Consider the following 56,350-nt stretch of genomic DNA (forward strand, 5'->3'; position numbering starts at 1 on the left):
AGAGATGTCGCGGATATTGATGAGGATGCCGCTGACCGCGGGATCGTCGAGAAGATTGATGGCGGAGGCCTCGATCCAGCGAATTTTGCCGGTGGTCGGGTCGCGTAAGGGGAGTTCGGCGAGATCGGCGGGCGCTTCTGCGGCCACGGCCGTCTGCAGCGCTTCGTCTACCTGCGGCTTCTGGTCTTCCGGCACCTGGTCTCTCAGGTGTCGGCCCTGCATCTCCTCGGGAACGTATCCAAGTTCCCTGATGCCTTGCGAAGCGAATTTGACGATGCCGTCGCGGTCGGTGATGACGAGAGCGTCGAAGCCCTTCTCGACCAGCGACCTGAATTGCGCTTCGTCGCGATGGCTGCGTCGAAAGGCTGTTTCGGCATTCCGCCGCGCGGTTTCGGAGCGGTCGCGGGCCGCGGCGAGGTCCTCGATCAGTTTTGCATTGCTGAGGCGCAGCGACAACGTTTCGAAGTCGGATCGCCTGGTGGTGTCGGCAATATGGAGGAGGAAGCCATAGGCGGGCAGAAAGCCGAACGACACCATCATGAAGATCGGCTCTCCCGATGCTGCGCCGGCAATCAGGGCCGCCATCATGGCAGGCGCAGAGGCGCCGATCAGGGTCTTGCGCGTTGCGTTGCCGGTGAAGACGGACAGGGTCACTACGACCAGCATTGCGACCATGAGCGTCAAGCATTGAAGCGGGTCTTCAGGTACCCAGAAGAGATAGATGCCGGGAAGCCAGGTAACGTCCGTGGCCAGCAGGCACAGCAGCATGGGCTCGGACCAGTCGCGTGAATACAGACCTTGCTTGAGAATGTGGTCCGTCAGCCGCGCATAGGTGAGCGACGCTGCGGCGACACCCAGCCACCAGATCAGGAGGATGTCGAAGCTGAAGCGGCTTTCCAGAGTGAGGATAAGCCCCGCGCTGAAGGTGGGAAACAGGAAGGGGAAGTGGCGGTAGGCGTGGACCATCGACGCGATCTGCTCGCGCCGAATTGCACTCTTTTCGCCATCGTCGATATTGGTGCTTTCCGCTCTGGCGCCGGACAGCATTGTTCGGAAACGCGCTGAAGCGTTTTCCTTCTGCCTTTCTCGCGCCTTTTCCACCATCGAGACGGGGCCCTCCGATCAAAATGCCCAGCCCTCAAGTGGTAGTAACAAGACGTAAAGTTTCCCTGAACGGGCAGGGTCCCCGTGTGCTCCGGCGTTAATAAGGGTTCGGTGTCGTCCTGAGTTCGTCCAGATCCGGGCGCTGCCGCGGCCGGCTTTCGACTTGGCAGGATGTACGGATTTTCTGATCCGGCAGGCTGGTGGCCGTCCAATATTCCGGATACCAGGCATTGAGGCGGTCCAGCACGGTTTTGGCCTGCTCAGTCGTCAGTTTTCCCCGAAATTTCTCCGCGACGTCCGGGTCGGGCGTTACGCCGAGGGAGAGCAGTGCGGCGTTGCGGCTGTAAAGGCGGGCCCAAAATGCGCCTTTTACCATGGCGGAGGGTGCATCCGCGCCGTCGGTTGCGTAGTGCAGGGCAAGGTCCTTCTGCGCGTCCGCCCAGCCGGCATTGGCGGCGCGTTCGATCCACTGGATGCCGGATGCCTCGTTGCCCTTTTGGATCAGGCATTGGCCGAGCGCGGTCTGGGCGCCCTCATAGCCGTGGCCGCGATAGGCAAAGCAGGTCAGCACATCCATGGTATCCTGGCCGCAGTCGCCTCTTTCGGCTTTCTGGACCGAGCCGGCATAGAGCGTGCCCAGCGGATCCTGGCCGGCGAGTGTGGGGACGAGTTTGCCGTCCTTGGTCCGGCGCATGGAGCCGGGGGAGTCGCTGCAGGCCGTTATGCCCAGCGACGCCGCCACAAGCACGATCAAGGTCAAGGCCAGCCGATTGCCCTTATTAAGCATTCCGATTTCTCCCACCTTCCAATTTGAGCGTGACCATACAGGCTGCGGGGCGGATTTCGAAGGGTGATATGGTGACGATATTTTCAGGAATATCCTCAGGTAGAGGCGTGCTGACGTTGCGGCGCGTTGCTTTTGAGGAGGGGGTATGGGCGCGGTTTGACCGGCTGGGTCCGATTGTCGATACTCCGCGCCAAATTTAGGGATAAATCCTGCAGCTCTCGCGGCTGCGGCAGCGTTCGTACGGGACAGTGACCATGGCCGATAAAAAGACGTTGAAAGACTGGGAAGAGGCGGTTGCCAAGCAGACCAAGGGGGCGGGCTCGGACAGCCTCGTCTGGCATACGCCTGAAGGGATCGACGTCAAGGCGCTCTATACGGCCGAGGATCTGGAGAAACTTGCCGGGGAAGGCTTCGATGCCGATACGTTGCCCGGCTTTGCGCCTTATACGCGCGGCCCGCAGGCGACCATGTATGCGGGTCGGCCCTGGACCATCCGTCAGTATGCGGGCTTTTCGACGGCCGAAGAGTCCAATGCCTTCTATCGCCGCAATCTGGCAGCGGGTCAGAAGGGCCTTTCGGTCGCTTTCGATCTGGCGACCCATCGCGGTTATGACAGCGATCATCCGCGCGTGGTGGGCGATGTCGGCAAGGCGGGCGTCGCGATCGACAGCGTGGAGGACATGAAAATCCTCTTCGACGGCATTCCGCTCGACGAGATGTCGGTGTCGATGACGATGAACGGCGCAGTGATCCCCGTCATGGCGAATTACATCGTCGCGGCGGAAGAGCAGGGCGTTTCGCAGGACAAGCTGTCGGGCACCATTCAGAACGACATTCTGAAGGAGTTCATGGTCCGCAACACCTATATCTATCCGCCCGAACCCTCCATGCGGATCATTGCGGACATTATCGGCTATTGCTCGAAGAACATGCCGCGCTTCAACACCATCTCGATTTCCGGCTACCACATGCAGGAAGCCGGGGCGACGCAGGTGCAGGAGCTGGCCTTTACCATCGCCGACGGCCGCGAATATGTGCGCGCTGCGCTTTCCGCCGGGCTGGGCGTGGACGATTTTGCGCCGCGTCTTTCCTTTTTCTTCGCCATCGGCATGAATTTCTTCATGGAAGTGGCCAAGCTGCGCGCGGCGCGTCTTCTCTGGGCGCGGGTGATGTCGGAGTTCAAGCCGCAGAACCCGAAATCTTCCATGCTGCGCACGCATTGCCAGACCTCCGGTGTGTCGCTCACTGAGCAGGATCCCTACAACAATGTGATCCGCACCACGATCGAGGCGATGGCCGCCGTGCTGGGCGGCACGCAGAGCCTGCATACCAATGCGCTGGACGAAGCAATTGCCCTGCCGACGGATTTCTCGGCGCGTATCGCGCGCAACACGCAGCTCGTGATCCAGCATGAAACGGGCATAAACAACGTCATCGACCCGCTTGGCGGTTCCTACTATGTCGAGACGCTGACCCATTCGCTGGCCGAGGAAGCCTGGAAGCTCATCGAGGAAGTGGAAGAGCTGGGCGGCATGACCAAGGCCGTCGAAAGCGGCATGCCCAAGCTCAAGATCGAAGAAGCTGCCGCGCGTCGTCAGGCGCGCATCGACCGCGGCGAGGAAGTGATCGTCGGCGTGAACAAGTACCGCCCCGCCGAGCCGGATCCGATCGACATTCTCGATATCGACAACACCAAGGTGCTGAACTCTCAGGTGGCGCGTCTCAAGAAGCTGCGTGAGGAACGCGACGAAGCGAAATGCACCGCGGCGCTCGAGGCGCTGACGGCGGGTGCGAAGTCGGGCGGGAATCTGCTCGAGCTTGCCATCGAGGCGGCGCGGGCCCGCGCCACGGTCGGCGAAATCTCCGATGCGATGGAGGCCGTGTTCGGCCGTCACCGCGCGGAAATCAAATCCATCTCGGGCGTCTATGGTTCCGCCTATGAAGGAGATGATCGCTTCATGAATATTCAGAAGGATATCGAGGCCTTTGCCGAGACAGAAGGCCGCCGTCCCCGCATGCTGGTGGTGAAGATGGGGCAGGACGGTCACGACCGGGGCGCCAAGGTGATCGCGACAGCCTTCGCCGATCTTGGCTTCGACGTCGATGTGGGGCCGCTCTTCCAGACGCCGGAAGAGGCCGCCCGCGAAGCGATCGAGAACGACGTCCATGTGATCGGCATTTCGAGTCTTGCCGCCGGCCACAAGGTGCTCGTGCCGGCGCTTTCCAAGGCGCTGAGAGAACAGGGCGCGGACGATATCGTGATTATTTGCGGCGGCGTCATTCCGCAGCAGGATTACGAATTCCTGCGCAATGCCGGGGCGTCGGCCATTTTTGGTCCGGGCACGAATATCCCCGAATGCGCGGCGGAAGTTCTTTCGATCGTCCGCGAGAAACGCGCACAGGCCGCATAAGCATCCGGATCTCATCCGACAGAAGCGAAAGCCGGGGAGCATTCCCCGGCTTTTTTGTCAGGATTATCCGGTGCCGCCGGGTCGTTCAGTCTGCCTGGCTGAACTTCTTCGGCACGGGCGGCATGCTGTCCCAGCCATGCGGTTCGAGGCTCACCAGTTCCAGCACGGCGCCGCCGATGGGCGTGCGCATCTTCAGCTTGACCGGCATGTAGAGCCGCCCCTTCTCAAGCGGGGCAAGCCAGACTTCCGTCGCCCGGTCACGCCGGAGCATCTGGGTGAACTTCTTTCGCTCCGTCCCCGTCTTGGGTGTGAAGGCCGCTTTGCAGACGATGGCGTGACCCGAATAGCCATGGTCACGGGTCGTGATTTTGGTTTCGCGGTCTTTGGTCAGCTTGATGTCATAGCGACGCTTGCCGTCGAAAATCCGGATCGTACGGTCGCAGGGGTTTTTGGTCCCGGCGACAGGCACGAGAAGCGCGCTCACCGGATCCCGCGTGTTGCGCGTTTCGCCGGGCAGGACGGAGACCTTGCCCTCGGGGGGATCGTTGCGCGTCTCCGGCATGCCGGATTTGTTCCAGGACATGAGGCGGGTCTTGGTCTTGTTGTTCTCGCTGGAGACGAAGACGTAGCGCTGCGGTTTTACCTGCATGCCGTCGACCGCACCTTCCACGCCGATGTCCCAATGCCCGTCCCAGAAGGCGGCCGGCAGACCCGCCGCGCCGAGCTGTGCGCGCATCTTGTAGTTGTCGCCCCCGATCCAGGTATCGAGCGTGCCCTTGGCGACGAGGAAGCCGCCCACATAGACCGTGTATCCGGCCCGGAGCGACCGTCCGGTCTTGTCGTTCGCCTGAGCTTGCGGGCGCGAAAGGGGCGTGGCCGTCGTTTCGACCGAGGCTATTTTCGTTCCGGCCGTTTTCGGTTCGGCATGGGCAAGTCCGGCGCTTCCCAGAAGGAGCCCCGTCAGCGCCAGCGCTGATACGCAGTTTCCGGTCAAAACTCGCCACATGACGTTGCGGCCCTTTCGTGTTTTCCGGCCCGAAGGCCCGGCAATTATCCTATTTCAGCTTCCCAGAATGGCGAAATGAAGCTGAACCGCCGCTGAACACCGCCACTTTCCCCGTTTCCGGCGGCTTTCGGGGGCTGGACGGCGGCGCGGGGCACGGCTATGCAACGAGGATGACGACAGATTCCGGCGCCATGAAGGCCGACGCGCAGCCTTTCAACCGACGCAGTACCGATCCGGGCGAGATCGCCGAGGCGATCAGGGCGGGCAGCCGCTCCGCGCTGGCGCGCGGGATCACGCTGGTGGAATCGGCAAGGGCCGATCATCAGGAAAAGGCGCAGGAGCTTCTGGCCCTGCTTTTGCCGGATACGGGCAAAGCCATACGCATGGGGCTTTCAGGCGCGCCGGGCGTCGGCAAATCCACCTTCACCGAAGCCTTCGGGACCATGCTGACGGCCAGGGGGCATCGCGTGGCGGTGCTTGCCATCGATCCGTCTTCGTCGCGCACCGGCGGCTCCATCCTGGGCGACAAGACGCGGATGGAGCTTCTGGCGCGCGATCCCAATGCCTTTATCCGGCCTTCGCCCTCAGGCGGCACGCTGGGCGGGGTGGCGCGGCGGACGCGCGAGGCGATGCTCTTGGCCGAAGCGGCGGGTTTCGACGTGATCCTGATCGAAACGGTGGGCGTGGGGCAGTCGGAGACGGCGGTTTCCGACATGGTGGACATGTTCCTGCTGCTGCTTTCGCCGGGCGGCGGCGACGAGCTTCAGGGCATCAAGCGCGGCATTATGGAGCTTGCCGACCTTATCGTGGTCAACAAGGCCGATGGCGACATGCTGCCCGCAGCCAAACGCGCCAGCATGGAATACAAGACGGCGCTCCACCTGATGCGGCCCAAATACGCCGCCTGGACGCCCGAGGTGCAGCTTTGCTCAGCCCTCAAGAATGAGGGGCTGGAGAGCGTCTGGGATGCGATCGAGCGCCATCGCAAGGCGCTTCAGGAGGATGGAGAGCTGGATGCGCTGCGGGCCGCGCAGGCGCGCGCCTGGATGTGGACGGAAGTCCGTGAAGGCCTGTTTTCGGCGCTGAAGGCCCATCCGGAGGCCTCCCGGCTGGTGCCGGAGCTGGAGGCGGCCGTTTCGGAGGGGCGCGAGACGCCGACCGCTGCCGCGCGGCGGCTTTTGTCCATTGTCCTGGGCGTAGAGGTGCCGCCGGCGGACTGATCTCGCGGATTCCCGGGGGCTGGCCGGTTTTCGGCGCTTTCCGGCCTTGACGGAGCTTGAAGCGCCTTTTATACGTCCCCGCTCAAGTGGCGCGCGGCTATCCGCAGCGCCCCAACATATTTGACCGAAACCCAGTATCAACCAGGGGCGTTAAGCAGGTCGCCAGTTGCAAGGTGATCGCCGTCCCGATGTTCGAGGAATGACCCTATGTCCCGCCGCTGCGAACTGACCGGCAAAGGTGTGATGTCCGGCAATAATGTGAGCCACGCGAACAACCGTACGCGTCGCCGTTTTCTGCCGAATCTGTGTCAGGTGTCGCTGCTGAGCGATGCGCTGGGCCAGCAGGTGTCGCTGCGCATCTCCGCGCATGCGCTGCGCTCCGTGGAACATAAGGGCGGTCTGGACCTGTTCCTGCTCAACGCCTCGGACGGTCAGCTTTCGCCGCGTGCGCTGAAGGTGAAGCGCGCCATCGCCAAGAAGCAGGCGACCGCCGCTGCCTGATCAGGCGCTCAACGACATTCGGTAAAAAGGCCGCCCTTTCGGGGTGGCCTTTTTCTTTTGCGGGGATCAGTCCGGTATCTGCCCGTCCGGTGATGGAGAGGGCGCACCGGCGGATTGAGAGCTCCTGAGGGGCGTCTCCGCGGCCTCCGCCGATTTCGGTGCGCCATGGAGCCGCGTCATCGTATCCGCCGGCAGGTGGAACATGAGCAGCAGGGTGCGCTGGATCGGATTGAAGTTGTCGTCCGAGATCATATAGAGCCAGGCCCCGCCCTTGCCGTCGCTTCGCGCGGAAAGGCCTTCCATGTTGTCGATGGAATAGCTCTGGCCGACATCGATGAGGACGGGGCCGTCGACGAGGGCTCCCGGCGTGAGCGCGGCGCTTTTCAGGTAGCGTATTTCCATGCCGACACCGCCGAGGATGGAGAAGCGCCGCTCCAGCAACAGGTAATCGCCATTGGGCAGCCGGGCGAGATCGGTCGGCTTGTAGGGCGCGCGCGGCTTTACCTCGAAACGCTGGAAGTCTCGGCCCTCGGCCAGAAAGGCGCGGATATTGCCGCGCGGGTTCAGCGTATCCTCGGTGATGGCGACAAGGCCCGCATCGTCCTTTCCCGGCCGGGCGGGATGCCAGGCGAGCGCCTCGATGCCGCCGTTGAAGGCGAGGCGGCCAAGGCGGCGCTGGGTGAGCAGTTGCAGGGGCTTTGCCGCCAGCGCGTGATTGGCAATGTCGTATTTCCAGATGCGGTGCGCGCGCTCGAAGCTCACATAGGCCTGCGAGGCAAGTGGATCGTCGCCATCCACGGTGAGGCCTTCCGCGTCTCCGAGTTGTTTCGTCCTGGTGACAGGTTTGCCGTCGAGGCCCAGCATCGGCGCGATATGCGCATCGGCGACGCCGTAGATGCGGCCTCTCTCATCATAAAGAAGGCGGCCGCTCAGCCACCGGCCTTTGTCGGAAATGGCGAGAAGGCGGCTCCCGTCCGCGCTGACCGAGAGACCCGACCATCCGCCGAAATCTCCGTCGGGGGAGGTCAGCTCCACGCCGCCGGCCCATTCGAGATCGCCGGTTTTCGTTTCCTGGCGGTTGTCGGGGTTCCAGATAAGGGGATGCGCCTCCACATCGATTTCCCCGTCCGCAAATGCGGCGTTGCCGATGCCGCCTGCCACCAAAAGGGCAAGAGCGACGCCGCGAGCGACCCTCCACCAGAGTTCACGCAATTTTTCCCACCATCATGCTGAGGCCTGTCCGCTTCCGCGCAGGCAAGCGGGCAGGCAAACGGATTGTGCCGGGCATCATATCGGCGGCGCCGCGCGCCGCAATGTCCGTCACGCCGGATTTCTTGCCCAAGGCGGCAGCGTAAGGCCCAGCCCGTCGCGCCTTGCCCAGCGGAGCGTGAGCAGGGCGGAGACGATCGCAAGGCCGCTTGCAAGACCGATCCAGATACCGAAGCCGTTCATGTGGAGCGGGAAGGCGAGCAGTGCGCCGACGCCGAGCCCGCCGATCCAGTAGCCGAGCGCGGCATAAACCATCGGCACGCGCGTATCCTGCAGGCCGCGCAACATGCCTGCGCCGATCACCTGTGCGCCGTCGAAGACCTGAAACAGCGCAGCGATGAAAAGGAAGCTCACGGCGAGCGGGATCACATTCGCGTTCGCCGGATCGGCGGAATCGAGGAACACGCCGATCAGAAGATGCGGCACAGACATCATGAGGATGGCCATCATTCCCATAAAACCGACGCCCATGATGAAGGGCGTCCAGCCTGCGCGCATCATCGCGGTTTCGTCATTGGCGCCATAGGCGCGGCCCACGCGCACGGCGGCGGCCTGCGAGAAGCCGAGCGGCACCATGAAACTGACGGCGCAAAGCTGCAGTGCAATGGTGTGGGCGGCGAGCGCGGCCGTGCCGATGACCCCCATCAGAAGGGCGGCGGCATTGAAGACCGTCACTTCGAAAGTGGAGGTCAGTGCGATGGGAACGCCGATCTTCCAGATCGCGCGGAAGCGCTCCCAGTCGGCCCGCCAGAAATTGCCGAAGAGATAGTAGCGGCGGAACTGTCTGTCGGTCAGCACGACAAGGCTCAGCGCGCCGAATGTGAAGAGCGAGGTGATGAAGCTGCCGACACCCGCACCGACAAGGCCGAGATTGGGCGCGCCCAGATTGCCGAACATCAGGCACCAGTTGGCGAAGGCGTTGACCGCGACGGCGGCCGTGCCGACGGCAAGAGCCCAGCGGGGACGCTGCAAGGCGGAGAGGAAAGAGCGCAGCGTGAGATAGGCCAGCGACGGCAGGTAGGACCATTGCAGCGTGTGCATATAGGCGGCGGCATTGGCGGCGACCTTCGGGTCTTGGCCGAGGGCGCGCAGGATCGCTTCCGTTTGCCACAATGCCATCCAGACCGGCAGCGCGATGGCGATGCATATCCAGAGCATTTGCCGCACCGTGCGCCGAACTTCGCGCACGGCGTGGTTGCGTTTGCCGAGCTCCGACGCCATCAGCGGTGCGCTCGCATTGACGAGCCCGATGCCGAAAATCATGAAAGCGAAATAGAGATTGAAGGCGAGCGCGCCCGCGGCGAGTTCGCCCGGTCCCAGCCAGCCCATCATCAGCACATCCGTCGAGTTGACGAGGATCTGGGCGAGGTTCGTCAGAACCAGCGGCCAGGCGAGGATAATCGTCGCTTTCGCCTCAACGCCCCAGGGGCGGAGTGCCGGATTCGACATGATCGAGGCGAAAGACATGGGACCGTCCGTTGCGCGGAAAAAAGCCGGGCAGATTACCCGGATGAGGTCCGCTGGCAAGCCCCATGTCAGGAGGTGGAAGATTCAGCCTGTGCCGCGGTGCCGCTGCGCAGCCATGCGACGAGCGGGAACGGCAGGTAGATCAGATAGATCAGGCAAACGGCCAGCACCAGCCCATGCGGATCCCAGGCCTGCATCAGCCAGCCGGAAAAGGGCGCGCCGAAGAGAGCGCCCGTGCCCCACATGGCGGTGGTGAAGGCCGAAGCGCCGGCCAGTTCCCGGCCTGAGAAACTTTGCCCCACCACCACCATGCCGAGGGTGAAGAGGCCGTTGGCAAAGCCCACAACCACGAAGACGGCAATGGCGGAGGCGATGAAGCCCGGCAGGAAGAAGGGCAGCGCCGCATATCCTGCGATGGAGAGAACGACGAGCAGCGTCATGAAGGCATAGGCGTTCACCTTGTCCGCGATCATGCCGACCAGCGGCTGCACGAAGATGGCGCCGATGGCCGAGATGGTGAGGAGCGAGACGGCGGCATCCTCGCCCATGCCCAGCTTCATCGAATAGAGCGGGAAGAAAGTGACGAGCGCTTCTTCGGAGGCGGCGAAGAAGAAATTCACGAGGAGCGCGGCGGGGGCAATGAGAAGGAGGCGCCACATGGCGCTGCCTTTTGCCTCGCCTGCGAAGTGATTGGTCTTGCGGTCGGCGGTCGCGGTCAGCAGCGCCGCCAGCACCAGCATGGCGCTGCCGAAGAAAAGCGGCGACACGTCGGTGCCCATCACGGCAAGTGTCGCCGGCCCCAGCGCGAAGCCCGCCGCGGCGGCGGCGCCATAGATGCCGACGATGCGTCCGCGTCTTTCGTTCGGCGCCAGCGCGTTGATCCAGGCCTCGCTGGAGCCCCAGAGGATCGTGCCGCCCACGCCGAGCAGGAAGCGCAAGGGGAACCAGGCATAGAGGTTGGGGTAGAGCGCCATCAGCAGAAGAGCGAGCGCCACCGTCAGGATAGCGACGATCATCAGGTTCGCCGGGCCGAGCCGGGCAATGGCCCGTGGCACAAGGGGGGTAACGAAAAAGACGGGCAGGGCCTGGGCGGCGGTATTGAGGCCGATCATGGCCGGCGAGACGCCCTGCCGGGCAAGGATGATGGCGGTGAGCGGGAAGGTGATCCCCATGGTGAGATTGACGAAGCCCATGGAGGCGATAGCGGCGACGAGGCTCCGCAGATGGCTGGGGGGCATGGAGGAAGGCGGGTCCAGGGGAGAGGCGGTCATTGGCGGCACTCTTGAAATCGGGATTTGATAAATAAACTAATTAGTTTATAAAATAAAGCTCGTTTTCCGCCGATACCGCATTCAGGGACCGTACCGACCATGAGCCCCGCCGCCGACCGCATTCTTCACCTGCTCAAACGAGACGGGCCGCTGACCGCCGACATGCTGGGAGAGGAACTCGGCATGACGGGCATGGGCGCACGTCGCCATCTGGAAAATCTCGCGACGGACGAGCTGGTCGAAACCTTCGACCGGGTGGAAGGCGTCGGCCGGCCGAAGAAATTCTGGGCGCTGACGCAGAAGGGCCATGACCGCTTCCCCGATACGCATGACGAACTGGTGGCGCAGATGATCGGCGATGTGCGCCGCGTCTTCGGCGAGGAAGGGCTGGAGCGGCTCATCGCCGAGCGCGAGCGCCAGATGCAGAAAAGCTATGGCGATGCGACGAAGGATGCCGGCTCGCTCCGCGACAAGCTGGAGGTGCTGGCCGAGCAGCGGACGCGCGAAGGATATATGGCGCGGGTGGAAGCGCTGGATGAGCCCGGGACATATGTGCTGATCGAGGATCACTGCCCGATCTGCGCGGCGGCGCGGACCTGCCAGAATTTCTGCCGGTCGGAATTCGACATCTTCCGCGCGGTGCTGGGACCTTCGGTCGAAATCGAGCGGATGGAATATCTGTTCGAGGGCGGCAGGCGCTGCGCCTACCGGATCAGCGAACGGGTTTGAAAGCCTTGCCGCTTGCCCGTCCCCTGGCTTTTTTCGGGGACTGGCCACGCGCCTTCAACTGACCGGCGCGCAAGGTGGACTCGTCCTCGAAAAGCTCCGCGAGTTTTTCGGTGAGCGCGCCGCCAAGCTGTTCGGCATCCACGATGGTGACCGCGCGGCGATAATAGCGCGTCACGTCATGTCCGATGCCGATGGCGATGAGTTCCACCGGCGACATGGTTTCGATCTGCTCGATCACGCTGCGCAGATGCTTTTCCAGATAGTTGCCCGCATTCACCGACAGCGTGCTGTCGTCCACCGGTGCGCCGTCGGAAATCACCATCAGGATGCGGCGCTGCTCGGGGCGGCCGAGCAGGCGGTTATGCGCCCAGATCAGCGCCTCGCCGTCGATGTTTTCCTTCAGCAGGCCTTCGCGCATCATCAGGCCGAGATTGCGGCGCGCGCGGCGCCACGGGCTGTCGGCTGATTTGTAGACGATGTGGCGAATGTCGTTGAGGCGGCCGGGCTGGGCGGGCTTGCCTTCCGCAAGCCAGCGCTCACGCGACTGACCGCCCTTCCAGGCGCGGGTCGTGAAGCCGAGGATTTCCACCTTCACGCCGCAGCGTTCGAGCGTGCGCGCGAGAATATCGGCGCACATGGCCGCGACCGTGATGGGGCGGCCGCGCATGGAGCCGGAATTGTCCAGCAGCAGCGTCACCACCGTGTCGCGGAAATCGGTGTCGCGCTCGATCTTGAAGGAGAGCGGCTGCATGGGGTCGGTGACGACGCGGGTGAGGCGTGCCGTGTCCAGCATGCCTTCCTCAAGGTCGAACTCCCATGAGCGGTTCTGCTGCGCCTGAAGGCGGCGCTGCAGCTTGTTGGCCAGGCGCGAGACGACGCCCTGCATCTGCTGCAGTTGCTGGTCGAGATACTGGCGCAGCCGCGTCAGCTCTTCGATGTCGCAAAGCTCTTCGGCCTCGATCGTCTCGTCATAAGCCTGAGTGAAAATCTTGTAGGCGGCCTGGTTTTTGTCTTCGCCGAAATTATTCGGGCGCCAGGGCTGCTGCCCCTCGCTCTGGTCGTCCTCGGCTTCGCCTTCCATCGGCATGTCGTCGGCATCGACTTCGACGGTCTGCTCGTCGCCTTCCTCGCCTTCGCCTTCGGAATATTCGACCTGATCGGCGGAGGCGCCCTCGGGCTGCTCGGCTTCGCCGGACTGGCTGTCGTCGGAGCCTTCCTCGCTCTGGCCTTCCTGATCGTCGTTTTCGCCGGAATCCTCGCCGCTGTCTTCGCCGAGGTCCTCGCCCATATCGAGGTCGCGCAGAAGATCGCGCGTCGCACGGGCAAAGCCGGTCTGGTCGTCCAGCAGATCGTGGAGGTTGTCGAGAGAGCCGCCGGCCTTGTCTTCCACCAGCTCGCGCCATTGCGCCACCAGCTTTTCGGCGGCGGGCGGCGGCGCTTCGCCGGTCAGCTTTTCGCGCACGATCATGGCCAGCGCTTCGGAAAGCGGGGCTTCATCGCGCGAGGTGATCTTTTCGTAGCCGCGCTCGTGAAATTTCTGCTGAAGCGCCGCGGCGAGATTATGCGCCGTGCCTTCCATCTGCGTCGCGCCGATGGCTTCGCAGCGCGCCTGCTCGAGCGCGTCGAAAATCTGAAGCGCTTCGCCGCCCTTGGGCTGCAGCTTGATGGCCGTCTTGTCGTCGTGATGGGCAAGGCGCAGGGCGTAGGAATCCGACACGCCGCGCACGCGGGCCACTTCTTCGGGCGGAAGGTGCCGGCTCGGCATGGGCAGGCGCGCACGCAGGCCCCGCAGGCCGGGGGCCTCCGTGCCATAGGTCACGTTCAGCTCGGGCTCTTCCGACATGGTTTTCATGGCGGTAGTCAGCGCGCGCTTGAACGGTTCTGTCGGTCCTTCCTTGGCCATAGCTCGTGCGATGCCTAACGACGCAGTGTCAGTAAATGGAAGCTCAGGCGACCTTCACATTGGCCGCCGATTCCGGGAGGTCCTCACCGAAGCAGCGCTGGTAGAACTCGGCCACGGTGGCGCGTTCCAGCTCATCGCACTTGTTGAGGAAGGTCACCCGGAAGGCGAAACCGACATCGCCGCCGAAGATCTCGGCATTTTCCGCCCAGGTGAGGACGGTACGCGGGCTCATCACGGTGGAGATATCGCCATTGATGAAGGCGGAGCGGGTGAGATCGGCCACGCGCACCATGGCGGACACCGTCTTGCGGCCTTCCTCGGTGTTGTAGCTTTTCACCTTGGCCAGCACGATATCGGTCTCGGCATCATGCTCCAGATAATTGAGCGTGGTGACGATGTTCCAGCGGTCCATCTGGGCCTGGTTGATCTGCTGCGTGCCGTGATAGAGGCCCGACGTGTCGCCAAGGCCGACGGTGTTCGCCGTCGCGAAGAGACGGAAAGCCGGGTGCTGGCGGATGACGCGGTTCTGGTCGAGCAGCGTCAGCTTGCCCGCGGCCTCCAGCACGCGCTGGATCACGAACATCACGTCCGGACGGCCGGCATCATATTCGTCGAAAACGAGCGCGACGGGATGCTGGCAGGCCCAGGGCAGGATGCCTTCGCGGAATTCGGTAATCTGCTTGCCTTCCTTCAGGACGATGGCGTCCTTGCCGACAAGGTCGATACGGCTGATATGGCTGTCCAGATTGATGCGGACGCAGGGCCAGTTGAGGCGGGCGGCCACCTGTTCGACATGGGTGGACTTGCCGGTGCCGTGATAGCCCTGAACGATCACGCGGCGGTTGAAGGCAAAGCCTGCGAGGATCGCCAGCGTGGTGTCGTGATCGAACAGATAATCCGGGTCGAAATCCGGCACATATTCGTTCGGCTCGGAAAAGGCCGGAACCTGCATGTCGACATCGATCTTGAAGACTTCACGGACATCGAGCTTCTTGTCCGGCAGCATTTCAGAGATGCCATTTTCCTGTTCGACGCTCATACTAACCTGCTTCCCTGCCTCAAATTTCTCAATCGCGGCTTTTCGCCGTCTATGATCCAATCAACCCGGTTCCGGCCTCCTCGCGAAACGCCCCAGCGTTCCGGACAGGCCGCACAAATACGCCGTGGCCGGCTTTCGACCAGCCTCCGCCGCTCATTATCTGCTGCAGACTAGCAGAAACCGCTCTTTCGGAGATAGTCGTAGGCCTGAATAACGCTTCGCAAGCGTTCTTCGGCCGACCGGTCGCCGCCATTGGCGTCCGGATGATGCCTCTTCACCAGTTCCTTATACCTTGACTTGATGTCGTTCAAGGATGCGGTCTCGTCCAGGCCCAGCGTGTCCAGCGCCTTGCGCTCCAGCGTGCGCGGTTTACGCCGGGGACGGCTGTCGTCCTGCGAGGCCTGCCGGATCTTCTCCCAGGCGAACAGTTCATGCGGATCGGTATAGTTCTCCGCCTTGTAGTAGCGGGGATTGACGCGGGTGCCGAAGCCGGTGGCCGCGGCATTGACGCCCAGCCCCCAGGTCGGCCGGTGACCTGTGGCCGCATCGCGCTGGAAACGGGCGATTTCGGCGTCGTTCATGCCCTTGAAATAGTCGTAGGAGGCATTGAACTCGCGAATGTGATCCTCGCAAAACCAGGCATACTGGTCCTCCGCCGTGGCTTCCTCGCCCGGTTTCAGGTCGCGCGCGGTCAGCCGGGGAGCCCTGTGGCTGCCCGGTCGATTGCATCCGGCCCATTCGCAGCGGCGGCGCTGCTGTTGCTGCTGGCGCGCCGCCCGCGCTTTCGCGGCAGGCTGTTCCATGCCGCGCTGTTTGCGCGGTGCGATCCGAATGGAATCGAAATATTTCGAGTTCAACTTCACGTTGTATCCGTCTTGGGGAATCCGGGTTCGTCCCTTTGGGGAATTATGGGTTGGCGATCCCGCCTAAACAAGGAAGGATCGTGCGCAATGCCCTCCAATCATTGCCAAATGACGGGTATAACCGGCAGTGATAGAAGGACGAAGATTTCAAGAGGTCCTGATATGTCGGTTGCCGAAACCATTCGCCGCAAGCTTGAAGAGGGGTTGACCCCTTCGACCCTCGTGATCGAGGACCAGTCGCATCGGCATGAGGGACATGCCGGGCACCGGCCCGGCGGCGAAAGCCATTTTCATGTGACCATCGTCTCCGAGGCGTTCAATGGTGTGTCGCGCGTGCAGCGGCACCGCATGGTGACGGCGCTTCTCGCCGCCGACATGGGCAATCCCATCCATGCGCTTGCCTTGAAGACGCTGACGCCTGCGGAAGCCGAAAAGGACGACGCGCTTTAGGGCGCGCTAGACGGCAACCGGTGTTACGCGAAGCTGGGTGATCTGGTTGCGCTGGCGCCGCAGGACTTCGAAGCGGAAGCCGTAAAAGGTGAAGGCCTGACCGACCTCGGGAATGGTCTGCGCTTCGTGGATGACCAGCCCTGCGATCGTGGTGGCTTCCTCGTCCGGCAGGTGCCAGTCCAGGGCGCGGTTGATGTCGCGGATGGGGACGCTGCCCGAGGCGAGGATGGAGCCGTCGGCCTGAATGCGCAGGCCGGAGACCTCGATATCGTGCTCGTCGGAAATTTCGCCGACGATTTCCTCCAGAATGTCTTCCAGCGTGATGAGGCCCATCAGCGCGCCATATTCGTCGACCACGAGGGCGAAATGCGCCTTTCGGCGCAGGAAGGCATTGAGCTGGTCCTGTAGCGCGGTGCTGTCGGGCACGAACCAGGGTTCGGCGGCGATGTCGAGGATCTGCACCGCATCGGGGTTCCAGCCCGCGCCTGCCAGTGCGCGCAACAGATCCTTGGCATGCAGCACACCGACGATGTTTTCCGGTTCGTCGCGCCAGAGCGGAATGCGCGTATGCGGGCTCGCCAGCACATGGGAGATGATTTTGGTGTTGGGGGTCGATGCGTCGATCATGGTCATGTTCTTGCGGTGAACCATGATGTCGCTCACTTCCAGATCGCGCAGATCCAGAATGCCGCCCAGCATGTCGCGATCGCCCTTCACCACACCGCCTTCGCGGTGGTGCAGGTTGATGGCGCCGCGAATTTCCTCATGCGGCGAGAGCACGTGGTCGGTGCCGCTGACATCGACGCCCATGAGACGCAGCGTCTGGCGCACGATGAATTGCACCGCGCCGGTCACCGGCGCAAAGAGCGCGGTCACGACCCGCACGATGGGGGCCACCGCCAGGGCGAACCTGTCGGTATTGGTGATGGCGTAGGTCTTGGGCAGCACTTCGGCGAAGATCAGCACGATCGCCGTCATCACCAGCGTCGCATAGACCACGCCCGCATCGCCGAAAATTGCGAGAAAGACGCTCGTCGCCAGCGCGGAGGCGAGGATGTTCACGAGGTTGTTGCCCAGCAACAGCGCACCGAGCAGGCGTTCGCGGTCTTCCGTCAGCGACAGCACGATCTTGGCGCGTTTGACCTTTTCCTCGCCGAGATGATGCATGCGCGCGCGTGAGGCGGCGGTCAGCGCGGTTTCGGAGCCGGAAAAGAAGGCGGAGAAGACAATCAGCACGAAGATGGAGAAAATCATCATCCCCAGCCCGAAAGACAAAATCATCAGGCGGCCTCTCGCTCTCCCAGCAACGCTTTCAGGGTGCCCCGGTCTGCGTCGCGTGTGATGAAGGCTTCGCCGATGCCGCGCACGAGAATGAAGGTCAGCTTACCGTCGACGACCTTCTTGTCCTGTCCCATCAATGCGATGAGACCCTCGGCATCGGGGAGCGGGCCGGGTATGTCTGCGAGCGAACAGGGCAGGCCTGCGCGCTCGAGATGACGGTGAACCCGCACCGCGTCCTGCGAGGGGCAAAGGCCCAGCCGCGCCGAATAATCGAAGGCGAGCGCCATGCCGACGGCGACGCCTTCGCCATGAACGAGCTTGCTGGAGAACCCCGTCGCCGCTTCCAGCGCATGGCCGAATGTATGGCCCAGATTGAGCAGGGCGCGGACATTGCTCTCGCGCTCATCCGCCGCGACGATGGCGGCCTTGGCCTCGCAGCTTTTGACGATGGCATAGCTACGCGCGGCATCGTCGCCCGCCTTGATGGCGTCGAGATTGGTTTCGAGCCAGTCGAAGAAGTCGCGGTCGTCGATAAGCCCGTATTTCACGACCTCCGCATAGCCGGCGAGAAAGTCGCGCATGGGGAGCGTTTTCAGGGCGTCGGTATCGGCGAGAACCAGGCGCGGCTGATGGAAGGCGCCGGCGAGGTTCTTGCCCTGTCTGGTATTGATGCCCGTCTTGCCGCCGACGGAGCTGTCCACCTGCGACAGCAGCGTGGTCGGGATCTGGGCGAAGTCGACGCCGCGCCGAACGATGGAGGCGGCAAAGCCCGTAAGGTCGCCGATCACGCCGCCGCCCAGTGCGATCACCAGATCGCCGCGCTCGACGCCCGTTTCGAGCAGCCATTCGGTCAGCTTTTCGAGCTGGGCAAAGGATTTGGTGCTTTCGCCCGCGGGCAGCACGATTTCGTCATGCGCAATGCCGTGTTCGTCCAGCGAGGCGGTAAGGGCGGGCAGATGGTGCCTTGCCACGGTCTCGTCGGTGACGATGGCGACGCGCGCGCGGCGCAGCAGCGGTTCAAGATATTTGCCCGCCTGCGCAATGAGCCCCGGCCCGACATGAATGTCGTAGCCGCGCTCGCCGAGTTCGACCCTTACGGTTCTCATTTCTCTCACTTCGCCGGTCATGTCTTGGTCTCGCGATACTCGTCCAGCGCCGCGACGATGGCATCGACCACGACTTCGTGAGGACCTTCGCGGCTTTCCACCGTGATGTTCGCGCCCGCATAGACGGGGTAGCGCTCGCCCATCAGTTTTTCCATGGTGGCGCGCGGGTCCCCGGTCTTGAGGAGCGGGCGGTTGCCCCGTTTTGAGACTCGTTTCATCAGCACATCGATATCGGCCTTGAGCCAGACGGAAATGCCCTTTTCCATGATTTCGGCACGGGTTTCGGGATCCATGAAGGCCCCGCCGCCCGTGGCCAGCACCTGGGGGCCGTCATCCAGCAGGCGGGCGATGACGCGCCTTTCGCCTTCGCGAAAGACCTGTTCGCCCCGGAGCTTGAAAATCTCCGGAATGGATTCGCCTGCCGCCTTTTCGATTTCGGCGTCGGCATCCACGAAATCGAGCCCGAGGCGGTTGGCAAGGCGGCGGCCCACCGTGGTCTTGCCCGCGCCCATCAGGCCCACAAGGACAATGGCGCGGCGGTCAAGCGGCAGCGGGGCGTCGCCGTTTTGGGCGGCCCCGTCGCGTGATCTTACCTGACTGTCGCTCTCGGCCATTTCCCTGCCATTAACCCTGAATTGCTTTCGCGGCGCCGCCGGTCCGGCTCATTAACGTGCCGGATCTGGCCTTAACGAACCGATATTAGCCGATTGATACCATGGATGCAGGCCCGCCGAGGGTAGATAGGCATTCAAGGGTCATGCGTCACGCCTAAATTTTGCCGCAAGGGACCTCTAGGCACGTATTCTGGAGAGACCGGTCGAAAAACAAACAAGCGAAAAACCGGTGGACCGCCGCAGGCAAAAGGCGGGCAGCGCCGGACATATCAGACGAGGTTAGCAGTAATGAGCCGCACCGCCTTTCCGCTGATCGGAATCATTGTCGTGGTCGCGGCTATTGGAGCCGGGATCGTCTATCTCGGACAGGCAGTTCATCCGCAGGTCCAGACCGTGGAAAAGGTCATCCCCGATGGCAACATGCCGCGATAAGCAGCCAGAGGCGTCACGCCGATCGGAGACCTGCCGCGCCGCTGCGCTGGGAGGCGCTTTCGTGTGCCTGGCCGTTTTCGGCGCATCGCAGGCGCTGGCCGCCGCCGATGCCTATTCGGGGCCGCGCAGCATCGTGCCGCCGGGCTTCGGCGCTTCCGGCGGAACGGCGGCGCCGACAGAGGCGGACAGGACAGGACTTGGCGACGGCGGCGATGCCGGTGCGGGTGCCGATGACGGCGCGGCCCGGACGGCCCCTGCGCAGCTTTTTCCGTCCGGCAGTGCCGCGACGGACGAACCCGCGGTGCGGGTCATCCGCTCCACCCCCGGCGCCTCTGGGACGAGTATCCAGGTCGGGCGCCTGTCGCGCGTAGATGCGGCTACCGCCTCGCTGATCGGGCCGGAAAGCGGCAATCTCGGCAGCGATATGTGGGAAAACTCCCGCCGGGGCGACATCGAACAATTGCTGGCCGATTTGCCGCCGGTGCAGGGATCGCCTGTGCTGATCAATCTGCGGCAGAGGCTGCTGCTGACGGGCGCGACGCCGCCCGCGGGCATGACGGCGAGTTTGGGTGCCGGCAGCGGGGGCGGACGCGATTTTCTGACATTGAGGCTCGATGCGCTTTTGACGGCGGGCCGGGCGAATGATGCCCTTGAGCTTGCCGCCGCCGCGCCGAAAAGCCGGTCGGCTTCGATTGCCATGGCGCAGGCGCGGGCCGCGCTGGCGCTGGGCAAGGGGAATGAAGCCTGCGATGCGCTATCCGCGCTGCCGGCCAATGGCGATCCCCGGACGGAACCCCATGCTGCCTTCGCGTTGAAGCTTTCCGCCTATTGTCAGATCCTCGGTGGAAATCCCGAGTTGTCCGACATCACGGCGGATCTTGCGCGGGAGGAGGGGCTGGACGATCCGCTCTTCTACTCGCTTCAGGCCGCCGCCGCCGACGGGATCCGACTGAAGGCCCCGCAGCCGAAAACCCTCAGCGAAATCGATTTCGCCTTCTACGGCCTCGCCAAAAAGGATTTGCCGTCCGCCGCCGCTTCCATCGCAGTGCCGTCGGTTCTGCCCGCGTTGGCGCAGGACGCCAAGGCAGCGCCGGCAATACGGATCGCCGCGGCCGAGCGGGCCGCCGAGCTCGGGCTGGTCGGCGGCGATGTGCTGGGGGCAGCCTATAAGGCGGCGAATTTCACGCAGAAGGATTTCGACGGGCTGAAATCGGGCGACTATCCGGACAGTTCGACCATGCGGCGCGCGCTTCTCTTCCAGGTGATCGCGCGCGAAGTCATGCCCCGCAAGCAGTTGCAGATGATGGCGCTGGCGCTTTCGACGGCGGAACCGGCCGGGCTTGCCTATCCGACGGCGGAGGCCTTGAAGCCGTCGCTGGACCGTATCCGGATCGGTGCCGAACTTGCCGGCGTCGCGCCTATTGCGGTGCGCGCCTATATCGTGCTCGGCGATGCCGCCAAGGCGGATGCCTGGCGTAAGGCAATGACCTCCGCAGGGGGCGGGTTCGGCCGCGGCACGCGCGAACTCGATGCCATGCTGCGCCTGATGAAGGGCGACAAGATCGACTTGCCGGACGATATCGGCGCGACGCTGCTTGGCGACCTTCGCTCCGGCGTGACGTCCACGCAGCGCTTTGCCGCCGCCGAGGCGGTGATGCTCGATGCGCTGGGCGCCGACCTGCCCAAGGAAGTCTGGAATACGATCCTGGACCGTCGGGATTTGTTCACCGGCGCTGCGCCGCGTGAGGCATTGTTCGATCAGATGCAGGCGGCAAGCACGCGCGGGGCGCGCGGCGAAACCGTCTTGCTGGCGCTGACCGCGCTGGCCGATCACGGACCGTCCGGCACGCATGCCAATGCGGTGGCGGAAGCGGTGAAGAGTCTTCGGAATATCAAGCTTGAAGGCGAGGCGCGGCGCCTCGCCATAGAGGCGCTTTTGGCGCGGAGTAGCATAGGACGCGGGTAAGTAAAACATGGCTAATCAACCATCGGTGACCAAGGTAACTGAAACCGGGGAGGCCGTTGGGGGGACGATCGAAGGTCAGAGTTACATCGAGGCCTTTCTTGAGATGCTGAGTGCGGAACGGGGTGCCGCGCGCAACACGCTTGAGGCCTATCAACGCGATTTGAAGGACTTCGCCGGCTTTCTGGCGGGGCGCCGACGCGGTGTGCATGAGGCTTCCACGGAAGATATTCGTGCCTATCTGGAAGCGCTGAACAATCAGGGGCTTTCCGCCGCCACGGCGGCGCGCCGTCTGTCGGCAGTGCGGCAGTTCCACAGTTTTCTGTACGCCGATAGCGTGCGGACGGACGATCCGTGCAGCACGGTCGAAGGGCCGAGACGGGCGAGGCCTTTGCCCAAAACGCTTTCTGTGGCGGAAGTCGACGGTCTGCTTGCCGCCTCGCGGGAGACGGTGGATGGACGCAGCCATGAGGAAGAGGTGCTCGCCTACAAGCGCGCGCGACTGGTCTGCCTGATGGAGGTTCTCTACGCGACAGGGCTTCGCGTGTCGGAGCTTGTCGGCCTCCCGCTTTCGGCGGTTCGGGGCGATCAGCGTTTCCTCACCGTGACGGGCAAGGGCGGCCGGGAACGGCTGGTGCCGCTGTCCGACACGGCGCGGGCGGCGATCAATGACTATGTGCCGCTCAGGGCGCGCCGTCTGGGAGATAGGGTGTCGCCCTGGCTCTTCCCGTCACGCGGGCGGCAGGGCCATCTGACGCGGCATCGCTTTGCGCAGCTTCTGAAAGACCTCGCCGCTTCCGCCGGGGTCGATCCCAAACGCGTGTCGCCGCATACGCTGCGCCACGCCTTTGCAAGTCACCTTCTGGCCAACGGGGCCGATCTGCGCGCCGTGCAGCAGATGCTGGGGCATGCGGATATTTCGACGACGCAGATCTATACGCATGTGCTGGACGAGCGGTTGAAGGAGCTTGTGGAAACCAAGCACCCGCTCGCCAAGAAGGACAGCGCCTGAAACAGGCTCAGACCGGGAGCGGTCTGAGTTTCGTCCAGCGTAATATGTCGGCAAGCTTGTCGGGATTGCGCTGGACATAGAGGGCGGCAATACGGCCGTCCTCTATGCGCAGGCTCACGGCGGAGTGCAGCGTGTCGCCTTCGGTGAGAAGGTAGCCGGGCAAACCGTTGAGCCAGGCCGGACGGGGGGTGATCCGCCCTTCGGCTTTTCTCATGATGCCCAGCCAGAACCGCGTGATCTTGTCCGCGCCGTAAAGCGGGTTCAGCGCGGCGGCCACCTTGCCGCCGCCATCGCTGTAGAAAATCGCGTCTTCCTTCATGCAGGCAAGGATCGCTTCCGGATCTTCCTTCATAAGGGCCTGCTGGAACAATTCCGTCAGGCGGGCATGTTCGCGGGCCTCGGTGTTGAAGCGCGGGCGTTCTGCCTGGACGCGTTTGCGCGCGCGCGACAGCATCTGGCGGCAGGCGGCTTCCGATTTTCCGATCAGGTTTGCGATTTCCGCATGGCTGTAGTCGAACGCTTCGTGAAGCAGGAATGCCGCGCGTTCCTCGGGCGAGAGCCTTTCCAGCAGATGCAGCAGCGCCATGGAGATGTCGTCGGCCAGTTCCAGACGCTCTTGCGGCGTCGCGGGGCTTTCCGCGTCGCCGGTGACCATCGGCTCGGGCAGCCAGGGGCCGACATAGGTTTCGCGACGGGTGCTCGCCTTGCGGAGATGGTCGATGGCAAGCCGCGATGTTGTGGTGACGATGAAGGCTTCGGGCGAAGCGACATGCGCGCGATCCGCGCCCTGCCAGCGCAGCCAGGCCTCCTGCACGACGTCTTCCGCCTCCGCGATGCTGCCCAGCATCCGATAGGCTACCGCGAAGGCGCGGGGACGATGGGTCAGGAAGGCCGTTTCGGCGTCGGAAGCGGGAGCATGGGTCATTCGGATGTCCTTCGGCGCGCGCAGCATAGCCCATAGGGGGCCGTGCCGCCGGACCACTGTGGCGTTGCCTGTATTGGGTAAGACGCAAGGGCAGGCCGGATTGTGACAGGCCGGGCCTTAACCCTTTTAAGTCTCTGAATCGGCAGGATGTTTCGCTGAAGCCGACTTGCAGTTGACAAGGGGGCGGGGTCGGGCCAGTGTCCCGGCGCAATCTCCCGCAACGGGGCCGACAGGCTGGCGGGAATGCAGTTCAGGCGGGTGAATGGACGGGGGTTCCCGGAGCGCAATGCATACTTATCTCGATTTCGAGAAGCCGATTGCCGAACTCGAAGGCAAGGTGCAGGAGCTGAAACGTCTTGCACAGGACGACCCGTCCATGAGCATCGGGGACGAGGTTTCCAAGCTTGAGCAGAAGGCGGCGAACCTGCTGACCGAGACCTATGCCTCGCTCAACCCCTGGCAGAAGGTCCAGGTGGCGCGCCATCCGGCCCGGCCTCATTTCAAAGATTATGTGGAACGGCTCATCGAGGATTTCACGCCGATGGGCGGCGACCGCGCCTTTGGCGAGGACTCCGCCATCATGGGCGGTCTCGGACGGTTCCGCGGTCGGTCGGTGATGGTGATCGGCCATGAAAAAGGCTCCGACACGCAGAGCCGCATCAAACATAATTTCGGCATGGCGCGGCCCGAAGGATACCGCAAGGTGATCCGGCTGATGTCGCTTGCCGAACGGTTCGACATTCCCGTCATCACCATGGCCGATACGTCGGGTGCCTATCCCGGCATGGAAAGCGAAGAGCGTAGCGTCGCGGAAGCCATCGCACGCTCGACGGATCGCTGCCTGTCGCTGGGCACGCCGCTTATTTCGGTGGTGATCGGTGAAGGCATGTCGGGCGGCGCTATCGGCATCGCTTGCGGCAATCGCGTGCTGATGCTCGAACATGCCGTCTATGCCGTGATTTCGCCCGAAGGCGCTTCGTCGATCCTGTGGCGCAGCTCCGACAAGGCGAAAGAAGCGGCGACCGCGATGAAGATCACCGCGCAGGACCTGCACAAGCTCGGCGTCGTGGACCGCGTGCTGGAAGAGCCCGTTGGCGGCGCGCATCGCGAGCGCGCGCAGATGATCCGCGAGACGGGCGATGCCATCGAGGAAGAACTGGCCGGGCTCGAAAAACTCGATTCCGACACGCTGCGCCGCCTGCGCCGCGAGAAGTTCCTCGCCATGGGGCGCCAGGGGATCGCTTAAAGGGCATCGCGCAAGGCGAGCCAATGATGGCGTCATTCCGGGCTTGACCCGGAATCCATACAGAATTTCCGTTTTGCCAAGAGCCTGAATGGACCCCGGATCAAGTCCGGGGTGACGGTTTGTTTTGGGGCTATCCCAGCATCTCCGCAAACGCATCGCGTACATCGTCGGCGAAATAGTCAGGCTCTTCCATGGCGGCGAAATGGCCGCCTTTCTCCATGATCCGCCAACGAACGATATTGTAGCTGCGCTCGGCCCATGAGCGCGGCGTCACGGGCAGCACGTCGATCGGATATTCCGAATAGGCCACGGGCACGGTGACGCGCTCGCCGGGCTTCAGCTGGTGAGAGCCTTCGGCGGGGCCGGCCTTGTAGAGCGTGTTGGCGCTGTTGATCGTGCCGGTGAACCAGTAGATCGAGAGCTGGGTCAGAATGTCGTCATAGGGGAAGCGCCGTTCCATCCCGTCTATCGTATCGGTCTTGTCGGTGTCGCCGAGACGGTAATATTTATCGGCAAGCCAGCCTGCCAGTCCGGCGGGGCTGTCCATCAGGCCGAAGGCAAGCGCCATGGGCTTGGTGGACTGGATGGAGCGATAGCCTTCTTCCTGCCGCCACCAGCGCTGCATCTCCCCGATCCATTTCGACTCTTCGTCGCTGACCGGCTTCTGGCTCTCGTCCTTGAGGGCGGGCCGCAGCGGCAGCATGGTGAGATGGATGGCGCGCACCGCATCGGGGTGCTGGAGGGCGAGGCGCGACGTGACGAAGCTGCCCCAGTCGCCGGCCTGTGCTGCATATGTGTCATAGCCCAGACATTCCGTCATCAGACGATGCCAGAGATCGGCAATGGCTGCGGGGCCGATGGGCTTTCGCGGCAGCGAGGAAAAGCCGTAGCCGATAAGCGAGGGGACGATGACGTCGAAGGCGGGGCCTTTTCGTCCGAAGCGCTCGGGATGGGCGAGCGGCTCCACCACGTCGAGGAACTCGCGAAAGGTGGACGGCCAGCCATGCGTCATGACGAGCGGGATCGGGTCTGGGCCGCCATCCGTCTTCGTGCCGCGCTCATAGATGAAGTGGATGGTGTGATCCTCGCCCTCATCGTCGGTGAAGGTTGCGCGGAACTGGGGAAAGCGGTTGAGCTTTTCCTCCGCTGCGCGCCAGTCGAAATCGTCGCGCCAGTAGGACACCAGCTTTTCCATATAGGGAAGGCTGGTGCCGTATTCCCAATGGCGGTTGCCTGCCGGTTCGTTCGGGAAGCGCGTGCGCTGCAGGCGGCGGCGCAGGTCTTCTACCTCCTCCTCGGCAATGTGAACCGTAAACGGGTCGGCGGGAACGGTTCGATGCGTCATGCGTTTCAGCCTTTGATCTTTTTCACGAAGCTCATCACTTCATCGGCGAAAATGCGCCCCGTTTCCCAGGCGGCGAAGTGGCCGCCGCGCCCTGGCTCGGACCAGTGCACGATGTTGAAGCCCTTTTCCATATAGCTGCGCGGGCCGATGCAATAGGCGGTCGCTTCCTGCGGGAACTTCGCCATGCCGGTCGGGATTTCGACCTTCGTGCCCGGCGCCATGTTGACGCCGCCTTCTTCCATCATGCCGCGATAAAACCAGATGGCGCTGCCGAAACTGCGCGTCACCAGATAAAGCATGATGTCGGTCAGCATCGCATCCTTGGAGAAGGCGTTTTCCAGGTGGCCGGGTACGTCGCCATGGGTTCGATCCGACCAGGAGTGGAACTTCTCGACGATCCACGCCGCCGCGCCGACGGGGCTGTCCATCATGGCGTAGGAGAGCGTCAGCGGCTTCGTCATCTGAATCTGCATATAGGCGCCGTCCATGCCGAAGGCCGCGCCGGCGGCTTCCGCCCAAGCCTTTTCCTCGTCCGTTTCGGGGAGGGCGGGAACGCGAAGCCCGTTCATATTGATGTGGATGGCCTTGCAGCCGCCCTGCTTGTCGGTTCCGTGCTCATAGCCGATCCAGCCGGTGACGACCGAGCCCCAGTCGCCGCCTTGGGCGATGTAGCTGTCGTAACCCAGCACGTCGCGCATCAGCTTGTCCCACAGCGCGGCGGTCGCGCGCGGTCCCATGGGTTTTGCGGGCTTGCCGGAAAAGGCATAGCCGGGGAGCGAGGGGATGACGAGGTTGATGCCGTCTTCCGCATTGCCGCCGAATTTCTCCGGATGCGCGAGCGGTTCGATGACGTCATAGAATTCGAAGATGGAGCCCGGCCAGCCATGGGTGAGAAGAAGCGTCTCCGGCGAGCTGCCCGAGCCTTTCACGTGAACGAAGTGGATATCGAGGCCGTCGACATTGGCGATGAACTGGGGAAAGGCGTTCAGGCGTTTTTCCGCCGCGCGCCAGTCATAATCGTTCAGCCAATAGGTGCATAGTTCACGCATATAGGCCATGTCCGTGCCATAGGCCCAGCGATCGCCGCCTTCTTCGATGGCTGGCATCTCGTGCCACTCATAGGCGCGCACGCGCTCCATGATGGCGTCTATTCCGGCTTGCGGAATGTCGATGGTGAAGGGTTGCGGCGCGCCCATGATTTCTCCCTTATGCCTTTGTCGTTTTGCTTCTGTCGGCGCGCCGATTATGGCAGCGCTGCGGGGTGCCGCAAGCGGCGAAGCCTGCAGCAAAGATTGCCGCAGCGTTGGGGCCTCTCTAATGTGATGGTCAAGAAACAAAAATACATTTCCGGGGAGAAAATATGGCTGAGCAGTCGGTCAAGGCCGCGCCCGCAACGGCAGCGCGCGCCGGGGGGCTTTCAAAACATTACGCACTCATCATCCTGACGCTCGCCTATACGTCGAGCCATGTGGATCGCGGCATCGTCAATATCCTCATGCCTTCCATCAAGGCGGCTTTCGATGTGAGCGACACGATGCTCGGCCTGATGGGGGGGCTCGTCTTCGCGCTTTTTTACGCTACGCTCGGCGTTCCCATCGCCATGTGGGCGGATCGCGGAAACCGCCGCAACATTGTCGCGCTGGCCGTCACCATCTGGTCGGGCATGACGGCGGCCTGCGGCGTGGCGGGCAGCTTCTCCCATCTGCTGGCGGCGCGTATCGGCGTCGGCATCGGCGAGGCCGGATCGAGCCCGCCTTCCCATTCGATGATCGCCGACCTTTATCCGGAAGCGCAGCGCTCCACCGCCATGTCCTTCTATTCGGTCGGCGTTTATGCCGGGGCGATGATCGGTCTGATCCTCGGCGGTTATGTGGTGCAGCATTATGGCTGGCGTGAAACCTTTTTCGTGGTCGGTCTGCCGGGGCTCATCATTGCGGCGCTGGTGCGCTTTACCATCCAGGAGCCCGTTCGCGGCCAGGTCGACGGCCTCACGCATGTCGTGGAGGAAAGGCAGAAGGGAAGCCTGTTCGCCCAGACGAAGCGCTATGCCGGCAATCTGTGGCAGGTCTTTGTGCATCTCTGGCATACGCGGTCGGCGCGGCACATCATTATCGGCCTCACGCTCGTGTCCTTCGTCGGCTATGGCGGACTGATTTTCGGACCGTCCTTCTTCCGCCGCAGCCTTGGGCTCGGCGAGCAGCAGATCGGTCTTATCTTCGGTCTGACGGCGGGTTTAGTCGGCGGCATCGGCGCCCTGATCGGCGGTTTCCTGGCCGACCGGCTGTCGCGCAAGGATATGCGCTGGAACGCATGGGTGATCGCGGTCGCCAAGATTGTCGGCATGCCGCTCTTCATCGTGTTCTACAGCTCGTCCAATCTCGACATCATGGTGCCGGTCTATGTCGTGTCGATGCTGCTGGGTGCGTTCTATCTCGGCCCGAGCTTCGCCATGATCCAGAGCCTGACGCCGCTTCACATGCGCTCGCTGGCCTCCGCCGTGATGCTCTTCGTGCTCAACTTCATTGCGCTGGGCTTCGGTCCGCTGACGGTCGGGTTCCTCTCCGATCAGCTGGAGCCCTATTTCGGTGTGGAGAGCCTGCGCTGGTCGCTGCTGATCACGAGCTTCCTCGGCGTCTGGGCGGCGGTGCACTACTACTGGGCCGGCCTGACCTATGAGCAGGACGTGGCAAAGCTGAAAAAGGCACATGCCGCCGCCTGACAAAGGTTGCCGTTGAAAAAGAAACGCCCGCTCTCTTTCGAGGGCGGGCGTTTTTTATTCCGTCCGGGGCGTCCGTCTTAGCCGAGCGCACCGTGGCAGTGTTTGTATTTCTTGCCCGAGCCGCAGGGGCAGGGGGCGTTGCGCGAGACCTTGCCCCATGTGGTCGGGTCGTTGGGGTCCACCGCGACGCCCGGATCGTTGCGGACGGTGCGCTGAAGCGTTGCGAGATCGCCGCCTTCCATTTCGTCCTGGCCGGTGGTCAGGTCCTGATGATGCGCATGCATCTCGGGAAGCTGCTCGTCCTCGATACGCGGCGCCTGGTCCTCGGCCACGAACTGGGCCGTGCTGATCTGGCGCGTCACATCCACACGAAGATTGGTGAGGAGGTTGTCGAACAGCTCGAAGGCCTCGGCCTTGTACTCGTTCAGCGGATCGCGCTGCGCGTAGCCGCGCAGGCCGACGGCCTGACGCAGATGGTCGAGCATCAGCAGATGGTCGCGCCAGTGATGATCCAGGGTCTGGAGCACGACGGCCTTTTCGACCTGCCGCATGAGGTCGGGTCCGACCTGCGCGGCCTTGCCGGCCATGGATTCGTCGGCGGCGCGATAAAGGCGCTCGCGGATTTCCTCGTTCGCGATGCCTTCTTCCTCCGCCCATGCGTCGATGGGCAGGTCGAGGCCGAGCGTGTCCGACACTTCCTGCTTGAGCGTCGCGATATCCCATTCCTCGGCATAGGCCTTTTCCGGAATGCAGCGCGCCACCACGTCGTCGATCACCTGACGGCGCATATCGCTGACGGTTTCGTTGAGGTCCTTCTCCCGCATGAGTTCGATGCGCTGGTCGAAGATGACCTTGCGCTGATCGTTCATGACGTTGTCGAACTTCAGCAGGTTCTTACGGATGTCGAAGTTGCGGGCTTCCACCTTGGACTGGGCCTTTTCAAGCGCCTTGTTGATCCAGGGGTGGATGATCGCCTCGCCCTCTTCCAGACCCAGCTTCTGCAGCATGCCGTCCATGCGGTCGGTGCCGAAGATGCGCATCAGGTCGTCTTCGAGGGAAAGATAGAATTTCGAGCGGCCGGGGTCGCCCTGACGGCCGGAACGTCCGCGCAGCTGGTTGTCGATGCGGCGGCTTTCATGGCGCTCCGTGCCGACGACATAAAGGCCGCCCGCGGCAAGCGCCGTTTCCTTCTTCTTCGCGATGTCCGCCTTGATCTCTTCGACCTTGGCCTTGTAGGCGGCTTCGTCCTCGATGCCCACCGTCTCGTCGTCGATGCGCATGTCGAGATTGCCGCCGAGCTGGATGTCGGTGCCGCGGCCGGCCATGTTGGTGGCGATGGTGACGGCGCCGGGCACACCGGCCTGCGCGATGATATGGGCTTCCTGCTCGTGATAGCGCGCGTTCAGCACGTTGTGCTTCACCTTGCGGCGCTTCATTTCGGCGGAAAGCGTTTCCGATTTCTCGATGGAGACCGTACCGACCAGAACGGGCTGGCCCTTCTTCTGGCATTCGACGATTTCGTCGACGATGGCGTCGTATTTTTCCTTCGCCGTCCGGTAGACCTCGTCATCCTCGTCGATACGCGCGATCGGTTTGTTGGTCGGAACCTCCAGCACCTCGAGGCCGTAAATATCGAGGAATTCGTCGGCTTCCGTCAGCGCCGTGCCGGTCATGCCGCCCAGCTTCTCGTACATGCGGAAGTAATTCTGGAAGGTGATGGAGGCCAGCGTCTGGTTTTCCGGCTGGATCGGCTGGCGCTCCTTGGCTTCCAGCGCCTGATGCAGGCCGTCGGAATAGCGCCGGCCTTCCATCATGCGGCCGGTGAACTCGTCGATGATGACGACCTTGCCGCCTTTGACGATGTAGTCGCGGTCGCGCAGGAACAGCTTGTGGGCGCGCAGCGCATTGTTGACGTGATGGACGATCGAGATGTTCTCGATGTCGTAGAGCGAGCCTTCCTCGAGAATGCCGCGCTCGAGCAGAATGGCCTCGGCGTGTTCGTTGCCCTCTTCGGTGAGGGTGACGGTGCGCTGCTTCTCGTCGAGTTCGTAGTCTTCCTCGACGAGTTCGGGAATGATTTCGTCGATCTTGAGGTAGAGGTCGGACTTGTCGTCCAGCGGACCGGAGATGATGAGCGGCGTGCGCGCCTCGTCGATGAGGATGGAGTCCACTTCGTCGATGATGGCGAAGGGGTGGGCGCGCTGCACCATGGCTTCGAGCTGATACTTCATATTGTCGCGAAGATAGTCGAAGCCGAGTTCGTTATTGGTGGCGTAGGTGATGTCGGCGGCATAGGCCTCGCGGCGCTCGTCGTCATTCATGCCATGCAGGATGACGCCGGTTTCCATGCCGAGGAAACTGTAGATCTCGCCCATCCAGGCCGCGTCGCGCTTGGCCAGGTAGTCGTTCACGGTCACCACATGGACGCCCTTGCCGGGCAGCGCGTTCAGGTAGACGGCGAGTGTGGAAACCAGCGTCTTGCCTTCGCCGGTCTTCATTTCGGCGATCTTGCCGTCATGAAGCACCATGCCGCCGATGAGCTGCACATCGTAATGGCGCTGGCCGAGGACGCGCTTGGCGGCCTCGCGGACAACGGCGAATGCTTCGTCGCGAATATCGTCCGTCGTGGCACCGTCGGCGAGGCGCGCACGGAATTCCGCCGTCTTGCCCTTGAGCTCCTCGTCGCTCAGGGCCTCCATTTCCGGTTCGAGGGCGTTGATCGCCTCGACATCGGTCCGGTAACGCTTGATCTTGCGGTCGTTCTGCGAGCCGAAAAATCGCTTGGCGAAAGCGCCAAAGCTAGCCATCAGGTCAAATCCTCTTGCGCTGTGCCATCGATTGCGGCCGGGCATGCGGGATAGGCTTTCCGGCGGCCAGGCCCTCAAGGCCCTTACCTTGCCCCGGAGCCCAGATCCCCTTCCAAGGCAGAAAGCCAAGGGAGATGTAAGGGGGCCTCAATTTCTTGTCAATGTAACGGCGGGGGCTCGGCGGGAGGTGTCGGCCCCACAAACCTCCTTGTGCGCGCATGGGGTGCGGTCCATGATCGCGCCCCACGCCCGGCAGGCGGGCGAATTGTCACAATTCGGGCCCTTTTCGGCCGCAGATTCCTGTTTTTACGCGGGTCGGTCGCCATCCGGACGCAGGGCCCGCGCCGCACATCCCGAAATATGAAAGTCCTGTCATGTTTGCCTTTCGCACTATTCCCGTTGCTCTCGCCGCTTCCGCGCTGAGTGTGTCCCTCCTCCTTTCGGGCGGGCATGCCATGGCGGCCGAGCCCGCCGCGGTCCCCGCACCCGGCGCCGGGCAGGCGCCCGAACCCACCGACGTCATTGCGAAGGTGAATGGCAGCCCGATCACCTATGCCGATGTGGCGCTGGCCGACGAGGAGATGGGATCGTCGCTTCAGGGCGTTTCGGAGAAGATGCGCTTTCAGTATCTGCTCAGCGCGCTGATCGACCGCAAGGTGGTCGCCGAGACGGCCCGCAAGAAGCATGTGGCCGACGATCCGGGCGCCAAACGGCGGATCGAATATGCGAAGGAGAAGGCGCTGCGTGATTTCTACTGGTTGCAGCTGATGCAGGACCGGATCACCGAAAAGGCGATCGAGGCCTATTACCAGAAGAATATCGCCGACGCCCCCGCCCAGCAGGAAGCGCATGCGGAGCATATTCTCGTGCCCAGCAAGGAAGAGGCGCAGAAGGTTGAAGCCGAGCTGAAGAGCGGCAAGAGCTTCAAGGATGTCGCCAAGGAATTCTCCAAGGGCCCCAGCGCGGGCAATGGCGGCGATCTCGGCTGGTTCAAGAAGGGCGATGTCGTGCCCGCCTTCGGCGATGCGGTGTTCAAGATGAAGCCCGGCGAGGTTTCCGATCCGGTCAAGACCCAGTTCGGCTGGCATGTGATCAAGCTTTTGGAGATGCGCGACGTGAAGAAGCCCACGCTCAAGGAAGCCCGGCAGGACGTCATTCGCGGTCTGGCGCAGGAGGAAGGCCAGAAGCTCATGAAGGAGATGCGGGCCAAGGCCGATATCGAAATCGTCGGCGCGAATGGCGGTGAGGTCCGGGCCAATCCTTCCCAGCCGCAGATTGTTCCGGATGCGCCCTGATTGCTGTAGATAGAAACGATAGTTCGAATCGAAGCGCGCCCGGCGACGGGCGGCAGGACAGCAGCGATCCGACACGGATAGCGGCGCGACGAGGGGCAGACGGCACATGACAGTGAAGACGACCAGCCGGAGCGGCACGAAAACTTCTGTCAAACCCCGCAAGAAGGTCAGCGGCAAGGCGAAAGCCAAGCCGCGCGTGAAGGCAAAGCCTCACAGCCGGGCCAAGCAGACCCGGGCGACGCGCAAGACCGTCAAGGCGACCGCGGCCGCGCCGGTCGCAAAGAAGAAGCCCGTCAAGAAAAAGCCCGCGCCCAAGGCGAAGAGCAAGACCGCCGCCGCCAAGAAGAAGGAAGCGCCTGCCGTTTCCCCGCTTGCGCCCAAGAGCTATCCGGCGCTCCCGCCGATCGAGGGCGTGGAGCTCGGGACCGTGGCGGCGGGGATCAAATACAAGAACCGGACCGATCTTCTGGTCGTGCGCATGACGGACGGGACGCAGGCCGCGGGTGTCTTTACGACCTCCAAGACGGCGTCCGCGCCGGTGGACTGGTGCCGGGGCAATCTTGAGGATGGCGGTCTCGGGCGGATGCTTGTCGTCAATTCCGGCAATTCCAACGCCTTTACCGGCAAGGCCGGCGTCCAGACGGTGAAGGCGACGGCGGCGGCCGCCGCCAATGCGGGCAATTGCCGGCAGAGGGATGTCTTTATCGCCTCCACCGGCGTGATCGGCGTTCCGATGGACCCCGCGCCCGTGGTGGCCGGTATCGAGACCGCGCTCAACGATGCGCGCCCCGACAATTGGGATGCCGCCGCGCGCGCCATCATGACCACCGATACCTATCCGAAGCTTGCCACCCGGCGCTGCAAGGTGGGCGATGCGGAGGTGACCATCAACGGCATCGCCAAGGGCTCGGGCATGATCGCGCCGGACCTGGCGACCATGCTCGTCTTCATCTTCACCGATGCGGCGCTGTCGCGCGAAACGCTGCAGACGCTGTTGATGCTCGGAACGCGCGACAGCTTCAACGCCATTACGGTCGACAGCGACACCTCGACCAGCGACAGCGTGATGCTGTTTGCCACCGGCACCGCGATGAAGGATGCCACGCCGGTCCGTCGGGCGGGCGATCCCAAATTGCGGGAATTCCGACGGGCGCTGCACGAGCTGATGCTCGATCTCGCGCATCAGGTGGTGAGGGATGGCGAGGGCGCCACGAAATTCGTCCAGGTCACGGTGACCGGCGCGGAGAGCCATCAGGCGGCGCGGCGCATTGCCATGGCGATCGCCAATTCGCCGCTGGTGAAAACGGCGGTCGCGGGCGAGGACGCCAATTGGGGGCGCATCGTGATGGCGGTCGGCAAGTCTGGCGAGGCCGCCGACCGGGACAAGCTGGTGATCCGGATCGGCGGTGTCGACGTGGCCAAGAACGGTCAGGCCGTGCCCGATTTCGACGAGGCGCCTGTGGCCCGGCACATGAAGGGGCAGGAGATCGACATTGCCGTCGATGTTGGTATTGGCAAGGCAACGGCCACGGTGTGGACATGCGATCTGACGCATCAATATATCAGCATCAATGCGGATTATCGCAGCTAGGACCCCGCAGGTGGGGTGCGGCATGCTTAACCCGGCATTTACCCTGATCGCGGTTTTGCCGGGTTCCGGCCGGTCCGTGTGTCTGAAATTAACTCCGTTTCCCGATGATATGAGGAGCGCGTGAACGCATGAGCGAAACGAAGATTGTGCTCGTGGCCGCTTGCGCGCTGGTCGATGCCGATGGGCGGGTGCTGATGGCCAAGCGGCCGGAAGGCAAGCCCATGGCGGGCCTCTGGGAGTTCCCGGGCGGCAAGGTGGAGGCGGGTGAAACGCCCGAAGCTTCGCTGATCCGGGAATTGCAGGAGGAACTGGGTATCGATGTGACGGAGGCCTGTCTCGCGCCGCTTTCCTTTGCGAGCCATGCCTATGAGACGTTTCACCTTCTGATGCCGCTTTACGTATGCCGGCGCTGGGAGGGCAGGGTTCAGCCGCTGGAAGGGCAGGAGCTCAACTGGGTCAGGCCGAACCGGATGCGGGATTATCCAATGCCGCCGGCGGATGAACCGCTGGTGGCGGCGCTGCGCGACCTGCTCATGTGAGCTTCGCCGGCGCCTGAAGAGGTGGGGTGAGCGATGGGCAGGCTGACGAAGTTTTTTGCGCGTTTCGGGTGCGATGATGGCGGGGCGACGGCGATCGAATATGCGTTGATCGCCAGCCTGATCGCGGCGGCGATTTCATCGACGGTCTATACGCTGGGCGGTACCGTGATGGTCGATCTCTTCCAGCGTATCGCCGACGCGGTGGCCGGCTGACGCGTCACTTCTTTCCGGGCGGGTTTCCGAACGGGGCCTTCTCGCCCGCCGTCTGTTCTTTCGTACCGAGCGCCTCGGCCATGCTGTGCGTGGCGCTGCCGGGCCGGAGCGGTTGCTGCTGGTTTTCATGCGGCGCCCAGCCCGTCGCCGTCACGATTTCGAAGGTGGCGGGGATGCGCCCGTCGGGCAGGCCGAATTTCTCCGCATAGATTTCGGCGGCGCGAAACAGCGTGCGCCGCTTCATCGGCTGGCGGCGGCGCTCCGCCAGTGCATTTGTTTCGCCCATGCCGCGCAGATCGGCCATCAGCTTCAGCGCATTGTCATAGCGCACGGTCACGCGGTCGGAATCGACGACCGGCAGGGCAAAGCCCGCGCGTTGCAGCAGTCCTCCCACATCGCGCAGATCGGCGAAAGGCGAGACGCGCGGCGAGAGGCCGCCCTCGATTTCGATTTCCGCATCAGCCAGGGACTGGCGCAATTCGGTCAGCGTCTCCCCGCCGAAAAAAGCGCCGATGAACAAGCCGTCGGGTTTCAGCGCGCGGCGCAGCTGGATGAGTGCGCCGGGCAGGTCGTTCACCCAGTGCAGCGAGAGAATGCTGGTGGCGAGATCGAAGGTTTCGCCTGCAAAGGGCAGAAACTCCTCATCGGCGACGAGACGGGCGCCGGGGGCTTCCTTCACCATGGCAAGCGACAGGTCGGCGGAGACGATGCCGCCGATCTTTTCCGGCGGAAGCACTGCCCGGCCCAGCGCGCCGTCATGGCTGCCGAGATCGAGCGCTAGCGGAAAGGTCCGGTTGGTGTGGAGCAGGCGTTCGCTCACTTCCTCCATCGTCCGGGTGAGGAGAAAGTCGTAGCCGGTAAAATTTCCGGCGGCGCGGTCGCGGTGGCGTCTGAGGCCGGCGCGGTCGAAAATGCGGTGCCCGGCGCCGGTGTTCGTCACAGTATCGTTCATGGCCGGCATATTGTGTCGGGCCGGGCGTGGCTGCAAGGCATGTTCGCGCTTCGCAGGCCCCCGGGCCTCGGCTAACCTTGCCTCATGCCGATTGCCACCCCGGCCGTGACGGGGCTCTCACGTCTTGCCGATTTTCTGCTGCCGCCCGTTTGCCTTGCCTGCGGGCAGGGTGTGGCCGAGCACGGCACCTTGTGCGGCGAATGCTGGGGGGAGGCGGCGTTCATCGAGGAGCCGCGGTGCCGGGTCACGGGGCTTCCCTTCGCCTATCAGCCCGGCGGATCGCATCGGCCGGACGGGGAAATGGTAAGCGCGGTAGCGCTCGCCCATCCGCCGGCCTATCGCGCGGCGAGGGCGGTAATGCAATATAACGATCTGAGCCGGTTGCTGATTTCCCGCTTTAAATATGGCGACCGCCTGGAAGGGGCGCCCGCTTTTGCCCGATGGATGATGCGGGCGGGGGCGGAGATGCTGGACGGGGCGGACCTCATCCTGCCCGTGCCGCTCCACAGGGCGCGGCTCTTTTCGCGCCGGTTCAACCAGTCGGCGGAACTGGCGCGGTGGATCGGCCGGCTGTCCGGCGTGCCTTTCGAGGGACAAACGCTGCTGCGCATCCGGGCGACAAGGCCGCAGGTCGGGCTCTCGGGCGAGGCCAGACGGCGCAATCTCAGAGGGGCCTTCAAGGTCGCCGAGGCGCGCCGGGCGGGCCTTCAGGGGCGCTGTGTGGTAGTTGTAGACGATGTCATCACCTCCGGATCGACCGTCGAGGCCTGTGCAAAGGCGCTGACCGGGGCCGGCGCGGCGGAGGTCCGTGTGCTCGCGCTGGCGCGGGTTGTGACCGGCGAGGGCGCGATTATATGAATAAGAGTTTGTTTTGAAGGAGTTCCGCAGATGGCGGATGTGACGATCTATACGACCATGCTTTGCCCCTATTGCCACCGGGCGAAGGCGCTGCTCGGCAAAAAGGGCGTTTCCTATACCGAGATCGATGTCGGCATGGATTCCGACAAGCGCCGCGAAATGATGCAGCGGGCGAATGGCGGCCACACGGTACCGCAAATTTTCATTGGCGAACGGCATGTCGGCGGCTGCGACGATCTCTTTGCATTGGAGCAGGCAGGCAAGCTCGATCCCCTGCTGTCTGCCTGAGAAAAGATGAGCGAGACGACATTCACCGCAGGCCTGGTTCAGATGCGCAGCGGGCGCGACCCGGAAGCGAATCTGGCCGAGGCGCGCCGCCTTGTCGGCGACGCGGCGGCGGCCGGTGCGAAACTCGTCGTGACGCCAGAAATGACGTCGATGCTGGAAACGCGATCCCGCGATCTTTTTGCCAAGGCGAAGACCGAGCCCGACAATGAGTCCCTGCCCATGTTCCGCGCGCTGGCGGAGGAGCAGGGGATCTGGCTGGTTGTCGGGTCGCTGCCGATCAAGGTGAGCGACGACAAGATCGCCAACCGCTCCTATCTCATCGGGCCGGATGGAGAAGTGGCCGCGCATTACGACAAGATCCACATGTTCGATGTCGATCTCGCGGGCGGCGAAAGCTATCGCGAGAGCAAGAATTACGAGCCGGGTGAGCGGGCCGTCTGCGCCGATACGCCGCTGGGGCGGATCGGCCTTACCGTCTGCTACGATCTGCGCTTTCCGCATCTCTATCGGGCGCTTGCCAGGGCGGGGGCGGATATTCTGACCATACCCGCCGCTTTCACGCGCAAGACCGGTGCGGCGCACTGGCATGTGCTGCTGCGGGCCCGGGCGATCGAGACGGGATGTTATGTGCTCGCGCCCGCGCAGGGCGGCGTGCATGAATGCGGGCGCGAAACCTATGGCCACAGCCTGGCGGTCGCGCCCTGGGGCGAGATCGTCGCCGAGATCGACGGTGAGGAGCCGGGCGTGACGACATTCGAGATCGATCTTGCGGCCGTTCAGGCAGCGCGGCAGGCCGTGCCGAGCCTGATACATGATCGCGACTGGCATCTGTCGGAGCCGGGCGCATGATCCATTACGCACTGGTCTGCACCAAGGGGCATGAATTCGACGGCTGGTTTTCCTCGTCTGCCGGTTTCGAGGAACAGGCGGCGGCGGGCGATGTGCGTTGTCCCGTCTGCAACAGCAAGAAGGTGCGCCGCGCGCTGATGGTGCCGGCCATCGCCAAAAGCGGTGCGCCGAAGGTGACGAGCGATGCGCAGGCGGAAGCGGTGGAACGGGTCTCGCAGCTCATGACGGCGCTGCGCCGCCATGTGGAACAGAATTTCGACTATGTCGGCGACGAGTTCGCCGAAGAGGCCCGCCGCATTCACTATGGCGAAACCGGGCATCGCGACATTTACGGCGAAACGACGCTCGAAGAGGCCGAAGAGCTGATCGAGGAGGGCGTCGAACTCGCTCCCCTGCCGACCCTGCCGCGCGATAAGGCCAATTAGGCATTTACTGCCGGATTGAATTTGCGTCGTCATTGCGAGGAGCAGAGCGACGAAGCAATCCAGCTCTGAGTGCGCGGCTCTGGATTGTTTCGCTTTGCTCGCAATGACGGAGCGGCCGGACCTGAAACGGTCTAGGCGAACAGCCCCTTCAGATAATCGTTCAGAAGCCGGCCCTTGGGGTCCAGCTCGTTGCGGATGCGCTTGAAGTCTTCCCAGCGGGGATAGAGCTTTGCGAAATCCGCTCCCGTCAGCGTGTTGAGCTTGCCCCAATGCGGACGCCCGCCGGCGGCGCGATGGATCGGCTCGATCGCTGCGAAATAGGGTTTGTAGTCTTCCTTGTAGTAGCGATGCACCGCGATGGAGGCGCTTTCGCGCTCATGGAAGGGCGACAGCCAGATGTCGTCCGCGGCGACGGTGCGGAACTCGATCGGGAAGAAGACTTCCAGATTGTTGTCCTCGATCTTGCGGATGATCTTGCGAAGCGTCTCCGGTCCCTTTTCGCGGGGCAGGTGATATTCCATTTCGTTGAAGCGCACGCCGCGCTCGGTGGAGAGCGTCTTGTGGGAATAGTCCACGCGCTCTTCGGGTTCGATGTCGCCGAGGAGCTTCTGCAGGATCCAGCGCCGGGCGGACGGCGCCCAGCCCAGCCACTCTTCCAGCATTTTCAGTTCTTCAAGCGAGTCGTCGTCGGTTTGCGGCGGGACCGGCGTTTCCGGCTCGTCGGTGATGTTGTTGGAAATGCCGAGCGCCATGCCGGAGAAGGGGATGTAATAGAATTCGAAGATGTGGTTCTCGCGCCAGAGCTTCGGCGCTTCCTCCAGCATGTCGTCGATGGGCATGACCCAGGTGCGGCGCTTGAGCTTGTAGAGCGGGCGGGCCTTCAGCTTCACCTGGGTGATGACGCCAAGCGCGCCGATGGAGACGCGGGCGGCCTGAAAGAGGTCCGCATTGTTGTCGGCGTCGCAGTCGATGGTTTCGCCGTCGGCCGTCATCAGACGCAGGCCCGACACGAAGGTCGAGAGCGAGCCGATATTGGCGCCGGAGCCATGCGTGGAGGTGGAAATGGCGCCCGCGATGGTCTGCTTGTTGATGTCGGGCATGTTGTTGAGGGCAAGGCCGCGCTCGGCAAGGCTCGCGCCCAGTGCGCCGAGGCGCGTGCCGCCCATGACGGCGGCTTCGTCGGTGCTGGGATCGCTGCCGATGACGCCGCTCATCCGGTCGAGGGAGAAGATCGTGCCGGGGGTTGGAACGATGGGCGAGAAGGAATGTCCGGCGCCCACAGCCCGCAAGGGCGCGGGGCCCGTTTTCAGCAGGCTGGCCAGTTCTTCCGTACTGGCGGGCGCGGCGCGGCGTTCGGGCGTGCAGCTTTGGCCGCCCGACCAGTTGTGCCAGGGGAGTGCTTCCTGCTTCGCCTCGGCGAAGGCGCGGGTGATGGTGCCCGGCAGGGTGCCCGTCGCGGCAAGCGCGGAGACGCCCGCGGCCTGAAGCATGAAATGGCGGCGCGAGAATTTCATTGTTTCGTCTCCTCTGTGTCCTTCGGGGCGGGCGCCGCCATGAAACGCGTCAGCGCGATGAAGTCCTCGCGCGAGCATTCGATGCACTGGCCGAGCGGCGGCATGCCGTTAAAGCCGTTCAGAATGTGATCGAGCAGCGTGTCTTCGCCCTGCGCCACGCGCGGTTTCCAGGCGGCGAGGTCATGCGATTGTGGCGCGCCCGTTTCGGGCACGGTGTGGCAGGTATGGCAGGACGCCTGATAGAGAGACGCCTGCCGCTGGGTGAGGTTCACCGGTTCGGGCGTCTTGTCTTCGCCGCAGCCTGCAAGAAGCAGGAAAGCGCCCAGCAGGATCGTTGCCTGTGCACTGATCTTCATCGAAATGTCCCCTCAAATGCCGTTGGGGGGGATCATGCCGAGACGGGCGGTTGCGTCAAGAATTATAGCGAAAACTACTTTTTGGTGGCGAGAGCCATGTAATTGACGTCGGTATCCTTGCCGAGGGACCAGCGGTCGAGCAGCGGATTGTAGCTGACACCCTGCCATTCGAGGATATCGAGACCGGCTCCGGTCAGGCCCTGTTCCATCTCGGCGAGGGTGATGAACTTCTTCCAGTCATGCGTGCCGCGCGGCAGCCAGCCCAGCACATATTCGGCACCGACGATGGCCAGGGCATGGGCTTTCAACGTGCGGTTGAGTGTGGCGACAAACATCAACCCGCCCGGCTTCAGCATTTCGGCGCAATGCGCCAGAAAACGGTCGCGGTCGGCGACATGTTCGATCACTTCCATATTGAGGATGACATCGAAGCGCTCGCCCGCCGCGGCCAGCTCTTCCGCCGTGGTGCAGCGATAGTCGATGGCGAGGTCCTGTTCCATGGCATGGACCGAGGCGGTCTTGATGTTCTTTTCCGCCGCATCCGCGCCCGTGATGTCCGCGCCGAGCCGGGCCATGGGCTCGGAGAGCAGGCCGCCGCCGCAGCCAATGTCCAGAAATCGCAACCCTTTGAAAGGCTTGGGACTTTTGGCGGCGAGCCCGAAATGGGCGATGACGCGCTCCCGGATGAAGGACAGCCTTACCGGGTTGAATTTGTGGAGCGGCTTGAACTTGCCCTCCGGCGCCCACCATTCCGCGGCGATGGCGGAAAAGCGGGCGATCTCTCCCTCGTCGATGCTGGTATAGGCGTCCGAAGCCGCCGCGCCTGCCTTGTCCGTTGCTGTCATGTCCGATCCGCCTTCAGCCGTGCTGTCTGCTTTTTTCGTCTGCCGTAGCGTCTGATTGGCCTGAAACTTATGCGTGGCCGTCATTCTGCGCCGGTTGCGGGCCATTGCCCATGCGAGTATGTATGTGCCGCGTTCAGCGGGTCGAGAGCTGTCGTCCGGAAACCTGAGGAGGCCGGCCGCCAGTCTCGCCGAGAGGTCACCCACAAGCGACTGATATAGGGCGTTCCGGGCGGCGGGGTCCAGTGAAGACAGGACCGGACCCGGCGGACGCATGAGGACAAGTTTCAAACAGGGCGGCGGGCCGGGGGTCGGCCGCAATTCGGTGAGCGAATGGCCCGGCTGGTCATGAAATTCGGCGGCACATCGGTTGCCGATCTGGAGCGGATTGCCAATGTCGCCGCGCATGTGAAGCGCGAGGTGGATCATGGCCATGAGGTGGCTGTGGTCGTGTCGGCAATGGCGGGGACGACGAACCAGCTCGTCGAATGGACGCGCGAGGCCGACCGGCTTCACGATGCGCGCGAATACGACACGGTGGTTGCCACCGGCGAGCAGGTGACGGTCGGCCTTTTGTCGATCACGCTGCAGAAGATGGGCGTCCATGCCCGTTCATGGCTCGGCTGGCAGATTCCGATCCGCACCGACGGGGCGCATGGCGCCGCGCGTATCGCGGATATCGATGGCGGGCCGCTTGTCGAGCGCCTGCAACAAGGGCAGGTCGCGGTCATCGCCGGGTTCCAGGGGCTTGGGCCCGACAATCGGATCACGACGCTGGGGCGCGGCGGCTCGGATACGAGCGCGGTTGCCATCGCAGCGGCCATCAAGGCGGATCGCTGCGACATTTATACGGATGTGGACGGTGTCTATACCACCGACCCGCGGATCGTTGCGAAGGCACGGAAGCTTGATAGAATCAGCTACGAAGAGATGCTCGAGATGGCATCTTTGGGCGCCAAGGTTCTACAGACACGTTCCGTCGAGCTCGCCATGGTTCACCGGGTGCGATTGCAGGTGCGTTCGAGCTTCGACGCGCCCGATGCGCCGCAGTTCGCGGGGGAAGACTTCGTTCCCGGTACTCTAGTTTGCGACGAGGAAGAAATCGTGGAGCAGCAGGTCGTCAGCGGCATCGCCTATTCCAAGGACGAAGCCAAGATCACTCTCGTCAAGGTCGAGGACAAGCCGGGAATTGCCGCGAGCATTTTCGGGCCGCTGGCCGACGCCTCCATCAATGTCGACATGATTATCCAGAACGTGTCGGATGACGGTCGCAGCACCGACATGACCTTTACCGTGCCGCAGGCGGAACTGCCGCGCGCGGAAGAGGTCATCAATAAAGTGATTTCCGGTATCCGCTGCGAACAGGTGCGGACCGATCCCGGTGTCGTGAAAGTGTCGGTCATCGGTATCGGCATGCGAAGCCATGCGGGCGTCGCCCAGGCCATGTTCCGCACGCTTTCGGAAAAGGGGATCAACATTCAGGCGATCACCACCTCCGAGATCAAGATCAGCGTCTTGATCGATGCCGAATATACGGAGCTTGCGGTGCGGGCCCTTCACTCCGCCTACGGGCTGGATTCCGAGTAAGGGGGGCGCGCCCTTGACCATGTCTCGCAATAGCAGGAGCCCCAGCCGGCCGGGAGGCCTGAGCTGATGCCGGCCTCGGTGGGCGGGCCGCGCGTGCTCTTGCGCCGTCTGCGCGAGGTTATGGCAAAGCCCGAGACCGCCCAGAAACGCCTGGACGAGATCGTGGTGCTGATCGCCTCCAACATGGTGGCGGAGGTGTGTTCGGTCTACCTCAAGCGCAGTGCGACCGATCTGGAACTTTTTGCCACCGAAGGTCTGAAGCCGACCGCCGTGCACCATACCAGGCTGCGCGTGGGCGAAGGTCTGGTGGGCGATATCGCCGCGCATGCGCGACCGCTCAATCTGGCCGACGCTCAATCGCACCCGGCCTTTGCCTACCGACCGGAAACGGGCGAAGAAATCTACAAGTCGCTGATGGGCGTGCCGATCCTGCGCTCGGGCCGCGTGATGGGCGTTCTGGTGGTGCAGAACCGGACCAAGCGCCATTACACCGAAGAAGAAGTCGAAGCGCTGCAGACGGTCGCCATGGTGCTGGCCGAGGTCGTGGCCGCGGCGGGGCTTCTGGATGCGCCGAGCGAGCTGGAAGAAGAAGAGGCCAAGCCCTTTTACCTTCAGGGGTCGTCCTTTGCCGAAGGCATCGCGCTCGGTCATGCGGTACTGCATGAGCCGCGCGTCCATGTGACGAAGCTCATCGCCGAGGATACGGATGCGGAGCGCGAGCGGCTGGAGCGGGCCGTCTATGCGCTGCGCGGCTCCATCGACGACATGCTGCAGACCGAAGATCTCAGCCATGCGGGCGAGCACCGCGAGGTGCTGCAAACCTATCGCATGTTCGCCAATGATCGCGGTTGGCTGCAGCGGATGTCGGAGGCGGTGAATACCGGCCTGACCGCGGAAGCCGCGGTGGAGCGCGTGCAGAACGACACGCGCGCCCGGCTCCAGCGGGCCGCCGACCCCTATCTGCGCGACCGGTTGCATGATTTCGACGATCTGGCGAACCGGCTGCTACGTCAGCTGACCGGCGTCACGCTTTCCTCGGTGTCGGAGGATCTGCCGGTCGACGCCATCGTGATCGCGCGCAATATGGGCCCGGCCGAGCTTCTCGATTACGACAAGGACCGGCTGCGCGGCCTGGTGCTCGAGGAGGGTGCACCCAATGCGCATGTCTCCATCGTGGCGCGCGCGCTGGGCATTCCCACGGTGGGCCGGGCCGACGAGGCGCTGGATCATGTGGAATCCGGCGAGGCCATCATCGTCGACGGCGATACCGGCGAGATCTATATCCGGCCGACCCAGGAAGTCATTTCCTCCTACTCCGAGAAGGCGCGCTTCCGTGCCAAGCGGCAGGAGCAGTATCAGGCGATCCGGCACGAGCCGGCCATTTCGCAGGACCAGCAGCGCATCTCATTGTTCGTGAATGCCGGGTTGCAGGTGGATTTGCCGCATGTGGCGGAGTCGGGTGCCGAGGGGATCGGCCTCTTCCGGACCGAGTTGCAGTTCATGATCGCGGCGGCCCTGCCCAGTCTCGGCGATCAGGTGGAGCTCTACAGCGCGGTGCTGGACCATGTGGGCGACATGCCGGTGGTGTTCCGCACGCTCGATATCGGCGGCGACAAGATGCTGCCCTATATGGATCTCGCTCAGCTCAAGGAAGAAAACCCCGCGCTGGGCTGGCGGGCGATCCGGATCAGCCTCGACCGTCCGGCGCTGCTGCGCCATCAGCTTCGCGCGCTGCTGACGGCGGCGGCGGGGCGCGAGCTGAGGCTCATGTTCCCCATGGTGGCGGAGGTTGCCGAATATCAGCGCGCGCGCGCGCTCGTGGACAAGGAACTCGCCCGCCTCGACAAGTTCGGCAAGGAGCGGCCGTCGAAGGTCGAGGTCGGCACCATGCTGGAAGTCCCGGCGCTGATCTGGCAGCTCGACGCGCTGCTGCCGCTGGTTGATTTCGTCTCCATCGGCTCCAACGATCTGTTGCAGTTCCTGTTTGCCAGCGACCGGGGCAATCCGCGCGTGGCGACCCGCTACGACCTGCTGAGCCCGGCGGTGCTGAGCTTTTTCAGGCATGTCGTCGACAAATGCGCCGAATATGAAACGCCCGTTACGCTTTGCGGCGAGATGTCGGGCCGGCCGCTGGAGGCGATGGCGCTGGTCGGGCTGGGTTTCAGGCGTATTTCCATGTCCCCCGCCGCCATCGGCCCGGTCAAGCTGATGGTGCGCTCACTCGATGTGGGCAAGCTGGAGACGTTCATGGAAGGGCTTATGAATTTGCCCGACGGATCGGTCCGGCCGCAGCTTAAGGCCTATGCCGAGGCAGAGGGAATATCCGTCTGAGTGCGGAGTTTTTGCCGCAGCCTGCTTTTTGTTAAGAAAACGTAGTTTTTTATCGCTCAAATTACCCATCTTGGGCCTGATTTTTCGTTTCGACTGTTGCGAAATATCAATAGTTTTGGTTTATTCTCAATACTCAGATGCAGTTGGGGGCAAGTTGTATCGGGCGGCAGGGGCAGCCGTTCGGACGCATGCATGACATCCTGAATGACGGCCGCGCAAAGCAGGCTTGGTTGACCAAAGTCGAGCATTTTGGATGGCTCATTTCGATGAAGAGCCGAGACGTATGACCAAAGTAACGATGCTTCCAGCCGAGGGACGCTCCGAGGGGGGACGCCGCAGGCTGCATTTGCGTGACATCACGCATGAAGAGCCGCTCGAGGCGCATTCCGTCGGGGCAGAGCTCCGGGCCGTGCGCCTTCGCCGCAGCGAAGAGATCCGCAGCATCGCCCATATCCTTCATATTCGCCGGGACTATCTCGAAGCGCTGGAAGAAAGCCGCTATGAGGGGTTGCCCGGTCGCGCCTATGCGCTGGGTTTCGTTCGCTCCTATGCCGAATATCTGGGCCTCGACAGCCAGCATGTGGTCGAGCGCTACAAGAGCGAACTCGATGGAGACGCGATGGAGGAGGCGACGGAGCCGGCTTCCAGGTTCGTCCCGAAAGCCGCCGGCGAGCGGCGTATGCCGCGCGGTATGGGGCTCGTCGTGGTGCTCATCGTCGCAGCCGGGCTTTACGGCGTGTGGCTGATGAGCAATTCCGCCGATCAGATGGTGGCCCAGCGTCAGGGGGCGATCCCTGCCGAAGAGACCGATCCGTCGATCCAGGCTGCCGAAGCCAATAATTCCGCCGCTGCGCATCATCCGCTGGAGAGCATGCCGCGCGGCGATACCGCCTCCGCGGCGACGCCGCGCGAAGGCGCTATTTCCTCCATGCGGCTTGGCGTGGGTGTGCCCGGGGCGAAGCTGGCGCCGGGCAGCGAGGCGGCCATGATGGATGCCTCGGAAACCGTCGACCAGCCGCTTGCGGCCCGTCCCGCCGTCGAACCGCTTCCCGCCATTCCTCAGGGCACCGTCTATGGTGTGGAGAATGCCGGCAGCCGTGTCTCGCTCAGGGCCCGCAAGGACGACACCTGGGTCCGGGTGGAAGATGCCGATGGCCGGGTGCTGATCGAACAGACCTTCAAGCGTGGCGATCTCTATCGCGTACCCGCCGACCGCGGGGCCGTGCTGGTCGCGCGCGATGCCAGCGCCATCGAAATCGTGGTGGATGGCCATTCGCTGGGTCTTGCCGGCCCGCCCACGCTGGTGCTGACGGGCAAGCCGCTCGTTGCCGATACGCTTCTGGCCGCGGCGCCCAAAACCGAGATCGAGGCCGCGGCGGCCGACGAAGAGGCCGCGCCCGTTCAATAGGGCGGCCAATAGGGCGGTGAGTGGCGCCTTGGCGGCCCGGGATCATGCCCCGGATGGCGCGGCGGCGATCAACACATTATATGTGGACCGAACGGGTCGTGGATACGGCGGCAGCAGGCTGCCTCACACGGCCCCGGCCCCTTGATAGCGAGAGTTTGGAACCGCTATGAGCATTCGACCCTGGCGCGACATCATCCGCAGGCCGAGCCGCAAGATTCATGTCGGGAATGTCGCCATTGGCGGGGATGCGCCGATTTCCGTGCAATCCATGACGAATACGCCGACCGCCGACGCGGCTGCGACGATCGACCAGATCCGGCGGATCGAAGAGGCGGGCGCCGATCTCGTCCGCGTATCCTGCCCGGATGAGGCCTCGACCGCCGCGCTGAAGGAAATCGTGCGCGCGGCGAGCGTGCCGGTGGTGGCCGACATTCATTTCCATCACAAGCGCGCCATCGAGGCGGCGGAGGCGGGCGCGGCCTGCCTGCGCATCAATCCCGGCAATATCGGGTCCGAAGCGCGGGTGAAGGATGTCATTCAGGCGGCCAAGGATCATGGCTGCGCCATCCGCATCGGCGTCAATGCGGGATCGCTGGAGAAGGATCTTCTCGAAAAATACGGCGAGCCCTGCCCGGAGGCGATGGTGGAAAGCGCGCTCGACCATGCGCGTATCCTGCAGGATCACGATTTCCACGAGTTCAAGATCAGCGTGAAGGCCTCCGACGTGTTTCTGTCGGTGGTGGCCTATCAGCAGCTTGCCGACGCAATCGATTGTCCGCTGCATCTGGGGATTACCGAGGCGGGCGGACTTCGCTCGGGCACGATCAAATCCTCCATCGGCCTCGGGTCGCTCCTCTGGGCGGGGATCGGCGACACGATCCGCGTGTCGCTTTCCGCCGATCCGGTGGAGGAGATCAAGGTCGGGTTCGATATTCTGAAGTCGCTCGGGCTTCGCCATCGCGGCGTCAACATCATCTCCTGCCCGTCCTGTGCGCGGCAGGGTTTCGATGTCATCGGCACGGTGCAAATCCTCGAAGAGCGCCTCGCGCATATCTCCACGCCCATGTCGCTTTCCATCATCGGCTGCGTGGTCAACGGACCGGGCGAGGCGATGCAGACCGATATCGGCTTTACCGGCGGCGGGGCCGGGGCGGGCATGGTCTATATCGCGGGCCTCACCGACCACAAGATCGGCAATGACGAGATGGTCGACCATCTGGTCGAGCTGGTGGAGCAGAAGGCGCGTGAGATCGAGGACGCGCGGGCGGCGGACAATGCCGACGCCACGCCCCGCGCGCTTGCCGGCGATTAGCGACCTCATTCGAAAAGGCTCCGTGCCGGGTATGCCCGGTTTTCCTGACGAATGAGCGGCCGCGACTGGCCAAGAAGACTGCGATGATCCCAGAAGAAAAACTGCGCAAGGTGCTCGACCGTTTCGAGGCCGTGCAATCCGAACTCGGCTCAGACCTTGCCACCGACCGTTTCGTCGCCCTGTCGAAGGAACTGGCGGAACTGACCCCCGTCGTCGACACGGTGAACCGGCTCAAAGCCGCGCGCGAGGCGCGCGACGAGGCGGACGCGATGCTCTCCGACAAGGAGATGGCGGAGATGGCGCGCGAAGAGGTCGACCGTCTCGACGAGGAAATCCCCGAACTCGAGCATGAATTGCAGCTTTTGCTGCTGCCCAGGGATGCGGCCGACGAGCGCAATGCCATTCTGGAAGTGCGCGCAGGCACGGGCGGCGACGAGGCGGCGCTTTTCGCGGGCGACCTTTTCCGCATGTATGAACGTTATGCCTCGTTGCAGGGCTGGAAGGTCGAGATCATTTCCGCTTCCGAGGGCGAAGTGGGCGGGTATAAGGAAATCATCGCGCAGATTTCCGGTAAGGGCGTGTTCGCGCGGCTCAAATTCGAGTCCGGCGTGCATCGCGTGCAGCGCGTGCCGGCAACGGAAGGCGGCGGGCGTATCCACACCTCGGCGGCGACCGTCGCGGTCTTGCCCGAGGCGGAAGAGGTGGATGTCGATATCAATGAAAGCGATCTTCGCATCGACACCTACCGGGCGAGCGGTGCGGGCGGACAGCATGTGAACAAGACGGAAAGCGCGGTGCGCATCACGCATCTGCCGACCGGGATCGTCGTCGCGCAGCAGGACGAAAAATCGCAGCACAAGAACAAGGCGCGCGCCATGCAGATCCTGCGGGCGAGGCTCTTCGAAGCGGAACGCGACAGGGCCGACAGCGAGCGGGCGAGTGCGCGCAAGCTGCAAGTGGGATCGGGCGACCGCTCGGAACGGATCCGCACCTATAATTTCCCGCAAGGCCGCGTGACGGACCACCGCATCAATCTCACCCTGCACAAGCTCGATCAGATCATCGCGGGCGATGCGCTGGATGAAGTCATTTCCGCGCTTCTGGCCGAAGACCAGGCGGAGCGGCTGGCCTCGCTGGGAGAAGATGTGTGATCAATCGCGATCATGCCTATCGCATGCTTGCCTGGCGGCTGAAGGAAGCCGGGTTCGGGGGCGCGTCGCTCGATGCGCGCATATTGGTGCAGGCGGCATGTAACGCCAGCGACATAGAAATGATCCGAGAGCCCGGCGTCATGCTGACGCCGGAAGAAGAAAACCTGCTCGGCGAGTATGAAGCGCGGCGGCTGGCGCATGAGCCGGTGTCGCGCATTCTGGGGCGGCGCGAATTCTGGGGCCTCGAATTCGAGGTGACGTCGGCGACGCTCGACCCGAGGCCCGACAGCGAAACGCTGATCGAGGCGGCGCTCGATCTTCTGCGCGGTGTCGAGGCGCCGCGCATTCTCGACATCGGGACGGGCACGGGATGTCTGCTCATCGCGCTCCTGCATGAGCGCGCGGATGCGCAAGGCGTGGGCGTCGATCTGTCGGCGGATGCGCTGAAAGTGGCCGGGCGCAATGCGGCGCGGCTAGGCGTTGCCTCGCGGGCGCGCTTTGTCGAGGGCGCATGGAGCGCTGGCTTGCAGGAGCGGTTCGATCTCGTGATCTCGAACCCGCCCTATATAGAGCGTGACGTTATCGAAACGCTCGACCCGGAGGTGAAGCTGCACGATCCGGCAATGGCGCTCGATGGCGGCCCGGACGGGCTGGATGCCTACCGGGCGCTGGCCGATGAAGCGCCGCATGTGCTGGTGCCGGGCGGCGTGGCCGTGCTCGAACTGGGCGCGGGGCAGGCCGGGCCGGTGGCGGCGCTTTTCGAGGCTGCCGGTTTCACCGGCATGGCGCGTAAAAAGGATCTTGCCGGTGTGGAGAGGGCCCTTGTCGCCCGGCTGCTGGCCCGCTGAGGGCTCAGAACCGACACATAAAAATCGTTTGGAATCTGCGGCTATAGAGGCTAGTTTGTAGTCAGGAAACAGAGCTTGAAAGACCGATTGGTCTTTCGCCGCCTCCTCTCCCGGCAACGTATCGTCAACGGCTAGCGAAGACAGAATTGTCGGTGGACGCGCTCTTGAAGCGCCTTGGCGCAAGCCGGTCCATGATCCGGATTTGCGCAGGAGTGGAGTAGCGGGCCGGTATGGCAACGGGTTTTACCGGCTTGGGATGTGGGCTTTAGGGGCGCTAACCGCCGAATGACGTTGAGCGGGTGATGCCGTGCCGCAGGATAGCGCGTGACGAACGCGCCGCGGCGCAGGCAGAGCGATAACGATCTTCGGCTAGGCAGGCAGCCAAATTTTCCGGTTTCGGTCATATGCGCAGGCTTAGCCGTCTGCGACAGCCGGGAACCGCTGAAACGTCCGTTTGCTCGGACGAGAATTATCCGTCTTCGCAAAAGGAACAGGCAGGCGGACCTAACTTTGAAAACAATGCGGTTGCGGCATGTCCGCCCCGCCGACCGACCCGGGAACCGGGCGGCCACACAAACTCTCCGGTGTCGAATAAAGTGAGAAATCAAGTCATATGAGGCAGGGTCAGAATTCGAAGCGTTCCCGCGGTCGCGGACGCAAACCCCAAAACTCGGCCAACCGGTCTTACGAGAGCAACGGGCCGGATGTGAAGATTCGCGGTACCGCCGCGCATGTCTGCGAGAAATATCAGCAGCTTGCCCGCGATGCAATTTCAGCCGGGGACCGGGTGACCGCCGAAAACTATTTTCAGCATGCCGAGCATTATTACAGGCTGCTGATGGCCGCCCAGACAGGTCAGGACAGCAACCGTCAGACGACGGCCAGTCTCGGCTATCGTCCGAATGACGAGGAAGAGGAAGAGTACGATTCCTCGAATGACGGCTCGGAGACGAACGGCGGGTCCGACAACAAGCCTGACAATAGGGCCGACAACAAGTCCGACAACAAAGCCGACAATCAGGACGAGGATGCCGGGCGGGACAAGAAATCCACCGCGTCCAATGGCGAGGAAGAGGCCCAGCCGCGCCGCCGCCAGAACCGCCGCCGCCGCCCGCGCACCGAAGCGCGGGACGGAGCAGGCGACGGGGCGGACAAGTCCGGCGGCGAAAGCGGCTCGGATGGCGCCTCGGGCAAAGCCGAAGGCAAGGCCGAAGCAAAGAAGGCCGACGCGAAAAAGGCCGACGCGAAAAAGGCAGATGCCGGATCCGATAAGAGCGTGGATGCCGACGGCGCCGCCGCGTGAGCCGGATCGAGGCCTAATTCAGAATGACGGAATCGCCCGGTGCCAACGCGCCGGGCGTTTTCACATGGGCATAGATGCCCAGATCGCTATGGCCGAAATGGCGTAGCAGCGTTGCCGGGATCTGCATGTCCCGCTCGGCGGTCTGCGGATCGACATTGGTGGCCGCGCAGCGCACGGTCCGCGCCACGACATTGAGCCCGACGCCGCCCAGCGTGATGTCGCGTTCCACCCAGTCATGGTCTTCCCAGGGCTCGAGCCCCTCCACATAGACATTGCCGCGAAAGCGCAAGGGATCGACCGGACGGCCGATTTCTTTTTCCAGCGCGCGCACGCTGGCGAGATTGATGATGGAAATGAGCGGGGCGGGCGCGTCGGAGTGCGTGAATCCCGGCGCATGGACGATACGGGGCGCGCCGCGCAGGTCCTCTTTCATATAGTCGGCGAAGAAGCGTTCGGCCTCGGCGCGGCCTTCCGCAGTGAGAAGCGGCGCGCGCAGGACTTCCCGGCCGTCTTGCTCGATATGCAGTACCGCGCCTTCGTCCTCGAAACGGCTCCGGAGCGTGGCCATACGCTCGTCCCGCATCAGCATCAGGAATTTGATCTTGGGGAAATGCCGCGGATTGGCCGGGTCGAAATCGGCGGTGCCGTTCTCGATCGCAAAGGCCCGGTCCCAGGGCATGGTGCCGCCGGGCTCGAGTTCGGCCTTTTCCAGCCTTTCGGGGGAGAGCCCCTTTACCGGATAGCGATAGATCGCTGAAATACTGCCCTTGCCGCTCATGCACTCTCTCCTCTATCGCCGAAAAAGCCCAGCTTTCTGCGGCAGATTGCCCCTTGTGTGGCAGGGGTGCAACGCCAATATGAATAAAAAGCCGGTGCCATTCGGGCCGGCGGCGGGTTTGTGCGAGATGCACAGAATCGCAGGATTTGCGAAGGCGCAATGACGGTGCCGGGCGTTTGGACGCCAAATCGGGCTGTCGGACAGCGTGCTTGAGAGGAAAAGATGGATCTAGAGAAATATACCGACAGGAGCCGGGGCTTCATTCAGTCGGCGCAGGGGCTTGCCGTGCGCTCCGGCCATCAAAGATTTACGCCGGAACATCTGTTGAAGGTGCTTCTGGACGATGAGGAAGGACTGGCAGCCGGTCTTATCCGCGCGGCGGGCGGCAGGCCCGATCAGGCGCTGACCGGCGTCGAAACCGTTCTCGACAAAATGCCCAAGGTGGAGGGCTCCGGCGCGGGGCAGATTTATCTCGCGCCCGAGACGGCCCGCGTCTTCGAACAGGCCGAGACGCTCGCCAAGAAGGCGGGCGACAGCTATGTGACCGCCGAGCGGCTTTTGCTGGCGCTGTTGATGCAGCCGAACACGGATTCGGAAAAGATCCTGAAAACGGCCGGCGTCACCGCGCAATCCCTCAACGAAGCGATCAACAATGTGCGCAAGGGCCGGACGGCGGATACCGCGTCCGCCGAGGAAGGCTATGACGCGCTGAAAAAATATGCCCGCGACCTCACCGAGGACGCGCGTGAGGGCAAGCTCGATCCCGTGATCGGGCGCGACGAGGAAATCCGCCGCACCATTCAGGTGCTGTCGCGGCGGACCAAGAACAATCCGGTGCTGATCGGCGAGCCGGGCGTCGGCAAGACGGCCATCGCGGAAGGCCTGGCCTTGCGAATCGTCAATGGCGATGTGCCCGAAAGCCTCAAGAACAAGAAGCTGATGGCGCTCGATCTCGGCGCGCTCATCGCCGGTGCGAAATATCGCGGCGAGTTCGAGGAACGGCTGAAGGCGATCCTGCAGGAAATCGACGCGGCGGAAGGGCAGATCATTCTCTTCATCGACGAGATGCATCAGCTTGTCGGCGCGGGCAAGACGGATGGCGCGATGGACGCCTCCAACCTGCTGAAGCCGGCGCTGGCGCGTGGCGATCTGCATTGCGTGGGCGCGACGACGCTGAACGAATATCGAAAGCATGTCGAAAAGGATGCCGCGCTGGCGCGGCGGTTCCAGCCGATCTTCGTCAATGAGCCGACGGTGGAGGATTCGATTTCGATTCTGCGCGGCCTGAAGGAGAAATACGAACTCCATCACGGTGTGCGTATTTCCGATTCGTCGCTTGTCGCGGCGGCCACGCTGTCGGACCGCTATATTTCCGACCGTTTCCTGCCGGACAAGGCGATCGACCTTGTGGACGAGGCGGCGAGCCGTCTGCGTATGCAGGTCGATTCCAAGCCGGAAGAGCTCGACGAGATCGACCGGCGCGTCATTCAGCTCAAGATCGAGCGCGAGGCGCTGAAGAAGGAAACCGATTCGGCCTCGCAGGAGCGTCTGGCACGGACGGAAGAGGAGCTTGCCGAGCTTGAAAAGAAGTCGGCCGATCTTTCTTCCTCCTGGCAGGCGGAGAAGAGCAAGCTGAAAAGCGCGCAGAAACTGAAGGAAGAGCTCGACGCCAAGCGCAACGAGCTCGTGCAGGCGCAGCGCGCGGGCGAGCTGGAAAAGGCGTCGGAACTTGCCTATGGCATCATTCCGGATCTGGAAAAGCGTCTGGCCGACACCGAAGCCGCGGAAGGCAAGGACGCCATGCTGGAAGAGGCGGTGACGGAGGCGCATGTGGCGCAGGTCGTCTCGCGCTGGACCGGCATTCCGGTCGACAAGATGCTGGAAGGCGAGCGCGAAAAGCTGCTCGGCATGGAAAAGGAACTGGGCGCCCGGGTGATCGGGCAGGGCGAGGCGGTGTCTGCCGTGTCGCGGGCGGTGCGCCGCGCGCGGACGGGGCTTCAGGACCCCAACCGTCCGATCGGGTCGTTCCTCTTCCTCGGTCCGACGGGCGTCGGCAAGACGGAGCTGACCAAGTCGTTGGCCGACTTCCTGTTCGACGACGACCAGGCGATCTGCCGTCTCGATATGTCGGAATATATGGAGAAGCACTCCGTGGCGCGCCTGATCGGCGCTCCGCCCGGCTATGTCGGATATGAAGAGGGTGGCGCGCTGACCGAATCGGTTCGCCGCAGGCCCTATCAGGTCGTGCTCTTCGACGAGATCGAGAAGGCGCATCCGGATGTCTTCAACGTGCTCCTGCAGGTGCTGGACGATGGCCGCCTGACGGACGGTCAGGGCCGCACGGTGGATTTCCGCAATGTACTCATCGTCATGACTTCCAACCTCGGTGCCGAGTTCCTCGCCGAGCAGAAGGAAGGCGAAGAGGTCGAGGCGGTGCGCGATCAGGTGATGGATGTGGTGCGCTCGCGCTTCCGTCCGGAATTCCTGAACCGGCTGGACGAGATCCTGCTCTTCCACAGGCTCACCCGCGAGCAGATGGACGGTATCGTCGATATCCAGATCGAGCGGCTGCAGGCGCTGCTCAAGGACCGCCAGATCGCGATCCATCTGGACGAGGCGGCGCGGAGCTGGCTTGCCGATGCGGGCTATGATCCGGTCTATGGCGCCCGCCCGCTGAAGCGCGTCATTCAGCGCAATGTGCAGGACCCGCTGGCGGAACTGCTGCTGGAGGGCAAGATCGGCGATGGCGAGGAGGTGAAGGTGTCGGCCGGCGTGGACGGCATCATCATCAACGGTCACGACACCTCCGCGGACGAGGCGGCCTGACGCGAGTAGTCTGAAGCCGTCCTGGGACGCCGCAATAAGGACGCCACAATAAGAAAGGGCCGGTCACTCGTGACCGGCCCTTTGTTCTTGCGTCTTTTGTCGGCGGATCAGTTCGCCTTGGTGTCGTCAGCCGTCGCGGAGGATGCCTGGGCGACGGTGGTCAGCACCGGTGCGGCGGCCATCTGCGTCTCGACCCGGCTGCGCTTTGCCAGGTAGCGCTTCAGTTCGGCGCCGGCGAGCTGCGTGCCCGTCGGCAGCTTCACGCCGAGCGGGTTCACGGCCTTGCCATGGATATGCACTTCGTAGTGCAGATGCGGGCCGGTGGAGCGTCCCGTCGTGCCCACATAGCCGATTACCTGGCCTTGGTGGACTCGGACGCCGCGCTTCATGCCCTTGGCGAAGCCGTTCATATGGCCATAGGCGGTCTCGTAGGAATTGGCGTGCTTGATGCGGATATAATTGCCGAAACCGCGAACCCAGCCTGCAATCTCGATGACGCCGTTGCCGGCGGCATAGATCGGTGTGCCGCGAGGGGCTGCGAAGTCCGTGCCCTTATGCATCTTCGAATAGCCGAGCACCGGGTGCCGGCGCAGGCCGAAGCCGGAGCTGATCCGGGCGCCGTCGATCGGCGTGCGCATCAGGAACTTCTTCATGCTGCGGCCCTTGCCGTCGAAATAGTCCCAGACGCCTTCCTTGGTCTTGAAGCGCCAGAGCTGGTGCTGCTTGCCGCCGACGGTCAGGGAGGCATAGGCGATATTGCCTTCCATGACAGGCACACCGTTCTCGTCGAACTTGCGGTCGAAATAGACGTCGAACTTGTCGCCGGCGCGGATTTCGCGCTGGAAGTCCACCGAATAGGAGAACATGCGGATCATCTCGACGATGATCCGGGGCGGTACGCCCGCGCGGTCCGCATCGAGGAAGAGGCTCGAGCTGATCGTGCCCTTGGCGCGCACATAGCTTTCGGTGAAGGTCTTCTTGATCTCGTTGCCGCTATAACTGCCGTCGCCGTCGCGCATCACTTTGACGGTGCGCTCGATGTCGGGCTCAAGGGAGATGGCGGTGAGCAGGCGGCTCGAGGCATTGTCCGATGCGTCGTTCTGCGTCGTCGCATCACCGGTTTCGGTGCCGTCGAGGAAGGCCAGTTTGATTTCCTGGCCGGCGCGCAGCTTGCGCGGATTGTAGTAGTCGCGAAGCGCGGCGATGGCGTGATAGGCGTCCACGCGGCCCGCGCCTTCATTCATCAGAAGTTCCATCAGCGTCTCGCCGCTTTTCAGCGCGACGGTGGTTTCGATCTTCTGGGGCGCGGCGGGCTGCAGGTCCGCGATGGTCTTTTCATTGCCGGCGGAAACGGAAGGAGTGCCTGTCTCGTCTACACTCTTTGCCGGCATGAGCGATGCGCTTGCCGTTTCTGCGTCGTCGTTCAGCGCGGCAGTCTGCTGGCGGCCGTCCGTGTCCGTCGTATCTTTTGCGGCGACGGTTTCGCCGGCGTCAGACGGGCCGGTGCCGGCCATGCGGGTGACGGGCTTGACGATTGTCTTGCCGGCCGAGGCGACAACCTGCGGCGCCTTCTCCGCGGTCAGCGATGCGGTCTCGACAGTGTATGAGCCGGTC

At 63.4% G+C, this 56,350-nt stretch carries 48 protein-coding genes (2 of these 48 running past the window's edge); 26 read left to right on the forward strand and 22 right to left on the reverse strand.

Annotated elements, in window-relative coordinates; genetic code table 11:
• A protein-coding gene (locus ACSSVQ_RS12940; protein ID WP_454183660.1) for a PAS domain-containing sensor histidine kinase crosses the window boundary here: on the reverse strand, positions 1–1,104 show its start. Its footprint begins 1,299 nt before the window's first position; the window shows 1,104 of its 2,403 coding nt (coding positions 1–1,104); its start codon is at positions 1,102–1,104; the stop codon falls past the left edge of the window.
• Positions 1,105–1,201: 97 nt separating this feature from the next.
• The gene (locus ACSSVQ_RS12945) at positions 1,202–1,891 is read right to left on the reverse strand and encodes a hypothetical protein (RefSeq protein WP_454183662.1); all 690 of its coding nucleotides are present in this window, start codon (positions 1,889–1,891) and stop codon (positions 1,202–1,204) included.
• 254 nt (positions 1,892–2,145) lie between these two features.
• Between ACSSVQ_RS12945 and scpA the strand changes: the two genes are divergently transcribed.
• A complete protein-coding gene (scpA, locus tag ACSSVQ_RS12950) occupies positions 2,146–4,302 on the forward strand; it encodes a methylmalonyl-CoA mutase (RefSeq protein ID WP_454183664.1) in 2,157 nt (718 codons plus the stop codon).
• An 85-nt stretch (positions 4,303–4,387) separates the two neighbouring features.
• Here scpA and ACSSVQ_RS12955 read toward each other — a convergent pair whose 3' ends face one another.
• A complete protein-coding gene (locus ACSSVQ_RS12955) occupies positions 4,388–5,308 on the reverse strand; it encodes a DUF3108 domain-containing protein (protein WP_454183666.1) in 921 nt (306 codons plus the stop codon).
• Positions 5,309–5,478: 170 nt separating this feature from the next.
• Here ACSSVQ_RS12955 and meaB point away from each other — a divergent pair, with 170 nt between their 5' ends.
• Together meaB and rpmB are read left to right on the forward strand one after the other, a co-directional pair.
• On the forward strand, positions 5,479–6,528 hold the full coding sequence (gene meaB, locus ACSSVQ_RS12960; protein ID WP_454183668.1) for a methylmalonyl Co-A mutase-associated GTPase MeaB: 1,050 nt from the start codon (positions 5,479–5,481) through the stop codon (positions 6,526–6,528).
• Between the two features lie 207 nt (positions 6,529–6,735).
• Positions 6,736–7,029 carry a 50S ribosomal protein L28 gene (gene rpmB / locus ACSSVQ_RS12965; RefSeq protein WP_293327373.1) on the forward strand — a complete coding sequence of 98 codons (294 nt, stop codon included), beginning with the start codon at positions 6,736–6,738 and terminating at the stop codon, positions 7,027–7,029.
• 66 nt (positions 7,030–7,095) lie between these two features.
• Here rpmB and ACSSVQ_RS12970 read toward each other — a convergent pair whose 3' ends face one another.
• The 3 genes from ACSSVQ_RS12970 to ACSSVQ_RS12980 all read right to left on the reverse strand — a co-directional run bounded on the left by ACSSVQ_RS12970 (position 7,096) and on the right by ACSSVQ_RS12980 (position 11,036).
• Positions 7,096–8,241 (reverse strand): esterase-like activity of phytase family protein, encoded by a 1,146-nt coding sequence (locus tag ACSSVQ_RS12970; RefSeq protein WP_454183670.1) that lies wholly within the window; start codon positions 8,239–8,241, stop codon positions 7,096–7,098.
• 108 nt (positions 8,242–8,349) lie between these two features.
• Positions 8,350–9,765: an MATE family efflux transporter gene (locus ACSSVQ_RS12975; RefSeq protein ID WP_454183672.1), complete on the reverse strand. Its 1,416-nt coding sequence runs from the start codon at positions 9,763–9,765 to the stop codon at positions 8,350–8,352.
• Positions 9,766–9,833: 68 nt separating this feature from the next.
• Positions 9,834–11,036 carry an MFS transporter gene (locus ACSSVQ_RS12980; protein WP_454183674.1) on the reverse strand — a complete coding sequence of 401 codons (1,203 nt, stop codon included), beginning with the start codon at positions 11,034–11,036 and terminating at the stop codon, positions 9,834–9,836.
• A gap of 99 nt (positions 11,037–11,135) precedes the next feature.
• On the opposite strand from ACSSVQ_RS12980, the gene ACSSVQ_RS12985 reads away from it, so the two are divergent.
• The gene (locus ACSSVQ_RS12985) at positions 11,136–11,765 is read left to right on the forward strand and encodes a helix-turn-helix transcriptional regulator (RefSeq protein WP_293326910.1); all 630 of its coding nucleotides are present in this window, start codon (positions 11,136–11,138) and stop codon (positions 11,763–11,765) included.
• Here ACSSVQ_RS12985 and cobT read toward each other — a convergent pair.
• The 3 genes from cobT to ACSSVQ_RS13000 all read right to left on the reverse strand — a co-directional run bounded on the left by cobT (position 11,749) and on the right by ACSSVQ_RS13000 (position 15,570).
• Positions 11,749–13,668 carry a cobaltochelatase subunit CobT gene (gene cobT, locus ACSSVQ_RS12990; protein ID WP_454183676.1) on the reverse strand — a complete coding sequence of 640 codons (1,920 nt, stop codon included), beginning with the start codon at positions 13,666–13,668 and terminating at the stop codon, positions 11,749–11,751. The genes ACSSVQ_RS12985 and cobT overlap by 17 nt on opposite strands.
• A gap of 43 nt (positions 13,669–13,711) precedes the next feature.
• Positions 13,712–14,707, reverse strand: coding sequence for a cobaltochelatase subunit CobS (gene cobS, locus ACSSVQ_RS12995; protein WP_293326914.1), 996 nt, complete (start codon positions 14,705–14,707; stop codon positions 13,712–13,714).
• A gap of 170 nt (positions 14,708–14,877) precedes the next feature.
• Positions 14,878–15,570 (reverse strand): J domain-containing protein, encoded by a 693-nt coding sequence (locus tag ACSSVQ_RS13000; RefSeq protein ID WP_293326916.1) that lies wholly within the window; start codon positions 15,568–15,570, stop codon positions 14,878–14,880.
• Positions 15,571–15,732: 162 nt separating this feature from the next.
• On the opposite strand from ACSSVQ_RS13000, the gene ACSSVQ_RS13005 reads away from it, so the two are divergent.
• Positions 15,733–16,020 carry a BolA family protein gene (locus tag ACSSVQ_RS13005; protein ID WP_454183679.1) on the forward strand — a complete coding sequence of 96 codons (288 nt, stop codon included), beginning with the start codon at positions 15,733–15,735 and terminating at the stop codon, positions 16,018–16,020.
• A 6-nt stretch (positions 16,021–16,026) separates the two neighbouring features.
• Here ACSSVQ_RS13005 and ACSSVQ_RS13010 read toward each other — a convergent pair whose 3' ends face one another.
• Genes ACSSVQ_RS13010 through ACSSVQ_RS13020 form a run of 3 tightly spaced genes read right to left on the reverse strand, consistent with a single transcriptional unit; the run spans position 16,027 to position 19,021 of the window.
• Positions 16,027–17,301: an HlyC/CorC family transporter gene (locus tag ACSSVQ_RS13010; protein WP_454183681.1), complete on the reverse strand. Its 1,275-nt coding sequence runs from the start codon at positions 17,299–17,301 to the stop codon at positions 16,027–16,029.
• Positions 17,301–18,407, reverse strand: a complete 1,107-nt coding sequence (aroB, locus tag ACSSVQ_RS13015; protein ID WP_454183683.1) for a 3-dehydroquinate synthase — start codon at positions 18,405–18,407, stop codon at positions 17,301–17,303. The genes ACSSVQ_RS13010 and aroB overlap by 1 nt, the downstream gene beginning before the upstream one ends.
• A gap of 17 nt (positions 18,408–18,424) precedes the next feature.
• Complete coding sequence (locus tag ACSSVQ_RS13020) at positions 18,425–19,021, reverse strand: shikimate kinase (RefSeq protein WP_454183685.1); 597 nt, start codon at positions 19,019–19,021, stop codon at positions 18,425–18,427.
• 288 nt (positions 19,022–19,309) lie between these two features.
• Here ACSSVQ_RS13020 and ACSSVQ_RS13025 point away from each other — a divergent pair, with 288 nt between their 5' ends.
• From ACSSVQ_RS13025 to xerD, 3 genes are all read left to right on the forward strand, one after another.
• Positions 19,310–19,453, forward strand: coding sequence for a hypothetical protein (locus tag ACSSVQ_RS13025; RefSeq protein WP_293326926.1), 144 nt, complete (start codon positions 19,310–19,312; stop codon positions 19,451–19,453).
• 61 nt (positions 19,454–19,514) lie between these two features.
• Positions 19,515–21,419 carry a hypothetical protein gene (locus tag ACSSVQ_RS13030; protein WP_454183687.1) on the forward strand — a complete coding sequence of 635 codons (1,905 nt, stop codon included), beginning with the start codon at positions 19,515–19,517 and terminating at the stop codon, positions 21,417–21,419.
• Positions 21,420–21,426: 7 nt separating this feature from the next.
• On the forward strand, positions 21,427–22,428 hold the full coding sequence (gene xerD, locus ACSSVQ_RS13035) for a site-specific tyrosine recombinase XerD (RefSeq protein WP_293328852.1): 1,002 nt from the start codon (positions 21,427–21,429) through the stop codon (positions 22,426–22,428).
• Between the two features lie 7 nt (positions 22,429–22,435).
• Here the strand turns inward: xerD and ACSSVQ_RS13040 are convergent, their stop codons facing one another.
• The gene (locus tag ACSSVQ_RS13040; protein ID WP_454183689.1) at positions 22,436–23,353 is read right to left on the reverse strand and encodes a sigma-70 family RNA polymerase sigma factor; all 918 of its coding nucleotides are present in this window, start codon (positions 23,351–23,353) and stop codon (positions 22,436–22,438) included.
• A gap of 286 nt (positions 23,354–23,639) precedes the next feature.
• On the opposite strand from ACSSVQ_RS13040, the gene ACSSVQ_RS13045 reads away from it, so the two are divergent.
• A complete protein-coding gene (locus tag ACSSVQ_RS13045) occupies positions 23,640–24,599 on the forward strand; it encodes an acetyl-CoA carboxylase carboxyltransferase subunit alpha (RefSeq protein WP_293328850.1) in 960 nt (319 codons plus the stop codon).
• Between the two features lie 130 nt (positions 24,600–24,729).
• Here the strand turns inward: ACSSVQ_RS13045 and ACSSVQ_RS13050 are convergent, their stop codons facing one another.
• Positions 24,730–25,944: an epoxide hydrolase family protein gene (locus ACSSVQ_RS13050; protein WP_454183692.1), complete on the reverse strand. Its 1,215-nt coding sequence runs from the start codon at positions 25,942–25,944 to the stop codon at positions 24,730–24,732.
• A gap of 5 nt (positions 25,945–25,949) precedes the next feature.
• Positions 25,950–27,140 (reverse strand): epoxide hydrolase family protein, encoded by a 1,191-nt coding sequence (locus tag ACSSVQ_RS13055; RefSeq protein WP_454183694.1) that lies wholly within the window; start codon positions 27,138–27,140, stop codon positions 25,950–25,952.
• Between the two features lie 164 nt (positions 27,141–27,304).
• Here ACSSVQ_RS13055 and ACSSVQ_RS13060 point away from each other — a divergent pair, with 164 nt between their 5' ends.
• On the forward strand, positions 27,305–28,663 hold the full coding sequence (locus tag ACSSVQ_RS13060) for a spinster family MFS transporter (protein WP_454183696.1): 1,359 nt from the start codon (positions 27,305–27,307) through the stop codon (positions 28,661–28,663).
• 77 nt (positions 28,664–28,740) lie between these two features.
• Here ACSSVQ_RS13060 and secA read toward each other — a convergent pair whose 3' ends face one another.
• A complete protein-coding gene (gene secA, locus ACSSVQ_RS13065; protein ID WP_454183698.1) occupies positions 28,741–31,470 on the reverse strand; it encodes a preprotein translocase subunit SecA in 2,730 nt (909 codons plus the stop codon).
• A gap of 455 nt (positions 31,471–31,925) precedes the next feature.
• Between secA and ACSSVQ_RS13070 the strand changes: the two genes are divergently transcribed.
• The 4 genes from ACSSVQ_RS13070 to ACSSVQ_RS13085 all read left to right on the forward strand — a co-directional run bounded on the left by ACSSVQ_RS13070 (position 31,926) and on the right by ACSSVQ_RS13085 (position 35,108).
• Positions 31,926–32,765 carry a peptidylprolyl isomerase gene (locus ACSSVQ_RS13070; RefSeq protein ID WP_454183700.1) on the forward strand — a complete coding sequence of 280 codons (840 nt, stop codon included), beginning with the start codon at positions 31,926–31,928 and terminating at the stop codon, positions 32,763–32,765.
• Between the two features lie 106 nt (positions 32,766–32,871).
• Complete coding sequence (gene argJ, locus ACSSVQ_RS13075) at positions 32,872–34,356, forward strand: bifunctional glutamate N-acetyltransferase/amino-acid acetyltransferase ArgJ (RefSeq protein ID WP_454183702.1); 1,485 nt, start codon at positions 32,872–32,874, stop codon at positions 34,354–34,356.
• Positions 34,357–34,484: 128 nt separating this feature from the next.
• The gene (mutT, locus tag ACSSVQ_RS13080) at positions 34,485–34,895 is read left to right on the forward strand and encodes an 8-oxo-dGTP diphosphatase MutT (RefSeq protein ID WP_293328856.1); all 411 of its coding nucleotides are present in this window, start codon (positions 34,485–34,487) and stop codon (positions 34,893–34,895) included.
• 33 nt (positions 34,896–34,928) lie between these two features.
• Positions 34,929–35,108, forward strand: a complete 180-nt coding sequence (locus tag ACSSVQ_RS13085) for a Flp family type IVb pilin (protein ID WP_454183705.1) — start codon at positions 34,929–34,931, stop codon at positions 35,106–35,108.
• Between the two features lie 4 nt (positions 35,109–35,112).
• On the opposite strand, the gene ACSSVQ_RS13090 is transcribed toward ACSSVQ_RS13085, so the two are convergent.
• Positions 35,113–36,060: a methyltransferase domain-containing protein gene (locus ACSSVQ_RS13090; protein WP_454183706.1), complete on the reverse strand. Its 948-nt coding sequence runs from the start codon at positions 36,058–36,060 to the stop codon at positions 35,113–35,115.
• 84 nt (positions 36,061–36,144) lie between these two features.
• Here ACSSVQ_RS13090 and ACSSVQ_RS13095 point away from each other — a divergent pair, with 84 nt between their 5' ends.
• The 4 genes from ACSSVQ_RS13095 to ACSSVQ_RS13110 are packed head-to-tail and all read left to right on the forward strand — an operon-like array spanning position 36,145 to position 38,480.
• Entirely contained in the window at positions 36,145–36,918 is a 774-nt protein-coding gene (locus ACSSVQ_RS13095; protein WP_454183707.1) for a ComF family protein, read from the forward strand.
• A 30-nt stretch (positions 36,919–36,948) separates the two neighbouring features.
• A complete protein-coding gene (gene grxC, locus ACSSVQ_RS13100) occupies positions 36,949–37,206 on the forward strand; it encodes a glutaredoxin 3 (RefSeq protein ID WP_454183709.1) in 258 nt (85 codons plus the stop codon).
• Positions 37,207–37,212: 6 nt separating this feature from the next.
• On the forward strand, positions 37,213–38,055 hold the full coding sequence (locus ACSSVQ_RS13105) for a carbon-nitrogen hydrolase family protein (protein ID WP_454183711.1): 843 nt from the start codon (positions 37,213–37,215) through the stop codon (positions 38,053–38,055).
• Positions 38,052–38,480, forward strand: a complete 429-nt coding sequence (locus tag ACSSVQ_RS13110; protein ID WP_454183713.1) for a DUF1178 family protein — start codon at positions 38,052–38,054, stop codon at positions 38,478–38,480. The genes ACSSVQ_RS13105 and ACSSVQ_RS13110 overlap by 4 nt, the downstream gene beginning before the upstream one ends.
• A gap of 131 nt (positions 38,481–38,611) precedes the next feature.
• Here ACSSVQ_RS13110 and ACSSVQ_RS13115 read toward each other — a convergent pair whose 3' ends face one another.
• The 3 genes from ACSSVQ_RS13115 to ubiG all read right to left on the reverse strand — a co-directional run bounded on the left by ACSSVQ_RS13115 (position 38,612) and on the right by ubiG (position 41,195).
• Positions 38,612–39,994, reverse strand: coding sequence for a D-arabinono-1,4-lactone oxidase (locus ACSSVQ_RS13115; protein WP_454183715.1), 1,383 nt, complete (start codon positions 39,992–39,994; stop codon positions 38,612–38,614).
• On the reverse strand, positions 39,991–40,350 hold the full coding sequence (locus tag ACSSVQ_RS13120; protein WP_454183717.1) for a c-type cytochrome: 360 nt from the start codon (positions 40,348–40,350) through the stop codon (positions 39,991–39,993). The genes ACSSVQ_RS13115 and ACSSVQ_RS13120 overlap by 4 nt, the downstream gene beginning before the upstream one ends.
• A 74-nt stretch (positions 40,351–40,424) precedes the next feature.
• Positions 40,425–41,195, reverse strand: a complete 771-nt coding sequence (gene ubiG, locus ACSSVQ_RS13125) for a bifunctional 2-polyprenyl-6-hydroxyphenol methylase/3-demethylubiquinol 3-O-methyltransferase UbiG (protein WP_454183718.1) — start codon at positions 41,193–41,195, stop codon at positions 40,425–40,427.
• 330 nt (positions 41,196–41,525) lie between these two features.
• Between ubiG and ACSSVQ_RS13130 the strand changes: the two genes are divergently transcribed.
• The 7 genes from ACSSVQ_RS13130 (at position 41,526) to ACSSVQ_RS13160 (ending at position 51,132) form a co-directional block, all read left to right on the forward strand.
• A complete protein-coding gene (locus ACSSVQ_RS13130) occupies positions 41,526–42,779 on the forward strand; it encodes an aspartate kinase (RefSeq protein ID WP_454183720.1) in 1,254 nt (417 codons plus the stop codon).
• Positions 42,780–42,845: 66 nt separating this feature from the next.
• Positions 42,846–45,110, forward strand: a complete 2,265-nt coding sequence (ptsP, locus tag ACSSVQ_RS13135) for a phosphoenolpyruvate--protein phosphotransferase (RefSeq protein ID WP_454183722.1) — start codon at positions 42,846–42,848, stop codon at positions 45,108–45,110.
• A 283-nt stretch (positions 45,111–45,393) separates the two neighbouring features.
• Entirely contained in the window at positions 45,394–46,518 is a 1,125-nt protein-coding gene (locus ACSSVQ_RS13140; protein WP_454183724.1) for a helix-turn-helix domain-containing protein, read from the forward strand.
• Positions 46,519–46,684: 166 nt separating this feature from the next.
• Positions 46,685–47,830 carry a flavodoxin-dependent (E)-4-hydroxy-3-methylbut-2-enyl-diphosphate synthase gene (ispG, locus tag ACSSVQ_RS13145; protein ID WP_454183726.1) on the forward strand — a complete coding sequence of 382 codons (1,146 nt, stop codon included), beginning with the start codon at positions 46,685–46,687 and terminating at the stop codon, positions 47,828–47,830.
• A gap of 83 nt (positions 47,831–47,913) precedes the next feature.
• Entirely contained in the window at positions 47,914–48,981 is a 1,068-nt protein-coding gene (gene prfA, locus ACSSVQ_RS13150; RefSeq protein WP_454183728.1) for a peptide chain release factor 1, read from the forward strand.
• The gene (gene prmC / locus ACSSVQ_RS13155) at positions 48,978–49,829 is read left to right on the forward strand and encodes a peptide chain release factor N(5)-glutamine methyltransferase (RefSeq protein WP_454183730.1); all 852 of its coding nucleotides are present in this window, start codon (positions 48,978–48,980) and stop codon (positions 49,827–49,829) included. Before prfA ends, prmC begins: the two co-directional genes overlap by 4 nt.
• 613 nt (positions 49,830–50,442) lie before the next feature.
• Positions 50,443–51,132 (forward strand): DUF4167 domain-containing protein, encoded by a 690-nt coding sequence (locus ACSSVQ_RS13160; protein WP_454183732.1) that lies wholly within the window; start codon positions 50,443–50,445, stop codon positions 51,130–51,132.
• Positions 51,133–51,145: 13 nt separating this feature from the next.
• Here the strand turns inward: ACSSVQ_RS13160 and ACSSVQ_RS13165 are convergent, their stop codons facing one another.
• On the reverse strand, positions 51,146–51,910 hold the full coding sequence (locus ACSSVQ_RS13165; RefSeq protein WP_454183734.1) for an MOSC domain-containing protein: 765 nt from the start codon (positions 51,908–51,910) through the stop codon (positions 51,146–51,148).
• 222 nt (positions 51,911–52,132) lie between these two features.
• On the opposite strand from ACSSVQ_RS13165, the gene clpB reads away from it, so the two are divergent.
• Positions 52,133–54,736 (forward strand): ATP-dependent chaperone ClpB, encoded by a 2,604-nt coding sequence (clpB, locus tag ACSSVQ_RS13170; protein WP_454183736.1) that lies wholly within the window; start codon positions 52,133–52,135, stop codon positions 54,734–54,736.
• 107 nt (positions 54,737–54,843) lie between these two features.
• Here clpB and ACSSVQ_RS13175 read toward each other — a convergent pair whose 3' ends face one another.
• Positions 54,844–56,350, reverse strand: partial view of a peptidoglycan DD-metalloendopeptidase family protein gene (locus tag ACSSVQ_RS13175; protein WP_454183737.1) — the 3' portion only. 245 nt of this gene lie beyond the right edge of the window; the window shows 1,507 of its 1,752 coding nt (coding positions 246–1,752); its start codon lies beyond the right edge, outside the window; the stop codon is at positions 54,844–54,846.

The sequence above is a fragment of the Parvibaculum sp. MBR-TMA-1.3b-4.2 genome (assembly GCF_053628815.1).

Excerpts from the sequence above, each read along its gene's own strand:
- ACSSVQ_RS12945 (WP_454183662.1), bottom strand. The coding sequence starts at position 1,891 with ATGCTTAATAAGGGCAATCGGCTGGCCTTGACCTTGATCGTGCTTGTG.
- scpA (WP_454183664.1), top strand. The coding sequence starts at position 2,146 with ATGGCCGATAAAAAGACGTTGAAAGACTGGGAAGAGGCGGTTGCCAAG.
- ACSSVQ_RS12955 (WP_454183666.1), bottom strand. The coding sequence starts at position 5,308 with ATGTGGCGAGTTTTGACCGGAAACTGCGTATCAGCGCTGGCGCTGACG.
- meaB (WP_454183668.1), top strand. The coding sequence starts at position 5,479 with ATGACGACAGATTCCGGCGCCATGAAGGCCGACGCGCAGCCTTTCAAC.
- rpmB (WP_293327373.1), top strand. The coding sequence starts at position 6,736 with ATGTCCCGCCGCTGCGAACTGACCGGCAAAGGTGTGATGTCCGGCAAT.
- ACSSVQ_RS12975 (WP_454183672.1), bottom strand. The coding sequence starts at position 9,765 with ATGTCTTTCGCCTCGATCATGTCGAATCCGGCACTCCGCCCCTGGGGC.
- ACSSVQ_RS12980 (WP_454183674.1), bottom strand. The coding sequence starts at position 11,036 with ATGACCGCCTCTCCCCTGGACCCGCCTTCCTCCATGCCCCCCAGCCAT.
- ACSSVQ_RS12985 (WP_293326910.1), top strand. The coding sequence starts at position 11,136 with ATGAGCCCCGCCGCCGACCGCATTCTTCACCTGCTCAAACGAGACGGG.
- cobT (WP_454183676.1), bottom strand. The coding sequence starts at position 13,668 with ATGGCCAAGGAAGGACCGACAGAACCGTTCAAGCGCGCGCTGACTACC.
- cobS (WP_293326914.1), bottom strand. The coding sequence starts at position 14,707 with ATGAGCGTCGAACAGGAAAATGGCATCTCTGAAATGCTGCCGGACAAG.
- ACSSVQ_RS13005 (WP_454183679.1), top strand. The coding sequence starts at position 15,733 with ATGTCGGTTGCCGAAACCATTCGCCGCAAGCTTGAAGAGGGGTTGACC.
- ACSSVQ_RS13010 (WP_454183681.1), bottom strand. The coding sequence starts at position 17,301 with ATGATTTTGTCTTTCGGGCTGGGGATGATGATTTTCTCCATCTTCGTG.
- aroB (WP_454183683.1), bottom strand. The coding sequence starts at position 18,407 with ATGAGAACCGTAAGGGTCGAACTCGGCGAGCGCGGCTACGACATTCAT.
- ACSSVQ_RS13020 (WP_454183685.1), bottom strand. The coding sequence starts at position 19,021 with ATGGCCGAGAGCGACAGTCAGGTAAGATCACGCGACGGGGCCGCCCAA.
- ACSSVQ_RS13025 (WP_293326926.1), top strand. The coding sequence starts at position 19,310 with ATGAGCCGCACCGCCTTTCCGCTGATCGGAATCATTGTCGTGGTCGCG.
- xerD (WP_293328852.1), top strand. The coding sequence starts at position 21,427 with ATGGCTAATCAACCATCGGTGACCAAGGTAACTGAAACCGGGGAGGCC.
- ACSSVQ_RS13040 (WP_454183689.1), bottom strand. The coding sequence starts at position 23,353 with ATGACCCATGCTCCCGCTTCCGACGCCGAAACGGCCTTCCTGACCCAT.
- ACSSVQ_RS13045 (WP_293328850.1), top strand. The coding sequence starts at position 23,640 with ATGCATACTTATCTCGATTTCGAGAAGCCGATTGCCGAACTCGAAGGC.
- ACSSVQ_RS13050 (WP_454183692.1), bottom strand. The coding sequence starts at position 25,944 with ATGACGCATCGAACCGTTCCCGCCGACCCGTTTACGGTTCACATTGCC.
- ACSSVQ_RS13055 (WP_454183694.1), bottom strand. The coding sequence starts at position 27,140 with ATGGGCGCGCCGCAACCCTTCACCATCGACATTCCGCAAGCCGGAATA.
- ACSSVQ_RS13060 (WP_454183696.1), top strand. The coding sequence starts at position 27,305 with ATGGCTGAGCAGTCGGTCAAGGCCGCGCCCGCAACGGCAGCGCGCGCC.
- secA (WP_454183698.1), bottom strand. The coding sequence starts at position 31,470 with ATGGCTAGCTTTGGCGCTTTCGCCAAGCGATTTTTCGGCTCGCAGAAC.
- ACSSVQ_RS13070 (WP_454183700.1), top strand. The coding sequence starts at position 31,926 with ATGGCGGCCGAGCCCGCCGCGGTCCCCGCACCCGGCGCCGGGCAGGCG.
- argJ (WP_454183702.1), top strand. The coding sequence starts at position 32,872 with ATGACAGTGAAGACGACCAGCCGGAGCGGCACGAAAACTTCTGTCAAA.
- mutT (WP_293328856.1), top strand. The coding sequence starts at position 34,485 with ATGAGCGAAACGAAGATTGTGCTCGTGGCCGCTTGCGCGCTGGTCGAT.
- ACSSVQ_RS13085 (WP_454183705.1), top strand. The coding sequence starts at position 34,929 with ATGGGCAGGCTGACGAAGTTTTTTGCGCGTTTCGGGTGCGATGATGGC.
- ACSSVQ_RS13090 (WP_454183706.1), bottom strand. The coding sequence starts at position 36,060 with ATGAACGATACTGTGACGAACACCGGCGCCGGGCACCGCATTTTCGAC.
- ACSSVQ_RS13095 (WP_454183707.1), top strand. The coding sequence starts at position 36,145 with ATGCCGATTGCCACCCCGGCCGTGACGGGGCTCTCACGTCTTGCCGAT.
- grxC (WP_454183709.1), top strand. The coding sequence starts at position 36,949 with ATGGCGGATGTGACGATCTATACGACCATGCTTTGCCCCTATTGCCAC.
- ACSSVQ_RS13105 (WP_454183711.1), top strand. The coding sequence starts at position 37,213 with ATGAGCGAGACGACATTCACCGCAGGCCTGGTTCAGATGCGCAGCGGG.
- ACSSVQ_RS13110 (WP_454183713.1), top strand. The coding sequence starts at position 38,052 with ATGATCCATTACGCACTGGTCTGCACCAAGGGGCATGAATTCGACGGC.
- ACSSVQ_RS13115 (WP_454183715.1), bottom strand. The coding sequence starts at position 39,994 with ATGAAATTCTCGCGCCGCCATTTCATGCTTCAGGCCGCGGGCGTCTCC.
- ACSSVQ_RS13120 (WP_454183717.1), bottom strand. The coding sequence starts at position 40,350 with ATGAAGATCAGTGCACAGGCAACGATCCTGCTGGGCGCTTTCCTGCTT.
- ubiG (WP_454183718.1), bottom strand. The coding sequence starts at position 41,195 with ATGACAGCAACGGACAAGGCAGGCGCGGCGGCTTCGGACGCCTATACC.
- ACSSVQ_RS13130 (WP_454183720.1), top strand. The coding sequence starts at position 41,526 with ATGGCCCGGCTGGTCATGAAATTCGGCGGCACATCGGTTGCCGATCTG.
- ptsP (WP_454183722.1), top strand. The coding sequence starts at position 42,846 with ATGCCGGCCTCGGTGGGCGGGCCGCGCGTGCTCTTGCGCCGTCTGCGC.
- ACSSVQ_RS13140 (WP_454183724.1), top strand. The coding sequence starts at position 45,394 with ATGACCAAAGTAACGATGCTTCCAGCCGAGGGACGCTCCGAGGGGGGA.
- ispG (WP_454183726.1), top strand. The coding sequence starts at position 46,685 with ATGAGCATTCGACCCTGGCGCGACATCATCCGCAGGCCGAGCCGCAAG.
- prfA (WP_454183728.1), top strand. The coding sequence starts at position 47,914 with ATGATCCCAGAAGAAAAACTGCGCAAGGTGCTCGACCGTTTCGAGGCC.
- ACSSVQ_RS13160 (WP_454183732.1), top strand. The coding sequence starts at position 50,443 with ATGAGGCAGGGTCAGAATTCGAAGCGTTCCCGCGGTCGCGGACGCAAA.
- ACSSVQ_RS13165 (WP_454183734.1), bottom strand. The coding sequence starts at position 51,910 with ATGAGCGGCAAGGGCAGTATTTCAGCGATCTATCGCTATCCGGTAAAG.
- clpB (WP_454183736.1), top strand. The coding sequence starts at position 52,133 with ATGGATCTAGAGAAATATACCGACAGGAGCCGGGGCTTCATTCAGTCG.